58 protein-coding genes (2 of these 58 only partly in view) are annotated in these 56980 nt (G+C 48.8%); 32 read left to right on the top strand and 26 right to left on the bottom strand.

All coding sequences use genetic code 11. The annotated features are described in order from the left end of the window. On the bottom strand, positions 1-691 hold the start of the coding sequence (locus tag BM292_RS09110; RefSeq protein ID WP_092857820.1) for an amidohydrolase family protein. Its footprint begins 692 nt before the window's first position; the window shows 691 of its 1383 coding nt (coding positions 1-691); it begins with the start codon at positions 689-691; its stop codon lies beyond the left edge, outside the window. Between the two features lie 195 nt (positions 692-886). On the opposite strand from BM292_RS09110, the gene BM292_RS09105 reads away from it, so the two are divergent. Together BM292_RS09105 and BM292_RS09100 are read left to right on the top strand one after the other, a co-directional pair. Then, on the top strand, positions 887-2962 hold the full coding sequence (locus BM292_RS09105; protein WP_092857818.1) for a S9 family peptidase: 2076 nt from the start codon (positions 887-889) through the stop codon (positions 2960-2962). Between the two features lie 98 nt (positions 2963-3060). Next, a complete protein-coding gene (locus BM292_RS09100) occupies positions 3061-3561 on the top strand; it encodes a TIGR00645 family protein (protein ID WP_092857816.1) in 501 nt (166 codons plus the stop codon). Here the strand turns inward: BM292_RS09100 and alr are convergent. Both alr and BM292_RS09090 read right to left on the bottom strand, forming a co-directional pair. After that, positions 3558-4667 (bottom strand): alanine racemase, encoded by a 1110-nt coding sequence (gene alr / locus BM292_RS09095; protein WP_092857814.1) that lies wholly within the window; start codon positions 4665-4667, stop codon positions 3558-3560. The genes BM292_RS09100 and alr overlap by 4 nt on opposite strands. A gap of 76 nt (positions 4668-4743) precedes the next feature. Then, complete coding sequence (locus BM292_RS09090; RefSeq protein WP_092857812.1) at positions 4744-6117, bottom strand: Na+/H+ antiporter NhaC family protein; 1374 nt, start codon at positions 6115-6117, stop codon at positions 4744-4746. Positions 6118-6313: 196 nt separating this feature from the next. Here BM292_RS09090 and BM292_RS09085 point away from each other — a divergent pair, with 196 nt between their 5' ends. From BM292_RS09085 to BM292_RS09075, 3 genes are read left to right on the top strand one after another with little or no spacing between them, the layout of a single operon-like run. After that, positions 6314-8419, top strand: a complete 2106-nt coding sequence (locus BM292_RS09085; protein ID WP_092857810.1) for a TonB-dependent receptor — start codon at positions 6314-6316, stop codon at positions 8417-8419. Further along, entirely contained in the window at positions 8401-9447 is a 1047-nt protein-coding gene (locus BM292_RS09080) for a PepSY-associated TM helix domain-containing protein (RefSeq protein ID WP_092857808.1), read from the top strand. The genes BM292_RS09085 and BM292_RS09080 overlap by 19 nt, the downstream gene beginning before the upstream one ends. A 52-nt stretch (positions 9448-9499) precedes the next feature. Beyond that, complete coding sequence (locus BM292_RS09075; protein WP_092857806.1) at positions 9500-10351, top strand: prephenate dehydratase; 852 nt, start codon at positions 9500-9502, stop codon at positions 10349-10351. Here BM292_RS09075 and dinB read toward each other — a convergent pair. After that, positions 10321-11403: a DNA polymerase IV gene (gene dinB / locus BM292_RS09070; RefSeq protein WP_092857804.1), complete on the bottom strand. Its 1083-nt coding sequence runs from the start codon at positions 11401-11403 to the stop codon at positions 10321-10323. The two genes, BM292_RS09075 and dinB, sit on opposite strands and share 31 nt — an antisense overlap. Before the next feature lie 173 nt (positions 11404-11576). On the opposite strand from dinB, the gene BM292_RS09065 reads away from it, so the two are divergent. After that, positions 11577-11924 carry a c-type cytochrome gene (locus BM292_RS09065; protein WP_092858235.1) on the top strand — a complete coding sequence of 116 codons (348 nt, stop codon included), beginning with the start codon at positions 11577-11579 and terminating at the stop codon, positions 11922-11924. A gap of 219 nt (positions 11925-12143) precedes the next feature. Further along, positions 12144-14744: a sensor domain-containing phosphodiesterase gene (locus tag BM292_RS09060; protein WP_092857802.1), complete on the top strand. Its 2601-nt coding sequence runs from the start codon at positions 12144-12146 to the stop codon at positions 14742-14744. 7 nt (positions 14745-14751) lie between these two features. On the opposite strand, the gene rep is transcribed toward BM292_RS09060, so the two are convergent. After that, the gene (gene rep / locus BM292_RS09055) at positions 14752-16764 is read right to left on the bottom strand and encodes a DNA helicase Rep (protein ID WP_092857800.1); all 2013 of its coding nucleotides are present in this window, start codon (positions 16762-16764) and stop codon (positions 14752-14754) included. A gap of 140 nt (positions 16765-16904) precedes the next feature. Here rep and BM292_RS09050 point away from each other — a divergent pair, with 140 nt between their 5' ends. Further along, positions 16905-17156, top strand: coding sequence for an accessory factor UbiK family protein (locus BM292_RS09050; protein ID WP_092857798.1), 252 nt, complete (start codon positions 16905-16907; stop codon positions 17154-17156). Between the two features lies 1 nt (position 17157). Here the strand turns inward: BM292_RS09050 and BM292_RS09045 are convergent, their stop codons facing one another. Beyond that, a complete protein-coding gene (locus tag BM292_RS09045; RefSeq protein ID WP_092857796.1) occupies positions 17158-17868 on the bottom strand; it encodes a hypothetical protein in 711 nt (236 codons plus the stop codon). Positions 17869-17994: 126 nt separating this feature from the next. Here BM292_RS09045 and BM292_RS09040 point away from each other — a divergent pair, with 126 nt between their 5' ends. The 3 genes from BM292_RS09040 to BM292_RS09030 all read left to right on the top strand — a co-directional run bounded on the left by BM292_RS09040 (position 17995) and on the right by BM292_RS09030 (position 21695). Continuing rightward, a complete protein-coding gene (locus BM292_RS09040) occupies positions 17995-18735 on the top strand; it encodes a ferredoxin--NADP reductase (protein WP_092857794.1) in 741 nt (246 codons plus the stop codon). 30 nt (positions 18736-18765) lie between these two features. Next, entirely contained in the window at positions 18766-20061 is a 1296-nt protein-coding gene (locus BM292_RS09035; protein ID WP_092857792.1) for an NAD(P)/FAD-dependent oxidoreductase, read from the top strand. Between the two features lie 95 nt (positions 20062-20156). Next, a complete protein-coding gene (locus BM292_RS09030; protein WP_092857790.1) occupies positions 20157-21695 on the top strand; it encodes a YifB family Mg chelatase-like AAA ATPase in 1539 nt (512 codons plus the stop codon). Here BM292_RS09030 and ltaE read toward each other — a convergent pair. Together ltaE and BM292_RS09020 are read right to left on the bottom strand one after the other, a co-directional pair. Continuing rightward, the gene (ltaE, locus tag BM292_RS09025; RefSeq protein WP_092857788.1) at positions 21681-22703 is read right to left on the bottom strand and encodes a low-specificity L-threonine aldolase; all 1023 of its coding nucleotides are present in this window, start codon (positions 22701-22703) and stop codon (positions 21681-21683) included. The genes BM292_RS09030 and ltaE overlap by 15 nt on opposite strands. A 35-nt stretch (positions 22704-22738) precedes the next feature. Beyond that, positions 22739-23365 carry a hypothetical protein gene (locus tag BM292_RS09020; RefSeq protein ID WP_092857786.1) on the bottom strand — a complete coding sequence of 209 codons (627 nt, stop codon included), beginning with the start codon at positions 23363-23365 and terminating at the stop codon, positions 22739-22741. 139 nt (positions 23366-23504) lie between these two features. On the opposite strand from BM292_RS09020, the gene BM292_RS09015 reads away from it, so the two are divergent. The 4 genes from BM292_RS09015 to BM292_RS09000 all read left to right on the top strand — a co-directional run bounded on the left by BM292_RS09015 (position 23505) and on the right by BM292_RS09000 (position 26398). Beyond that, positions 23505-24476, top strand: a complete 972-nt coding sequence (locus BM292_RS09015) for a PLP-dependent cysteine synthase family protein (RefSeq protein WP_092857784.1) — start codon at positions 23505-23507, stop codon at positions 24474-24476. Position 24477: 1 nt separating this feature from the next. Then, positions 24478-25641 (top strand): cystathionine gamma-synthase, encoded by a 1164-nt coding sequence (locus tag BM292_RS09010; protein ID WP_092857782.1) that lies wholly within the window; start codon positions 24478-24480, stop codon positions 25639-25641. A gap of 91 nt (positions 25642-25732) precedes the next feature. Continuing rightward, a complete protein-coding gene (locus BM292_RS09005; protein WP_092857780.1) occupies positions 25733-25939 on the top strand; it encodes a hypothetical protein in 207 nt (68 codons plus the stop codon). Positions 25940-25975: 36 nt separating this feature from the next. After that, positions 25976-26398: a VOC family protein gene (locus tag BM292_RS09000; protein WP_092857778.1), complete on the top strand. Its 423-nt coding sequence runs from the start codon at positions 25976-25978 to the stop codon at positions 26396-26398. Positions 26399-26410: 12 nt separating this feature from the next. Here BM292_RS09000 and BM292_RS08995 read toward each other — a convergent pair whose 3' ends face one another. Beyond that, the gene (locus BM292_RS08995; protein WP_092857776.1) at positions 26411-27352 is read right to left on the bottom strand and encodes a threonine/serine dehydratase family protein; all 942 of its coding nucleotides are present in this window, start codon (positions 27350-27352) and stop codon (positions 26411-26413) included. A gap of 146 nt (positions 27353-27498) precedes the next feature. Here BM292_RS08995 and BM292_RS08990 point away from each other — a divergent pair, with 146 nt between their 5' ends. Then, the gene (locus tag BM292_RS08990; protein WP_092857774.1) at positions 27499-28131 is read left to right on the top strand and encodes a YjaG family protein; all 633 of its coding nucleotides are present in this window, start codon (positions 27499-27501) and stop codon (positions 28129-28131) included. Here the strand turns inward: BM292_RS08990 and BM292_RS08985 are convergent, their stop codons facing one another. Both BM292_RS08985 and rsmD read right to left on the bottom strand, forming a co-directional pair. Then, entirely contained in the window at positions 28132-28437 is a 306-nt protein-coding gene (locus BM292_RS08985; protein WP_092857772.1) for a DUF1145 domain-containing protein, read from the bottom strand. Positions 28438-28467: 30 nt separating this feature from the next. Further along, the gene (gene rsmD, locus BM292_RS08980; protein ID WP_092857770.1) at positions 28468-29094 is read right to left on the bottom strand and encodes a 16S rRNA (guanine(966)-N(2))-methyltransferase RsmD; all 627 of its coding nucleotides are present in this window, start codon (positions 29092-29094) and stop codon (positions 28468-28470) included. A gap of 87 nt (positions 29095-29181) precedes the next feature. Here rsmD and ftsY point away from each other — a divergent pair, with 87 nt between their 5' ends. The 4 genes from ftsY (at position 29182) to rpoH (ending at position 33077) form a co-directional block, all read left to right on the top strand. Further along, on the top strand, positions 29182-30396 hold the full coding sequence (ftsY, locus tag BM292_RS08975) for a signal recognition particle-docking protein FtsY (RefSeq protein ID WP_092857768.1): 1215 nt from the start codon (positions 29182-29184) through the stop codon (positions 30394-30396). Continuing rightward, entirely contained in the window at positions 30393-31064 is a 672-nt protein-coding gene (gene ftsE, locus BM292_RS08970) for a cell division ATP-binding protein FtsE (protein WP_092857766.1), read from the top strand. Before ftsY ends, ftsE begins: the two co-directional genes overlap by 4 nt. A gap of 3 nt (positions 31065-31067) precedes the next feature. After that, complete coding sequence (gene ftsX, locus BM292_RS08965; protein ID WP_092857764.1) at positions 31068-32048, top strand: permease-like cell division protein FtsX; 981 nt, start codon at positions 31068-31070, stop codon at positions 32046-32048. Positions 32049-32210: 162 nt separating this feature from the next. Further along, positions 32211-33077 carry an RNA polymerase sigma factor RpoH gene (rpoH, locus tag BM292_RS08960; protein WP_092857762.1) on the top strand — a complete coding sequence of 289 codons (867 nt, stop codon included), beginning with the start codon at positions 32211-32213 and terminating at the stop codon, positions 33075-33077. 67 nt (positions 33078-33144) lie between these two features. On the opposite strand, the gene BM292_RS08955 is transcribed toward rpoH, so the two are convergent. Continuing rightward, positions 33145-33708, bottom strand: coding sequence for a DUF4377 domain-containing protein (locus BM292_RS08955; RefSeq protein WP_092857760.1), 564 nt, complete (start codon positions 33706-33708; stop codon positions 33145-33147). A gap of 313 nt (positions 33709-34021) precedes the next feature. Between BM292_RS08955 and BM292_RS08950 the strand changes: the two genes are divergently transcribed. Beyond that, complete coding sequence (locus tag BM292_RS08950) at positions 34022-34465, top strand: hypothetical protein (RefSeq protein WP_143434087.1); 444 nt, start codon at positions 34022-34024, stop codon at positions 34463-34465. A 41-nt stretch (positions 34466-34506) separates the two neighbouring features. Here BM292_RS08950 and BM292_RS08945 read toward each other — a convergent pair whose 3' ends face one another. From BM292_RS08945 to gpmI, 3 genes are read right to left on the bottom strand one after another with little or no spacing between them, the layout of a single operon-like run. Then, positions 34507-35289, bottom strand: coding sequence for a divergent polysaccharide deacetylase family protein (locus tag BM292_RS08945; protein ID WP_092857756.1), 783 nt, complete (start codon positions 35287-35289; stop codon positions 34507-34509). Next, positions 35290-36423 (bottom strand): murein hydrolase activator EnvC family protein, encoded by a 1134-nt coding sequence (locus tag BM292_RS08940; RefSeq protein WP_092857754.1) that lies wholly within the window; start codon positions 36421-36423, stop codon positions 35290-35292. Continuing rightward, positions 36420-37955 carry a 2,3-bisphosphoglycerate-independent phosphoglycerate mutase gene (gene gpmI / locus BM292_RS08935; RefSeq protein ID WP_092857752.1) on the bottom strand — a complete coding sequence of 512 codons (1536 nt, stop codon included), beginning with the start codon at positions 37953-37955 and terminating at the stop codon, positions 36420-36422. Before gpmI ends, BM292_RS08940 begins: the two co-directional genes overlap by 4 nt. A gap of 170 nt (positions 37956-38125) precedes the next feature. Between gpmI and BM292_RS08930 the strand changes: the two genes are divergently transcribed. Genes BM292_RS08930 through gpsA form a run of 3 tightly spaced genes read left to right on the top strand, consistent with a single transcriptional unit; the run spans position 38126 to position 40101 of the window. Next, positions 38126-38554, top strand: coding sequence for a rhodanese-like domain-containing protein (locus BM292_RS08930; protein WP_092857750.1), 429 nt, complete (start codon positions 38126-38128; stop codon positions 38552-38554). Between the two features lie 33 nt (positions 38555-38587). After that, entirely contained in the window at positions 38588-39085 is a 498-nt protein-coding gene (gene secB / locus BM292_RS08925; protein WP_092857748.1) for a protein-export chaperone SecB, read from the top strand. A 14-nt stretch (positions 39086-39099) separates the two neighbouring features. After that, on the top strand, positions 39100-40101 hold the full coding sequence (gene gpsA / locus BM292_RS08920) for an NAD(P)H-dependent glycerol-3-phosphate dehydrogenase (RefSeq protein WP_092857746.1): 1002 nt from the start codon (positions 39100-39102) through the stop codon (positions 40099-40101). Positions 40102-40109: 8 nt separating this feature from the next. On the opposite strand, the gene slmA is transcribed toward gpsA, so the two are convergent. Together slmA and coaBC are read right to left on the bottom strand one after the other, a co-directional pair. Then, on the bottom strand, positions 40110-40694 hold the full coding sequence (slmA, locus tag BM292_RS08915; RefSeq protein WP_092857744.1) for a nucleoid occlusion factor SlmA: 585 nt from the start codon (positions 40692-40694) through the stop codon (positions 40110-40112). Positions 40695-40730: 36 nt separating this feature from the next. Continuing rightward, complete coding sequence (coaBC, locus tag BM292_RS08910) at positions 40731-41969, bottom strand: bifunctional phosphopantothenoylcysteine decarboxylase/phosphopantothenate--cysteine ligase CoaBC (RefSeq protein WP_092857742.1); 1239 nt, start codon at positions 41967-41969, stop codon at positions 40731-40733. 212 nt (positions 41970-42181) lie between these two features. Between coaBC and radC the strand changes: the two genes are divergently transcribed. From radC to rpmG, 3 genes are all read left to right on the top strand, one after another. Further along, the gene (gene radC / locus BM292_RS08905; protein ID WP_092857740.1) at positions 42182-42859 is read left to right on the top strand and encodes a RadC family protein; all 678 of its coding nucleotides are present in this window, start codon (positions 42182-42184) and stop codon (positions 42857-42859) included. Positions 42860-43017: 158 nt separating this feature from the next. Then, positions 43018-43254, top strand: coding sequence for a 50S ribosomal protein L28 (rpmB, locus tag BM292_RS08900; protein WP_092857738.1), 237 nt, complete (start codon positions 43018-43020; stop codon positions 43252-43254). Between the two features lie 11 nt (positions 43255-43265). Further along, the gene (gene rpmG, locus BM292_RS08895; protein WP_092857736.1) at positions 43266-43421 is read left to right on the top strand and encodes a 50S ribosomal protein L33; all 156 of its coding nucleotides are present in this window, start codon (positions 43266-43268) and stop codon (positions 43419-43421) included. 62 nt (positions 43422-43483) lie between these two features. Here the strand turns inward: rpmG and BM292_RS08890 are convergent, their stop codons facing one another. Next, the gene (locus BM292_RS08890; protein WP_218151679.1) at positions 43484-44143 is read right to left on the bottom strand and encodes a 2OG-Fe(II) oxygenase; all 660 of its coding nucleotides are present in this window, start codon (positions 44141-44143) and stop codon (positions 43484-43486) included. A gap of 90 nt (positions 44144-44233) precedes the next feature. Between BM292_RS08890 and mutM the strand changes: the two genes are divergently transcribed. Beyond that, positions 44234-45049 (top strand): bifunctional DNA-formamidopyrimidine glycosylase/DNA-(apurinic or apyrimidinic site) lyase, encoded by an 816-nt coding sequence (gene mutM, locus BM292_RS08885; protein ID WP_092857734.1) that lies wholly within the window; start codon positions 44234-44236, stop codon positions 45047-45049. Here mutM and bioH read toward each other — a convergent pair. Further along, positions 45046-45843: a pimeloyl-ACP methyl ester esterase BioH gene (bioH, locus tag BM292_RS08880; protein WP_092857732.1), complete on the bottom strand. Its 798-nt coding sequence runs from the start codon at positions 45841-45843 to the stop codon at positions 45046-45048. The genes mutM and bioH overlap by 4 nt on opposite strands. Before the next feature lie 34 nt (positions 45844-45877). Here bioH and BM292_RS08875 point away from each other — a divergent pair, with 34 nt between their 5' ends. After that, positions 45878-46549: a ComF family protein gene (locus tag BM292_RS08875; RefSeq protein WP_092857730.1), complete on the top strand. Its 672-nt coding sequence runs from the start codon at positions 45878-45880 to the stop codon at positions 46547-46549. Here BM292_RS08875 and BM292_RS08870 read toward each other — a convergent pair. Then, on the bottom strand, positions 46546-49170 hold the full coding sequence (locus BM292_RS08870) for a M14 family zinc carboxypeptidase (RefSeq protein WP_092857728.1): 2625 nt from the start codon (positions 49168-49170) through the stop codon (positions 46546-46548). The two genes, BM292_RS08875 and BM292_RS08870, sit on opposite strands and share 4 nt — an antisense overlap. 151 nt (positions 49171-49321) lie before the next feature. On the opposite strand from BM292_RS08870, the gene nfuA reads away from it, so the two are divergent. Together nfuA and BM292_RS08860 are read left to right on the top strand one after the other, a co-directional pair. Next, positions 49322-49900 (top strand): Fe-S biogenesis protein NfuA, encoded by a 579-nt coding sequence (gene nfuA, locus BM292_RS08865; protein WP_092857726.1) that lies wholly within the window; start codon positions 49322-49324, stop codon positions 49898-49900. A gap of 100 nt (positions 49901-50000) precedes the next feature. Beyond that, positions 50001-51401, top strand: coding sequence for a DUF4397 domain-containing protein (locus BM292_RS08860; protein ID WP_092857724.1), 1401 nt, complete (start codon positions 50001-50003; stop codon positions 51399-51401). On the opposite strand, the gene BM292_RS08855 is transcribed toward BM292_RS08860, so the two are convergent. After that, complete coding sequence (locus tag BM292_RS08855) at positions 51367-52731, bottom strand: MATE family efflux transporter (RefSeq protein ID WP_092857722.1); 1365 nt, start codon at positions 52729-52731, stop codon at positions 51367-51369. The genes BM292_RS08860 and BM292_RS08855 overlap by 35 nt on opposite strands. Here BM292_RS08855 and BM292_RS08850 point away from each other — a divergent pair. After that, positions 52718-53767, top strand: a complete 1050-nt coding sequence (locus BM292_RS08850; protein ID WP_092857720.1) for a polysaccharide deacetylase family protein — start codon at positions 52718-52720, stop codon at positions 53765-53767. The two genes, BM292_RS08855 and BM292_RS08850, sit on opposite strands and share 14 nt — an antisense overlap. Here BM292_RS08850 and BM292_RS08845 read toward each other — a convergent pair. The 5 genes in view from BM292_RS08845 to BM292_RS08825 are tightly spaced (at most 26 nt apart) and all read right to left on the bottom strand, a layout consistent with a single transcriptional unit that may run on beyond the window. After that, positions 53764-54387, bottom strand: coding sequence for an SCO family protein (locus tag BM292_RS08845; protein WP_092857718.1), 624 nt, complete (start codon positions 54385-54387; stop codon positions 53764-53766). The genes BM292_RS08850 and BM292_RS08845 overlap by 4 nt on opposite strands. Positions 54388-54413: 26 nt before the next feature. Then, positions 54414-55346 carry a heme o synthase gene (cyoE, locus tag BM292_RS08840; protein ID WP_092858231.1) on the bottom strand — a complete coding sequence of 311 codons (933 nt, stop codon included), beginning with the start codon at positions 55344-55346 and terminating at the stop codon, positions 54414-54416. Positions 55347-55363: 17 nt separating this feature from the next. Beyond that, on the bottom strand, positions 55364-56338 hold the full coding sequence (locus tag BM292_RS08835; protein WP_092857716.1) for a COX15/CtaA family protein: 975 nt from the start codon (positions 56336-56338) through the stop codon (positions 55364-55366). Positions 56339-56342: 4 nt separating this feature from the next. Continuing rightward, positions 56343-56885 carry a redox-active disulfide-containing membrane protein gene (locus tag BM292_RS08830; RefSeq protein WP_092857714.1) on the bottom strand — a complete coding sequence of 181 codons (543 nt, stop codon included), beginning with the start codon at positions 56883-56885 and terminating at the stop codon, positions 56343-56345. Between the two features lie 2 nt (positions 56886-56887). Continuing rightward, on the bottom strand, positions 56888-56980 hold the 3' end of the coding sequence (locus tag BM292_RS08825) for an SURF1 family protein (RefSeq protein ID WP_092857712.1). It continues 645 nt past the right edge of the window; only the last 93 of its 738 coding nucleotides appear in the window; its start codon lies off the right edge, out of view; its stop codon occupies positions 56888-56890.

The following is a 56980-nucleotide window of genomic DNA, read 5'->3' as shown; positions in this document are numbered from 1 at the left end:
CTTTTAACGCCTCTTCCAAACCAACGTCGGTCGGCACATGGCCACCGAAGTCCATTTTTGCATTACGCGCCGTTTTCGCCATAGCTTGATATTCAGCAAGCGTTAACCCCGGATGAACCTTAAGTAAATCCCAGCCCTCATCGCGTTGGTCAATCACTCGCTGCGTCGCTTGTTCAGGTGATTCGATGCTGTTGCCGTTGAAACTTGGTCCGGCAAGATAAAGCGTAGGACCTATACGCTTGCCCTCAGTGATATCTCGTTTCAACTGCAACTGATGCGGATAACCTAACATGCCGCGCACTGTCGTGACGCCATTCGCAACGTACATAAACAATACATCGTCGAGATAACGGTCGGGGTATTGTCCAAAACCACTGGCTGGCGGCACATGCCCATGCATTTCAGCTAAACCAGCTAGGAGATATTTATCACGTCCATCGATGTGTTGATAATTTTGCGGCACCGATAGCGTTGCGGTGTCACCTACAGCAGTAATGCGGTCGCCTTCAACTAATACGGTTTGATTGGCGACAACATTTCCGTCGGTGCGGGTTAGGGTCACCACATTCACACCGTGGAAAGCGTAACCACTGGGCTCAACTTTTACTTCAAGCGCTTCGGGTTGTGGCTGACAGGCGCTGATAAAAAGGAGCGACAGCGACGCGATAACAAAGGTGATGAAACGTGACATAAAAGGGTACCTGAGTAAAAAAGTAACGTAAAAGCTCAACACAGCATGACTGCTATTGTAGTCAAAAAGTCACAACGACACGGGTGTTGTTTATCGCATGAACAACTAAGATAGTCGGATTTGTACTCGCAACGCTAGCAAAATGCTTTAGTCTGAACGTTATAAATTCAATAGAACAACAGAAAAGGATCAACCATGCGGCAATTTATCGTTCCTGTCATGCTCGGCCTATCCGCCCTGACAACTCAGTTCATGGTGGCGCCAGTGAGCGCTCAAGAAGCCCCGAAAACGTTCCAAGCAGAAGATATCTTTGCTCTGGAATGGGCAAATGACGTGCAAATCTCACCGAACGGTCGTTACGTCGTGTACGTTCGTCACGGGTTCGACATCATGAAGGATAATACCAAGCGTGCTTTGTGGTTAGTTGACACGGAAACGGGTTCGCATACCCCGTTGTTTGATGATCAGCATTCATACGGTAATCCAAGCTGGTCACCCGATGGTTCAAAATTAGCGTTTAGCTCCAATCGCGATGGACGCAATCAAATTCACGTGTATCACTTGGCTACGAAAACTTCGAGCGCAATTACTGAAGTAACTGAAAGCCCGCGTCAGTTCTCTTGGTCGCCGGATGGCAAGCATCTTGCCTTCTTGATGAATGTGGCGGCGGATAAGACCGAGTACGCGAAAGCGGTGAAAAAGCCAAAGGCGCCAAAAGGTGCGAAGTGGGCGAAGCCGCCAGTGATTGTGGAGCGTACTTACTATCAGCGCGATGGCGCAGGTGTGCTACCTGACACCTATAGCCAGATTTTTGTAGTGCCAAGCGAAGGTGGTACCGCACGTCAATTAACTAGCGGTGCATTTAGTCATAACGGGCCGTTAGCGTGGGTTGACGGCGGTAAAGCGCTCGTGTTCAGCGCCAATCGTAACGACGATTGGGAATATCAAGTCAACGAATCTGATTTGTGGAAAGTTGCAGTACAAGATGGTGCATTGACCCAAGTCACTGATATGCCAGGCCGTGAATGGTCGCCAATCTCCTCACCAAATGGTGAGCAACTCGCGTTTTTACATCGTGGCAACGAAGCGATTCCATATCATAACGCCAAGCTACGTATAATGGATTTAGACGACAATGATCAGCGTGAACTATTAAGCGATTTTGACCGCTCGGTCGACAGTCCGTTGTGGCTGAGCAATGACCGCCTAGCGATTCAATACGCAGACCGTGGCCGCTATAAATTGGCTGAAGTTCGTTTAAACGGTAACAAAAACGAGTGGGTGGATGATGTGGGTGGCGTTTCAGTCAGTCGTCCATACATGAGTGGTATGTTCTCAGTTGCCGCTGGTGGTAACAAAGTCGCTTACACCCGTGGCTCAAGCTATCGCCCAGCCGATGTTGCAGTGTTTGATATTCCGCGCCGTGGCGCAGCTAAACCACAAAGCTTTACGGCGTTAAATGACGACGTGTTAGGGCATCGCCAATTGGGTAAAGTGCATGAGTTTACGTACAACTCAAGCTTCGATGATACGGAAATTCACGGTTGGTACATTACGCCGCCTGATTACGATCCGAACAAAAAATATCCGTTGCTGTTAGAAATTCACGGCGGTCCGCATCTAGCATACAGCCCGATGTTTGCAGCCGAGCAGCAGCGTTATGCCGCTGAAGGTTACATTGTGTTTTACAACAACTACCGAGGCAGTACGTCATATGGTGCCGAGCACGCGCTAAAACTGGATGGCTTCTATTCGTCTGAGCGCGATCATGCTGACCATATGTCGGGTATTGACGTGTTGATTGACAAAGGCATGGTTGATCCGAACAACCTGTTCATTGCCGGTGGTTCGGCAGGTGGTATTGCTACTGCGTATGCGGTTGGTCTCACTGATCGGTTTAATGCAGCCGCAGCAACTAACCCTGTCATTAATTGGATTAGTAAAACGCTCACGGCCGATAGCTACTTGGGCCAAATTACTAATCAGTTCCCAGCAATGCCGTGGGAAGACTACGATCATTATTGGAAGCGCTCACCGTTATCAATGGCGGGTAAAGTGAACACGCCGGTGATGTTATTTAGCGGTGAAAATGACCGTCGTGTGCCAATGTCGGAAATCGAGCAGTTCTACCAAGCGTTACAACTGCGTAAAGTCGATACGGCGATGGTTCGCGTTCCTGATGCATCGCACGGTGTGACCGCGCGTCCGTCAAATATGATTGCGAAAATTGAGCATACTTTGGCTTGGTTTAAGCTTTATCATAAAAAATAACTGCAGCTAGTCATGCGGTAACAAAATGGTTGCGATGTCATATTTTTTGCTATGATGTCGCAACTTTTTTTTTGATTGATGAAGTGACAAGGCAGAGCATGGAACGTTTCATTGAAAACCTAATGTATAGTTTGCGTTGGTTGTTAGCGCCTATTTATCTCGGTTTGAGTCTGGCGGTTTTACTATTGGGTGTGAAGTTCTTTCAAGAGCTCATTCATGTATTTCCAAACATTCTTGAGATTAAAGAAGTCGATCTGATCCTGCTTACCCTAACCCTAATTGATATTGCATTGGTCGGTGGCTTGCTGGTGATGGTGATGCTCAGTGGTTACGAAAACTTTGTCTCCACGCTTAACATCAATAACGACACGGAAAAGCTCGCGTGGCTTGGTAAAATTGACTCGGGCGGTTTGAAGAATAAAGTGGCAGCGTCGATTGTTGCGATTTCATCAATCCACTTGCTGAAAGTATTCATGAACGCGCAAAACATCGACCACGACACCATCAAGTGGTACGTGATTATCCACTTAACCTTTGTCGGCTCTGCTTTTGCGATGGGTTACTTAGACAAAGTAACCCGCAAACAAGGTGATGATTAACGCGTCACGCGAGGCACGCGCGCGGTAACATTGGTGAGCAAATCGTAGCTAATGGTACCAGCGTGTGTGGCCACTCGGCCAACACTCAAATTGGGTCCCCATAATTCTGCTTCATCGCCAATGGCGATATCAGTAAAGTCAGTGATATCCACTGTGATCATATCCATTGATACCGTGCCGGCTAACGGCACTTCATGACCCTTTAGCCACACTGGTGTGCCATTTTTAGCATGACGCGGATAGCCGTCTGCATAACCTATGGCGACAGTTGCAATGAGGCTCGGTCGCGTTGCTGTCCACGTACCGCCATAACCGACGCTCTCGCCTTTCGCAACGTTACGAATAGCAATAACAGGCGCTACAAGACGCATGACCGGACGCAGTGGTTCGGGTAATTCAATGGCTTTTTCTACTGGGTTGTCACCATAGAGCAAAATCCCAGTGCGCACCCAGTGGCCGTTATGTTGTGCCATATCAATGGCTGAGCTCAACAGCGCTGCTGAAGTTGCTAAACTCATATCGAGTTTGGACTCGGTTTGTGCACAGACATCTTCAAACAGCTCAAGTTGTTTGTCGTTCAGTGGATGCGTCTGTTTCTCAGCATTGGCAAAATGCGACATCATGGTCACGCTGCCAACCTGGGGGGAGGCCTTAAGTTCTTCGTAAACACGCTGAGCTTCAGCTGGCGACCAACCCAATCGATGCATACCTGTATCGACTTTCAGCCACACCGATAACGGCCGTACCATGCGTGACATTAAAATTGCATCGAGTTGTTGTTGCTGGTGCACCACTGGCTGGAAGTTATGATGGGCGCAAACGGGCAATTCGGCTTCGCTAAAACACCCTTCCAGCAACACAATTGGGTGTTGGAATCCGGCATTGCGAATCTCGATAGCTTCGTCAATAAAAGCCACGGCGAACGCATCCACGTGTTCACTAATCGCTTCGGCAACAGTGAGCACACCGTGACCATAACCATCGGCTTTAATCACGCCTAACAAACGTGCATCACCAGCTAGCTGGCGCGCAATGCGTGCATTATGATGCAAAGCATCGCGGTCGATCTCGGCACGGGTAGGGCGAAAATGAACACCATTAGCCATGATGCACTCCTAGCCATTCCGCTAATTTTGTCACGGTGATTGTCATCACGCCGAGATACCACATACAACGTTTTCCTTAAATCATTATAAAACTAGCGATAACGTACAACACAAGCGTGACGCCACCAGCTGTCAGCGCATACGGCAATTGTGTACGCACGTGCTCGAGTAGGTCACAGCCAGATGCTAATGCTGATACCGCGGTGGTATCAGAAATCGGTGAGCAGTGGTCACCAAACACACCACCACCTAATACGGCAGCCAATAGCAGCGGTGCTGGCAAATCAAGCGCAATAATCATCGGTGCAGCAATCGGAATCAAAATAGCAAAGGTGCCCCATGAAGTTCCGGTTGTGAACGAAATCAGTGCACCGGTTAAGAATAACATAGGCGCAATTAAATAGAGGGGTAAGAAATCGCCAACTAAGTTAGCTAAGAAGATACCCGTACCTAATTCCCGTAAGCTGCTACCTAGCGCCAAAGACAACAATACGATGCTCACTAATGGCAAGAGCTCGCTCATACCTTTAAAGCCGATATCCACCAACTGTTGGTGGCTTTTACGTCGACTCATCAGCAACATGATATAAGCAACCACGCAAGCCAAAGCGGTCGCATACAATACTGATTTAGAGCCATCCCCTTGGGTGATATCCCCGTCGCCAGTGCCAAACATAAAGGCCACCATACCGAACACCATCACTGCCAACGGGACTAACATATACCGCGCTTTGCTGTTACTGGGCACGTGTTCGGGAATATCTTGATGGGGTTGCGGCTGTTGTTCAACCGTGCGCATTGGTCCATATACTTTGCCTGAAAAGGCGGTATAAAACACGATGCTGAGTGTAACGAGTGCGTAAAAGTTATAAGGAATAGTCGCCCAGAGCGTACTCACAGATGAACCGGGTAAACCTTGCTGTTCAATCATGCCAAGTACATAGGCACCCCAACCGTTCAGTAGTATCAAAATACACACGGGAGCACTGGTACTATCGATTAAGTAGGCTAAACGCGCACGGCTCATGCCAAGCTTTTCGAATAAGCCACGCGATAAAATACCGGCTGTGAGGACACTTAAATTCGATTCGATAAAGACAAAGATTCCGGTAAATACCGTCATTAAGCTGGCGCTACGCTTGGTTTTACCAAGGCCGCGAGCCAGCAGAGCCTCAACTGTTGCTGCCACGCCACCAGACTCACGAATGTAAGCAAGTAGCGCACCCACCATTAAGCTAAACACCAGAATACGGGTATTACTGGCTGAGCCAAATACGGCAACAATGCGCTCAATGGTCGCGACAAACGTGAGTAAAACTGATTCGCCACCTTGAAGGGTGAGGAGCAATTCAGAAGTCATAATGGCAAGGAGTAGCGCAACTATGACTTCTTTACGCCAGAACACCACTAATATCGCGACAAGTGGCGGTAAGACAGACATCCAACTCATGGGAATGGCCTTTTGTTGTTATTGTTCGGCTTTTTGATAGCTATACGTTCAATAGTGCCAAGGCTTTGCAATAGATGCAATTTCTCATCAGCAATTATGACACTGCGCAAAAAAAACCACGAACACTATTGTAATTTAAATGCGAATCGTTATCATTAGCGCACTCATTTAGGCCGCTCTAATTTCGGGGGAAGTCATGCGCCTTAACGCTTTAACAATCGCTGTCGTTACAGCACTCGTCACTACACCACAGATTGCAATTGCACAAGACACATCAGCAGCTGTTGATGAAGTTATCCAGGTATCGGCAACACGGACATCACAACCAGCTAGCAGTATTGCTGCAACAGTGACCGTTATTGACGGCGAAGATATTCGCGAACAGCTTGCAGTGGCTGATTCATTGTCTGATGTTCTTGGTAATTTAGTTCCTGCATTTTCACCATCGCGCCAAAAGCTGACGAGTGCGGGTGAAACGTTGCGTGGCCGCGAACCGTTGTACCTGATTGATGGCGTACCGCAGTCAAATCCATTACGAAATGGTTCACGTGCAAGTTATACCATCGATCCACTCATGATTGAGCGCGTTGAAATTATCCACGGCGCCAGCGCTATACAAGGTATGGGAGCAAGCGGCGGTATTATCAATATCGTCACAAAATCAGCCGCCAACGGTACTGAAAATGAGATTGTCGCAGGCCTCACCACATCGCCAGAAGAGTTTAGTGACGGTTTGAGTTATCGCGCAGGTTATTTAACACGCCACGTATCAGGCGATTGGCAAATCGTCGCTGGGGCTCAATTGCGTAGCACGGGTATGTACGTTGATGGCAACGGCGATTTTATTGGCACGGATGTGACCCAAGGTGATACCCAAGATTCGGAAAGCTTCGATTTATTCTCGAAGCTTGGTTATACCATCGACGACCAACAACACATTGAATTGATGGTGAATCACTTCAACCTGCAAGGGAACGGCGATTTTTCACCAATCGATGGTAACCGTGCTGAGGGTATTGCTGCGATATCAATCAAGCAACCAAGCGAGGGTGATCCCGCTGAAAATAAAGTCACAACCGCCACGCTGACCTATAAAAATAAAGCCGTGTTCGGTGCTGACTTAACTTGGCAGGTGTTCTTGCAAGATTTCTCTGCACTCTATGGCGGTGGTCGATATGCAACCTTCCAAGATCCAGCATATGGCGATGAGATTTTTGACCAATCACGTAATGACTCAAATAAGTTTGGTTCACGTTTAACCATGAATTGGAGCGCGTTAGCGGGCTCACCAGTCGACGTCAGCGCTGGTATTGATTATCTGCGCGATAAAACGTTTCAAGAGCTGGCCCAAACCAACCGTAAATGGGTACCAGAAACAACCTTTGATAACTGGGCGCCATTCGCACAACTGCGTTACCAACAAGACGGTTTAACTATCAGCGGTGGTTTGCGCTACGAATACGGCAAACTGAACGTCGATGATTTCACCACACTCTATGCTTATAACAGTACGTTTGTGGAGGGCGGCGAGCCATCGTTCAACGAGTTACTGCGAAATCTCGGTGTGGTTTATGCATTTACCGACACGGTACGCGCCTTTGCAAGCTATTCCGAAGGCTTCAGCATGCCGGACGTTGGCCGTGTGCTACGGGGCATCAATACACCTGATTTAAGTGTGGATAGCTTCTTAGACTTACAACCCGTTATTGCGGATAACCGCGAAGTGGGTATTGAATATCGCGGCTCCGCATTGCGCGCAAGTCTAAGTTACTTCACCTCAGAGTCGGACCTAGGCGCACGTTTACAACCCAATGAAGACGGCATCTTCTCGGTTGCCCGTGAGCGCACCGAAATTGACGGGATTGAGTTTTCTGCAAGCTACGCGTTATCCAACACCACAAGTTTTGACGTAAATTATGCTGATACTGACGGTGAATACGACAGTAACGATGATAACGTTGTGGATACTCAGCTCGGCGGCCGTAATATTGCCCCTCGCCGGATGAATGTGAGCTGGCAGCAACAATGGACTGACCTAATCAACACACGTGTACAGCTCAACCATTTGTTTGACCGCAATATTTATACTGGCGATCAAGCCATTAACAACTTTGAAGGATATCAAACGGTTGATTTACAGATGAATTACGATTCACCAAATTTTGGTTTGTTTACGGTGGGTATCGAAAATATTCTTGATGAATACTATCTCACCTATTACGCACAAACCGCAGGTGCGGACCGCACTAACTTTGCTGGTCGTGGCCGTACAGTGAGCGTCAATTGGTTCTATCAATTCTAACCAAGCTGCATCGCTGGTTCGGTTTATTCTTTGGGATATGGCTCGTGCTCGTCGCGTTGACGGGCACGTTGCTGTTATTCAAAGTGGAATTGTTGCAGTGGAGCTATCCACAACTACGCCTTAATCAATTACCGACTGAACAGACCGCGGCGCAGGTCTTCGATCGTTATACCAAAGGCTATGCTTACATGCCACGAGCGGCGAATCCATGGCTGGAAGTCGTGACGCCAACCGGCGCACGACATTATTACAATGCCAACGGTGAGCGTATACTCGAACGTCCTTACCTAAGCGATTTCGTTGGTATCATGGTGGAATTTCATCATCATTTGCTTCTCAACGACCTCGGTAAAAAGCTACTGGGTTATATTGGTATCGTCGGTTTAATTCTTCTGATTACAGGAATTATTCGCTGGTGGCCGCGGCGTTGGACGCAACGAATATTCACGATTCGCTGGGTGTGGCCGTGGCAGCGAGGCTTTGCAGGCACGCTGTTTCAGCTCCATAAAGTAGCGGGAAGTGTCTTATTTATTCCCGTTTTTATTGGCATGCTGACAGGTACTGCCATCATGTATGCAGCGGCGGTGAGTGCGGGTTTAACGGCGTTAGCCCCTGAGCGAAATCCGCAACCGCTGACGGCGCAACAATGGCAGCAAGTGGCAGCAGCACATAATTGGCAACAACGTTTTGACCGCGCCCACCAATTAATGCCGGAACATCAGGTACAACTGGTGTCATTATCCAACTTGAGTTTACGCATGACGTTTCCTGGTGAATGGCATCCGAACGGGCGTAGCCATGTGCAGTTTGATGCACAAACCGGTGCGGTAACGAGCGTGTATGATTTACGCTATGACAGTTTAGGCTACCAACTAAGTCAAATGATCTTCCCTGTACACGTTGCAGCTGTTGGCGGCTTGCCGTGGCTCATTGTTGTGTTGTTTGGTGGTTTAGCTCTGATTATTTTGCCGTTGAGTGGGATTTATTTTTGGTGCTGGCGTCAGTATAAAAAACGCTGTAGGTTGTAACCATGATTGTCATCAATTGACTACCACCCAAATACGACATGAGACGTAAGTTGTGACCACCAAAATAGCCACTCTGGGGCCCGCCGGCACATTTTCGGAGCTCGCCGCGCGCAATTTTGCGAAACGATACACCGCCAGCAATATTGTGTTTTATCCAACGCTACGACGGACGGTTGACGCACTTGATGATGGCGCCGACATCATTGTGGTGCCGATTGAAAATATTGTGGAAGGCATCGTATCGCCAGTGGTCGATAGTTTTGTGAGGCGCCCACTACAAATTATTGCCGAGGCTACTATTCCGGTACGTTTCTCCGTGGTGATGAATCATCCGAGGCCACAGCGGTTATATGCTCAATTTGTCGCACAAGGGCAGTGTAGTGAGTGGTTAACGCGCCATGCGCCAGATATTGTCACCACCGCGAGTAACACCGAAGCCTTGTCATTATTGCAAGCTACCAAGGAGCCCGCAGCGGCGCTGATTCCTGAACACCTGCTTGATGGTGGTCGTGTCGCATCAACAACTTTTGCAACGGTTGTGCATGACGTGACCGACGTTGCCCACAATGAAACACGCTTTGTTGCGCTGCAATCTGCTCAACCGCTGGCGTTGCCAAAGCTTGGCACAGAATATAAATCAGCGGTGGTGATTGTCGATGATGCTGATCATCCAGGTCTATTGCTTGAGCACTTACAAGCTTTTGCTGTGCATCAAGTGAATTTACTCTCACTGGTATCGCGGCCAACCGGGCAAAAATTTGGTCAATACCATTTTTTTATCGAGTTTGAAGGGCATTTGCTACACAGCCAGGTACAAGCGGCACTTAGTGCGATTAAATTACGTAATCGTGTGATTGAGCTAGGTAGCTACCGCTATTCAAGCTCTAACTCAAGCTGCAGTTGATCGTCCGGATCAGGCAGCGCCACGCTGATACCAATCAAGCGCACGCCGCGCTGATTACGGCGCTCCCAAGCTTCACGCACTAAGTGATAGAACAAGCTAGGTGAAGCAGTTTGTGCGGTGCGCGAAACTGTTGTTTGTTGGAAATCACTAAACTTCAATTTCACAGTTTGATTTTTAATGTGCGTTTGTTGCCAACGTGAAACCCGCAAGCGTTTCATTAACTGCGGAAGCAAAACCTCGTCAACAAACTGTTCAACCTGACGAAGCTGATGAAAATCACTGGGCAAGGTCTCTTCAACTCCGACACTTTTCCGAATACGTTCGGTGACGACTTGCCGAGGGTCAATGCCTTGGCAGCGTTGATAGAGCAACCAACCGGCTTTATCGCCGAGTAATTCTTGTAACCGTTCAATGTTAGCCTGCTGAATATCTCGACCAAGAAAAAATCCGGCATAGTTCAGCCGCTGTAAACTTTTCGGTCCAACTCCTGGAATACGTTTGAGCTGTAACTTCGCTAAGTAATCCAACACTTGCTCGGGGGCAACAAGGAATTGACCGTCAGGCTTGCTCTCTTCGCTCGCAATTTTGGCCACCATTTTCTGGTTGGAAATACCAGCAGAAGCAGTCAAGCCCATGCCCCGCAAGGTATGCCGGATACTTTCCATGGTAATGCTGGCGCTACCCTGATACAGCGTGTTTTCAGTTAAATCGAGATAAAACTCATCAATTGAAGCAGGCTCGACAATCGGTGTGACTTCGGTGAGTACTTGGAAGACTTGCTTGGATAACTCACGATAATAGCCGTGATCGGGAGCAACAAAATGGAGTTCCGGACACAATCGGCGCGCGTGGGAGCCACTCATGGCGCTACGCACACCATATTGGCGAGCGAGATAATTCGCAGTTGCGACAACGCCGCGTTCACCGCCACCGCCCACGGCAAAGGGACGCGCTTTCAAACTGGGGTCGCGTAATACCTCGGCGCTTGCGAAGAAAGCATCGAGATCTAAAAGTGCAATTTTACGCGTATTACCTTGTGTGTTTTCTGACATAGCACGGAAGTGTTTAACCTTGGACGGAATCTGGCTATAATCGCAACAACGAACCGAGCTAGCAAGCTCATCAGCTTATACAGGAGTCCACTGTGAACGTACTGAAAGTCGTAAAATCAAGCCGTATTTGGGTTGCTGCGCTGGCATTATCTGTAGGCAGTGCAAGTGCTACCATGCTACCACAGCAAAGCAATGATGAAATTAAAGAGCGTATCGCGCCAATTGCTCAGGTGCGTGTAGCGGGTGCAAATGCTGCTGCAAGTGGTGGCGGCGCTGCAAGTGCTCGTTCAGGTGATGCAGTTTACAACAAATTCTGTACCGCGTGTCATACCTCGGGTGTGCTGGGTGCGCCAAAAATTAATGATGCTGCCGATTGGGAACCACGCCTAGCCCAAGGTATGGACACTGTCCTTAAGCATGCCGTTGAAGGTTTTAATGCAATGCCACCAAAAGGCACCTGCAACGACTGTAGCGAAGAAGAAATTCAAGCAGCAATCGATTACATGATCGCTGATATTTAAAGAAAAATTTCTTATATTCAGCTCATTAATAATGAAAAAACCGCTACGGCGGTTTTTTTGTGCCTGTAATTTGAGCAAAACACTTTTCTAACGTCCTGATGAAAGATATACTCAAGCGTTGTTTTTACTAAAAGTTTACATAACTTAGGGTAAGTAACGCGGTTCTACACGTTGTTGAATCAAAAACAAACAAAATAAAAAACAAATAAAATCAAAAAGATGCAACAGTCTAGTGAGCTTGTTAAAAAGCAAAAAGAAATTGCGCGCCTGCGCAAGGCTGTTGCACGTCTGCAAGAGCTAGCACTGAAGTATCGCGAATCAGAAGTGGTACAAAAAGCGCTCTTTAAGATTTCAGAGCTCGCTTCCTCAGTAACCGACATGCAACAGTTCTATCAGTCGGTGCATAATATTATCGGCGACCTCATGGTTGCGAAGAACTTCTTTATTTGTTTGTACGATCACGCCGAAGATACCGTTAAGTTTGTTTACTTTGTCGATGAATATGATGATATTCCGTCTCTCGAATCAATTCCCGCAGACTTATTAGGAAAAGGCTTAACGGGTTACGTTATGCGTACCGGCAAACCTTTTCTCTACGATAAAGAAGTATTTGCGCGCTTGCTGAAAAACGGAGAAATTCGTGATTTAGGTGCAGCACCAGTGGATTGGCTTGGGGTGCCACTGCACTCAGATAGCCGGATTATTGGTGCAATGGTCGTGCAAAGCTACACCGAAGATGTGCGCTACAGCGAGGCCGACAAAGAATTGTTCTTGTTCGTATCGCAGCACATCGTCAATGCGTTAGATCGAGTGCGACAACGTGAAATGATGCAAGCGGAAATCGAGCATCAAACCGCGAAGTTACGTCAAATCAATGACGACTTAAAATCAGAAATTGCTGAGCGTGAACGCGCCCAGCAACTCAGCTCTGTTTTATTTTCAATTTCTGAGGTCACGAATACCTCCGATTCAATGAAATCGTTTTATGAGCAATTACACCGGCAAATCGGTCAGCTTATTAATAACGAAAACTTTTTCGTCGCGTTATTAGACGACGACAAGAAATTCCTCGAATTTCCATACTATGTCGATGCCTTCGACAATAACTTACAAAAGAAGCGACCGCTTGGGCGCGGCATGACCGAATACGTTATTCGTCATAAAAAGCCGGTATTCATTGAGAAAGAAAAATATGCCGTCTTACTGTCGGAAGGTGAAGTAGAAGGGTCAACCAGTTATTACGGGACGCAGCCAACGCAATGGTTAGGCTCACCGCTGGTGGTTGATGACGAAGTTATCGGCGTTTTATCGGTGCAAACCTATAGTGATGATGTGCAGTACAAACAGGATGACCTTGAGCTCCTGAACTTCGTTTCGCAGCATGTTGCGGTGGCGATTGAACGGCGTCGTAACGCTGATGAAGTGCGTCGCGTGAATGCTTATCTCGAACGTAAAGTGGCCGAGCGCACTGAAGAACTTGTCAGCGAAATTGAGCGCCGTAAAAAGGTTGAAGAGAAGCTGTTCTACGATGCCCATCACGATGCATTAACAGGGCTACCTAACCGCTCCATGTTCACCGAGCGCTTGCAGCAAACACTCAAGCATAAACGTCGTTATCCACATCATAACTTTGCGGTGCTGTTCGTCGATCTTGACCGCTTTAAAGATATTAATGACACCTTAGGGCATTCTGCCGGCGACGAATTCTTACTCGAAGCGAGCCGACGTATTGGTGAGTGTATTCGTGATAACGACACTATTGCGCGTTTAGGCGGTGACGAATTCGTTATCTTGCTGGATATGATTCGCCATATCGATGATGCTTGTGATATCGCTTCACGTATCATCGAAAAAATGAAGTTGCCGTTTGTGTTTGGTGAGAGCGAACATTATTCCGGCGCAAGCGTGGGTATCGCCGAGTGTAAATCGCGTAACGACTCAGCCGAGCGATTACTCCGTGATGCCGATGCCGCCATGTATCAAGCTAAGAGCATGGGGCGTGGCCGCTATGTGGTATTTGATGAGAGCATTCACAAAGACTTGGTCGCATCATTAAATCGCGAAACCGAATTGCGTCATGCACAGTTTGACCAAGATTTTATTTTGCAGAAGTTTACCGTGCATGAACTCGGTAAAAACCAGCCTGTGGCGCAAGAGCTACTCCTGCGCTGGCAGCGCGATGACAGTTTGCTTCCTGCCGAACGCTTTTTAGCGATTGCCGAGAAAACTGGCATGACCATGGCGCTTGACCAATGGATGTTAACGCGTTGCTGCGAGTTACTCGCCAATGACGAAACTGCCCCGCCGGTTTACGTGTGTATTTCTGCGAAACACTTATTCAAGCTAGCAGATGTGAAAGCACTGCAAGAAATCATTACCCAATCAGGCGTGGCGCCAGAGCGCTTGATTCTTGAGTTTAGTGAAACCGAATTACACGATAACTCCAAACGTCAGCTCAGTTGCCTTCGTCAATTAGCTGATTTCGGCGTTGGTTTAGCACTCAATGAATTTGGTCGCAGCGCCGGTGCGTTGCAATATATTCTCAACTATCCGTTTACGCATGTGAAACTTGATCCACGTTTTGTCGCGGATATTGCAACGAGTCAGCGGGCGCAAACTATGGTGCGCAACGTGGTGCACTTATGTCGTGATCTCGGTATTGAAATTTCGGCTTCGGGTATCGAGAACATCGACCAACAAAAAGCCTTGGTGCATAACGGGGTGAATGTGGGGCAGGGTTCACTGTTTGGGGAACCCGAGCAGGTAAAGTCACCATCGCAGGACGAGCCGACACAAGTGCAGTCGGCAGGAACGGCGTAACCTCTTCTTAATCTTCCATGGCTTTACGTAATAAAGCCAAACCGCTTGCGCGAGCGGTTTCCCGCGCCGCTTCGTTAGCTGCAGCGTGTTCTTCCCATTCCAAATCGTCTTGCGGTAATTCATACAAAAAACGGCTCGGTTCTGGACGCATCACATCACCGTATTGCCGGCGTTCTTTCGCCATGGTGAAAATTAAAGACTGCTGTGCACGGGTGATACCCACATACGCTAAGCGCCGTTCTTCTTCGACCATGCCTTCGTCAATGCTGGACTGGTGTGGCAACAAACCTTCTTCCATTCCCACCATAAATACATGCGGGAACTCGAGGCCTTTAGATGCATGTAGCGTCATCAATTGAACTTGGTCGCCTTGTTCTTCTTCCTCGTTGCGCGAGAGCATGTCGCGTAAACACAGCTTGGCAACGGCTTGTTCTAGCGTGACCGGTTCATTTTCGTCATCGCCTTTAAGCATTTCGGTGACCCAACGCATCAGTTCACTGACGTTCTTCCAACGCATTTCTGCTGCACTCACGCTTGGGCTGCTTTCGTATAGCCACTCTTCGTAGCCAATCAGTTTGAGTAAATCAAACAATGCGGAGGCAGCTTCTGGTGGATGGTCACAACGCCGTGCGGCACGCTTCATGAAATCGACAAAATATTGTACTGATTGATACTCGCGTGCCCCCAAACGGGTTTTCAACGCTTGATGGTCGGCCGCTTCAAACAAACTAATGTGTAGTTCGTGCGCAAGCTCCCCCACACGCTCAACTGTTTGCGGACCAATACCACGCTTCGGCACGTTGATAATCCGAATGAATGCGGTGTCGTCACTTGGGTTCACCAACAAGCGCAAATAGGCCATGACGTCTTTGACTTCGGCGCGGGCGAAGAAGCTCTGCCCGCCGGTCATTCGATACGGAATCCGGTTACTCATCAAGGCCTTTTCAAACACCCGCGATTGATGATTGCCGCGGTACAGCACTGCAAATTGATGATACGGCGTGCGCTCTAAAAACCGTCGTCGCACAATTTCAGCAACCACACGCTCTGCTTCATGCTCTTCGTTACGGCCATATATCACACGAAGCGGCACGCCATATTCCATTTCAGAAAACAGCTTTTTATCAAATACGTGCGGGTTATTTTCAATCAAAATATTTGCGGCTTTTAGAATACGGCCATGCGAACGGTAGTTTTGCTCTAGCTTGATGACGTTCAGCTTTGGAAAGTCTTTTTGCAGCAGCGCCAAGTTTTGTGGCTGGGCACCGCGCCATGAATAAATGGATTGGTCATCGTCGCCAACCACGGTGAAGTTAGCCCGCTCGCCAACCAATAAGCGAACCAATTCGTATTGGCTGGTGTTGGTATCTTGATATTCGTCCACCAATAAGTAATGGAATTTATTCTGCCACCGCGCACGCGCCTGCTCGTTGGTTTTTAACAGTAGCGTTGGTAGCAATATCAGATCGTCAAAATCTATCGCGTTGCAAGCTTTCATATTTTGCTGATAGCGACGATAAAACTCCGCAAACATTTGCTCGTCAGCTTGTTGAGCCTGGTTCAGCACCTGATCGGGGCTCAGCATCGCATTTTTCCAATTACTGATTTGGCTTTGCAGCAACTTCAATAAATTCTTATCGCCATCCAGCTCAGGTTCTGTTAACGCTTTAAGTAGCGCAAAGGAATCTTGATCATCAAACAACGAAAAGCCCGCTTTCATGTTCAATTGGCTGACTTCTTTTCGAATAATTGTGAGGCCAAGGGTATGAAAGGTCGACACCGTTAGGCCGCGGGTGTATTGGCGGCCAAGGGTTTGTCCCACACGCTCTTTCATTTCTCGGGCGGCTTTATTGGTAAAGGTAACCGCCGCAATATGACGTGCTTGATAGCCGCAGCGCTGAATCAAATGCGCGATCTTTTCGGTGATAACACGCGTTTTACCACTACCGGCTCCTGCCAATACCAACACCGGTCCTTCGATGGCTTTTACGGCTTCTTGTTGGCGGGGGTTGAGTAGCATGTATAAAACGGCCTTTGATGATCGGTTCGACGAATGAGCCGCAGATTTTACCGTAAACTCCTGCTAAGCTAAAAGGTAATTACAGAGAATTGATTTTTAGTGGTTAAACATTTCTTACAAGAAGTAACAACGGAAGCACTATGGACCCGAAAAAAATAGAAGATATTGCGCGTCAAATTAATGAAAGTATTCCGGCTGGCGTGAAAGATTTCGCTGGTAACATCGAACAGCGCGTGAAAACCGTATTGCAGCAGCAACTTGGCAAGCTTGATGTGGTCACCCGTGAAGAGCTCGATGTGCAGCAACAACTATTACTACGTTTACGTCAGCGTGTTGACCAGCTCGAGCGTGAGCTGGAGTCGATGAAGCGCGACTTAGACGACGAATCTTGACCTATTCAGACGGCCGGCATTGCGCCCATGTTGGTGCAGTGCTGACGGTTTGAATGGTTGCTTGTACTGGCGGTAGCGCCGCACCCGCTGTCAACACTTGCGCTTCGTAGTCAGCCAGGCTCAATTCCTTGCGCAGTATCTGGTTCACGTCCCGATTGATGAAATAGGCGAGTGTACCGACGTTATACAATGGCGAGTTCTTCTCTTCGCGGACTAAGGCCGTCGCGTTGCCGTTTAGCTGATTCAAACAGCAGTTGTCTAATTTATTTACCAGTGTTCGTGTTATCGACTCCGGCACCTTCATGTTTTCGGGATCGCTAGCATAGGCGCGTAGCCCCTCAATTTGTTCATAAGCTTCAGCTGTCACAACAATGGCTTGCTGAAGTAACTCAGTCGTTTCATGGGCAAGTGCAATATTGAGCGCCGAGAGAATCGCACGACTATCATCGGCTTCAGAATTTCGAAACATACCTTCAGTGCGGTTGAGCTCACGCCATTGCTCATTCAGAAACCGTAGCTCTGCTGTGTTTACGGGGTTGGTCGGCAGACTCGCTAACTCTTGTGCAAACTCACACACTTTTGCATTGCTATAACGAACAACAGGTGCTTCCGGCGTATCCTTCGGTGATTCCGCTTGTGGCTGACAGCCGACCAAAACGACCATGCTAGCGACGAGCATAATCAATTTAAAATTCGATAGTTGTTGAATCACCAGAATACTCCTTATGTGTACAGCAAGTGTAACACTTGCAACTGCGCAAAAGCACTGTTGCGGCTAGAAAAACTAACGTTAAAACCTTACTATAGCGCGAGTGCTCACCAACGCGAGGAGATACCAATGGCACAATGGTTAACCGGAGAGGTCATTGAGAATTATGCGTGGAATCAGGAGCTTTTCAGTTTGCGTGTGCGCACGCAACCCTTCGAATTTATTGCCGGTCAATTCGTGCGCCTTGGCTTACCTCATGACGGCGGACGCATACAGCGCGCTTATTCTTTAGTGAACGGCCCCGATGATGGCGTTCTCGACTTTTTGGTGAATCGTGTTCACGATGGTTTATTTTCACCCATGCTGCATGATTTAAAAGCCGGGCAAACCATTGAAGTCTCGCAGCCGCCAAGTGGCTTCTTCACGCTAAACGAAGTACCTGACGGCGATAGTTTGTGGTTAATCTCAACAGGTACCGGCATTGGCCCTTACTTGTCGATGTTAACCACCGACATTCCGTGGCAACGCTTCTCGCGCATTCATCTTATTCATGCCGTACGTTACGGCGCCGACCTCGCATACCAACGTAAAATTCTCGACTGGGTCGAGGCACACCCGGGACAGCTGAACTATCAACCGATTGTGAGCCGCGAAGATTATCCTGGCGCACTGCGCGGTCGTATTCCAGCACTCATTGAAAGTGGTGATTTACAGCGCGCTGTGGGTGATGTACTCAATGAGCGTGCGCAAGTCATGCTTTGCGGCAATCCAGACATGATTCGGGATGCCAAGGTTGTGCTCAATGACATGGGCTTACCGAAAAACCTGCGGCGTAAACCTGGTAACGTCACCATGGAACATTATTGGTAATTATTGATAGCAATTTGAAGGAATAAATACATGTCAGAACACCATATTGTGGTGATTGGTGGTGGTGCCGGAGGCTTGGAGCTTGCCAGTAAATTAGGTCGGAAGTATCGCGGCAACGCAGAGGTTAAAGTCACACTGGTTGACCGCAACCTCACTCATATATGGAAGCCGTTATTGCATGAGGTCGCAGCGGGCGCATTAGATGCTGATATGGACGGCGTTGATTATCGGGTTCAGGCTGCAGCCGCAGGCTTCCGTTTTCAGCCCGGCGAACTCACCGCAATCGACCGCGACTCAAAAACACTCACGTTAGCACCTATTCGGGATGACTCGGGTCATGAGATTGTCGCTGCACGCACGTTACGCTACAACCATCTGGTACTGGCTATCGGCTCAGTCACCAATGATTTTGGTACTGCAGGCGCAGCCGAGCATTGCTATTTCTTAGATAGCGTCAAGCAAGCTAAAAAATTTCATCATACGCTCATGAACACGTTTTTAGCGTTGCAGTCAGAGCGCTATCCGCGACCGCTTCGAGTTGGCATCGTCGGGGCAGGGGCAACGGGTGTTGAACTGGCAGCCGAGCTCCATAAATCGGCAGAACTGATCCGCAGTTATGGCTTTGATGACTTCGATTTAAAGCAGCTTGAAATTGTCTTGATTGAAGCTGGTGAACGCATTCTGCCAGCATTAAGCGAGCGTATAGCTGCAGCTGCAGGCCGTGAACTGACCAAACTCGGCGTGAAAATATGTGTGAACACGGCTGTGGCCAGTGTCGATGCCGATGGATTTATCACGCGTTCAGGCGAGCGTATTGAAGCGAGCATTAAAGTTTGGGCGGCTGGCGTCCGCGCGCCCGATTTCCTCGCTAACTTTGCTGGCTTGGAAACCAACCGCGGTAACCAACTGGTGGTCACCGATGTGCTACAAACCACTCGCGACGCATCGATTTTTGCTTTAGGTGATTGCGCTGCGTTTACTCAAGCCAATGGTAGCCGAGTACCACCGCGCGCGCAGGCGGCGCACCAAATGGCGGATTGCGTGTACGAAAATATTGTGCGCAGTTTAAAAGGTCAGTTATTACAACGCTTTACCTACAAAGATCACGGCTCACTTGTATCCTTGTCGAACTACACCGCGGTAGGTAGTTTGATGGGGAACCTAACGCGCGGCTCCATGATGATTGAAGGCATGATGGCGCGGTTCATGTATAAATCGTTGTATCGCATGCACCAAGTTGCCTTGCATGGCTATTTCAAAACTCTGCTATACATGTTGGCGCAGGGCATTAATCGCCGTTTGCGCCCGCGCTTAAAACTGCATTGATGACGCGACTTCGTACGTCAGGATACGAATTTGAGTTGATCTAGTTTTATCACCGCACTGCTATAGTTTGGCTACTAGAGCCAAGGAGGGCAGTGATGGCAGGTAAAGCTGTTTCAATTGCGCGTGTGTTTACACGCGCAACACAAGGTATTGAGGCGCCGCAGGTCTCGGTGGAAGTTTGTTTGGCGGGTGGGTTACCGGGGTTTGCGGTGGTTGGCCTACCGCAAGCAGGTGTGCGCGAGGCACGTGACCGGGTGCGTTCAGCGATTCTTGCCAGCGGCTATAGTTTTCCTAAAGCGACTAAAATCACGGTGAACTTAGCGCCGGCTGATTTACCTAAGTACGGTGCCCGATATGACCTCGCGATTGCCATTGGGATTTTGGTGGCTGACGGACAAATCAGTGAACGTGCGGTGGCAGGCCGTGAGTTTTATGGTGAACTAACACTCAATGGCGATTTACGTGAAGTGACGGGTATTCTTCCTGCGGTGTTGGGGTGTCGTGACGAGGGGCGAGAAGCGGTTATTCCACTGGATAATGCCGAGGAAGCGGCGGCCTTAACGGTGCAGCAATGTGTGGCGGCAATTAGTTTGCGCGATGTGTTTGAGCATTTGACCAGTCCGTCGCCGTTGCCCTTCATTAAACCCGCAACCGCAAAACCTCAACTTACGCAACATGGTGATATCGCCGATGTGATTGGACAAGAGCAAGCCAAACGAGCGTTGCTACTTGCCGCCAGTGGTGGCCATCATATTCTGTTTGTAGGCCCACCGGGCACAGGCAAAACCATGTTGGCGCAACGTTTGCTCGGATTGTTGCCCGTGTTAGATGAGCGCGAAGGGTTGGATGTTGCAGCTATTCGTTCGGTCAGTGGTACGTTGCGTGGTTCACATTGGCAACAGCGTGTACTTCGTGCGCCGCACCATTCTTGTTCGGCGGCGGCACTTGTTGGTGGTGGCTCACCACCCCAACCTGGTGAAATTTCCTTAGCTCACCGATCGCTGTTGTTCCTCGACGAACTTCCGGAGTTCGCTCGCCATGTTCTTGATTCACTGCGTGAGCCGTTAGAGTCGGGGCATGTCACGATCAGTCGCGCCGGTCATCAGGTAACCTACCCAGCACAATTCCAATTAATCTGTGCGTTAAACCCGTCACCTTGCGGTCATTTTGACGGCACCTTGGCTAGTGCACGAGCAACTCCCGATCAAATTATGCGTTATTTGGGAAAGTTATCAGGGCCGCTTTTAGATCGTATTGATATGCAAGTCGATGTGCCCCGCCAACCCGATGTGCTGAAACAGCAACATCAGCAGGCTGAACCGATCACACCAATTTGGCGTGAATATGTGAATGAAGCGAGAGCGACACAACTTGGACGTCAAGGCTGCTTAAACAGTGAACTAAAGCCCAGTCAGCTCGCGGATTTTTGTAAGTTAGACGACGATGACCACCAGTTTTTAGTGGCTGCCATTGAGCAATTCAAGCTGTCTCACCGTGCGTATCATCGGCTGCTGCGTTTGGCTCGCACGATTGCTGACTTAGCTGATGCGGAAATGATTTCCCGAACCCATTTAGCCGAGGCGCTCAGTTTCCGAGCCCTCGACCGTCTATTACAGCAGTTACACGCGAGCTAACGCTTGCTTGAATAAAGTCAGCACCTGATCGATGGCTGACTCTGATACATCGAGATGCGTCACTAACCGCATCCGTTGCGAACGTGCCGTTAATACGCCATGCTCGCATAAGTAATCACTTACTTTTTGTGCTACTTCAAGGCTTGGGAAATTGACATAAACCATGTTGGTTTGGGCGGGCTCAACTTGCAATCCAGCATGATGGGCGGCGAGAGCACTCAAGCCATCGTGCAGTAGTTGCGCATTAGCGTGATCATCCGCAAGACGCTCGATATGGTGGTCAAGCGCATAATCCATACCTGCAGCCACTATGCCGGCTTGACGCATGCCGCCGCCGACCATTTTGCGCCACCGGTGTGCACGTTGAATAAACTTTTTGCTCCCGACAAGCACTGAACCAATTGGTGTGCCTAGGCCTTTGGAAAAGCATATGGACACGCTATCAAATGGTGCCGATAGCTCAGCAAGCGATAGGCGAGTGGCAACGCTGGCGTTAAAAACACGTGCACCATCAAGGTGAAGCTTCAGGCCATGCTTGTCGCATAACCGCCGTGCTTTCAACATGTATTCTTGCGGAATAACACGGCCGGTATGGGTATTCTCCAATGACAATAACCGGGTAATTGGAAAGTGTGGGTCGTCGGGCTTAATGCGTTTTTCAACAGCACTTAAATTCAAGGTTCCGTCGGCTTCAACTTCAAACGGCTGCGGCACAATGCCGCCAAGCACCGCAGCACCACCCGCCTCATAACGATAGGTGTGGTATTCTTGCCCAACCAGATACTCGTCACCACGCTGACAGTGACTCAACAATGCCAGTAAGTTGGTTTGAGTACCGCTGCTCGCAATTAAGGCCGCTTCCTTCCCAGCGAGTTTCGCTACACGCTGTTGCAATGCATTGATGGTTGGGTCATCGCCAAAAACATCATCTCCCACAGGCGCTGCAGCCATGGCGGCCCGCATCGCAGCGGTTGGTTGCGTTACTGTGTCACTGCGTAAATCAATCATGGAAGCGAACCCTTCTCAACAATTAAAACTAATGTTTACTGTGCATAGCCCCAAGCCGGTGGCGGCACATCAATCGGCTGACTTAAATCTACATGAACTTCAAAAATACGACCTGGGCGCGATAGTTTATAACTCATGGTTTTTTCATCAACAAAGCTAATGGTCCAAGTGTTCGTCACTGAAACGTCGAGACCATTTTCAACAAACAACGCTTTACTTGCTTCATCTACTGGGAATGCTTGCATTGTTACGCTACCAGCTGCCAATGTTTGACCGCCATATGGCGACACATCGTCTGGGCTACCATCTTCGTGCAAGTGATAATGTTGAAAATCGATATAGCCTGGATGTTGCGTGAGCACCCAAGTGCGCGAGCGATCGTCACCCACATGCAATGGCATACGAATGGTATTTTCTTCGCAATCACGGATATGCACCACGAGTGGTTTATCCCATGCGGGGCTTGGTTGATTGTCTTCAACAATGGTCGCGGCAAATGCTTGGCCACAGTATGGCCGAAAGGTATTAATAAAAGTGGTTTGTTCAGCCACATAACCAGTATTTGAGGTTTGTTCTGCTGGCGCACAAGCAGCTGCAGCTAAAACACCAACGGCGATGGCAGCGAATCGCCAGTTTGGTAAATAGTTGTGTAAGTGATGCATCCAATTTCCTAGTTATGTCATATTCCAAATAGTGCTGATACTTTGCCACAGCTCGCTTTGCTATAAAACAGGGCATCGTGCGATAATACCCGCCATTGAGCGCAATTTTAACGAATTCAAAGAAACGGATCAGACAATCATGCATGTTTATCAGAATGTTTTAGAAATGATCGGCAAGACGCCGATGGTGAAGGTCTCTAATCTCGATACCGGCCCATGTGAGCTGTACTTAAAGCTAGAGCTCATGAATCCAGGCGGTTCGATTAAAGACCGTATCGCGGTGAGCATGATTGAAGCAGCGGAAAAATCAGGTGCACTGAAACCGGGCATGACCATTATTGAAGCGACTGCTGGTAACACCGGTTTAGGTCTCGCCTTAGTGGCGGCCAGTAAAGGTTACCCGTTAAAAATTGTCATGCCAGACAAAATGTCAGCAGAAAAAGTGAATAACCTCAAAGCGATGGGTGCCGAAGTGGTGCGTACACGTTCTGACGTGCAAAAAGGCCATCCGGAATATTATCAGGATATGGCGGCACGTATGGCTGAAGAGAATGGCTATTTTTACGTGAACCAATTTACCAACCCAGCGAACGTTGACGCGCATTACAAAACCACCGGCCCTGAAATTTGGGAGCAAATGCAAGGAAAGCTTCATGCATTTGTCTGTGGCGTTGGTTCTGGCGGTACGTTAACCGGTATTGGTCGTTATTTGCGTGAGCAAAATGCGACGGTTGATTTAGTCTTGGCTGACCCAGATGGGTCGATTCTTGAGCCGATGATTAACCGTGGCGAGACGGTTGAAGCGGGTAGCTGGCTGGTTGAAGGCATTGGTGAAGACTTCGTTCCGGATATTTGCGAGATTAATCTTGCCAACAAAGCCTACGCTATTAGCGATAAAGAAGCGTTTCATACAGCTCGCGAATTGCTCGTAAAAGAAGGTGTGATGGTCGGCTCATCAAGCGGCACGTTAATTGCTGCGGCGCTGCGTTACTGCCGTGAGCAAACCGAACCTAAGCGTGTGGTGACGTTGGCGTGTGATACCGGTAACCGCTACCTTTCAAAACTTTACAACGATGAGTGGATGGCCGCTCAAAATTTGCTGGAGAAGTAACATGGCTGATGCAAAGAACATGAAATTCGCAACGCGCGCCATTCACGGCGGGCAATCACCTGAGCCGGCAACGGGCGCGGTTATGCCGCCGATTTTTACCAGCTCAACCTATATTCAAGAAAGCCCAGGCGTACACAAAGGCTTTGAATACTCACGTTCACATAATCCTACACGGTTTGCGTGGGAGCGTGCGGTGGCAAGCCTTGAAGGTGGTAAGCAGGGTCTAGCATTTGCCTCTGGTATGGCGGCGACATCAACGATTATGGAGCTGCTGGATAGCGGTGACCATGTGATTGCAATGGATGATCTCTACGGCGGCACATTCCGTCTATTCGATAAAGTCCGCGGTCGCTCGGCGGGTTTAGAGTTTTCTTATGTCGATTTGGCGGACTTGAGTGCGGTTGAAGCCGCGATTACGCCGAAAACTCGCATGATTTGGATTGAAACGCCAAGCAACCCGATGTTGAAGTTGGTCGATATCGCTGCTGTGGCCGCCATTGCAAAACAACACAACATGATTGTGGTTGTGGATAATACGTTTGCGACACCATACAACCAACGTCCGTTGGAGCTTGGCGCCCATATCGTGATGCACTCAGCGACGAAATATTTGAACGGCCACTCAGATATGGTTGGCGGTATTGCTGTTGTTGGCGACAACGATGAACTCGTCGAAAAAATGCTGTTCTTGCAGAACTCAGTTGGTGCGGTTGCTGGGCCATTCGATAGTTATTTGGCGCTTCGTGGCGTGAAAACGTTAGCACTGCGTATGAAGCACCATAACGAAGCGGCATTGAAGCTGGCGCAATGGTTGGATGCGCATCCACAAGTTGAAAAAGTGATTTACCCTGGCTTACCAAGCCATCCGCAACATGAGTTGGCGAAGAAGCAAATGAGTGGCTTCGGCGGCATGATTTCAATTTTGCTCAAAGGTGACTTAGACAAGGCGCGTCGGTTCTTAGAAGCAGTCGAAATTTTCGCGTTAGCAGAAAGCCTCGGTGGCGTTGAAAGCTTAATCGAACATCCAGCGATTATGACTCACGCATCAATTCCGAAAGAAAATCGCGAAAAACTCGGCATTTTGGACAACTTTGTTCGAATTTCGGTGGGAATCGAAGATCTTGACGACCTCATCGCGGACTTAGATCGTGCTCTAAGCGCCTGATATTTCAGGCGCATTAACACTCTTTTACAATTTCATGAAGATACGGTAGGCTAATTCCCACAATAAAAACAGAATAAACAAGGAACAAAATATGCCTATTAGCCTGTTTCTTTTACAAGGGTTAGTGGCAGCATTGTTGTTTTATGTGTTGGTCGGGCAGTATCAGCGCCAACCGTTGTGGAATATGCTTGCCGTATTACTTTGTGGTCTTGTACCCCCACTTAATTGGATGGTATTGATGGTGGCTGTTGGAATGCGCATGTGGCGCAAATCAACGCCAATGGTACCGATTAAATAACTACATTAAATAACAACAATGGAGTTAGCTGTCCCCATGTCGTCGTTACGCCCATTCCATTTAGCTGTGCCGGTTCACGATATTGCCAAAGCGCGTGAATTTTATGGTGACATTTTAGGGTTAAGTGAAGGACGTAGTAGCGAGCAATGGGTTGATTGGAACTTCTTTGGCCATCAATTTGTCACCCATCTGGCACCTGAGAAAGTGGGTGTTGCGCATCGCAACCCCGTCGACGGTCATGATGTGCCGGTGCCACACTTCGGTGTGGTGTTAACGATGAACGATTGGCATGCTCTGGCAGAGAAAGTGAAAGCGGCGGGCATCGATTTCGTGATTGAGCCGCATATTCGTTTTCAAGGCCAACCGGGCGAGCAGGCCACCATGTTTTTCTATGACTTCAGCGGCAATGCGCTGGAGTTCAAAGCGTTCAATGACCTCGGCCAGCTTTTCGCTAAATAATTAATTAGCCCACTATGAAATGATTGCCGGCGGTGCAACATTGCCGCCGCTAATAATCACGCCAATACGCTTCCCTTTAAATAGCTTCGAATAACGCTGAATAGCGGCAATCACCGTTGCCGATGAAGGCTCTATCCACTGGTCGGTTAATTCAAACACCAGCTTTTGTGCAGCCAGCGCCTCGCCATCGGATACCAACAAAATGTCATTCACATTCTGACGAATGATCGGAAAGGTTTGATCACCAACGCTCGTCAACAGGCCATCACAAACGCTCAGAGGTGGCATGGCGGGTTGCAGAATGCCGGTGCGAAATGACGCTTCACCATCAGCTGCAAGCTCTGGCTCTACACCAAATACTTGCGGCACACCATGCGCTTTGGCCGCCACCGACGTACCACTTAGCAAACCACCACCGCCTAGCGGCGCAATAACACAATCGAGTTTGGGTTGCTCTTGCAGCAACTCATAGGTTGCAGTGCCTTGGCCTTGCCAAATATGAGCGTGGTTATAAGGTGGAATAAATATCCGCCCAGTTGGGCGCTGTGCGGCGACAAAGGCTTCTCGAGCAGCCATACCCGGGTCAATCGTGATTAATTCAGCGTCATATTTTGCCATGTTCGCACGCTTTACCTCGGAAGCATTGGCAGCGACACCAACGCGCACTTTAATTCCTAATTTCTGCCCAGCAGCCGCCAAAGCGGCCCCATGATTACCCGAAGATACGGTGTATACGCCTTGCGCTCGCTCGGCCTCAGACAATTGCAAAAGAGCATGGCAAGCGCCGCGATACTTAAAGGCGCCGGTATGCTGCAAGTGCTCGCATTTCAGCCACACGTTCGCGCCAAGCGCCTCATTGAGCTTTAGGCTAACAAGCACGGTAGTGCGCCGAACCATGGGGGCAATTAATTTTGCTGCCGCTTGAATGGAAGAAGAGTCGAGTTGCAAAGTCATAAAGCGTATACTACCTCAACAGAAAAACGTTATTCGTTATTCGTGCGCTTCGCTGTCGTCCGTTTCACTATTCGTAAAACCGAAACACGAACAGTGCGAAGCACGCACGAACAGCGAAGCGTACGATCAACGCACTTGGGGTTTTTATGGTTTTAAACACGTTTGAGCGCATCCGCGCCTTACCCTTAGCATACCAAACCGTCATGGCCTTATACCTGTGCCAACGCATGGTGCCAAATTACGAATTATTCCATCATGTTACTGGCTTTGGTGATCCAAAACCACTGCAAGGTGCCCTGAATGCCTGTTGGGATTGGGTATGGCAGGGGAAAGCCGTTAAAGTGAATTTTTCGCGCTGGCAAGAGAAGGTTGATGAAGTAACGCCAAGCGAACATGGTCACGATATGCTCGGCGTGTATCCAGCCATGGATGCGTGTACGGCTATTAGCACCTTGTTGCAGGGGCTGCTGGATCAGAATAGTGCTGACTTGGTGAGTGTGGCGAAGGTATCGCAGGCGAGTGTGGCGAAATTTTTGGAGCTCACCGAAGGCGCTGAGATGGATGCGCAAGAGCGTCGAAAACTCTTACGCGAACATGAGTTGGTGCAATACGAAATTGAAGTTCAGCAGGCGATTCTTAACTACCTTGAAACCGTTGCGGCAAGTCAATCGCAACCAAGCCAAGAGCTGGTTCGTCAAGTTCGTGACATGGTTGCTGACGAAGGCGTCTCAAATATTGGTGTGAGTATGGCCGACGATAGTAATGATGACGACGAGTAGCTACGACTCGTCGTTCGTCTGTTCCGCTTTAGTTTGAGTGCGTGCTGGTTGTGCGCGCACAATGGCCAACCAGCCAATCACGCCAAAGAATATAACCTGCCAATAATCACCGCGGCGCCATTGAATGTGCTCTTTATTTACCGTGGCGAACATCAGCAGCTGCAATAAGTGCAGGGCAATCAGCAAAACCATCAAAAATAGGAAAAACGCGAAGCCTTTCCCTTCAAATGGCGCCACAAGATTTGCCAGCATCACGCCCCAAATCACAGCGAAAATAAGTCGCCCAAGCCACACTGCTATACCCATGTATGAAATATCCTTGTTTGTAAAAGTGAATTAGTTCACGTGATATAAGCGAAACGCAACTTGCCCAGCAAATTTCTCTCGGTGCAACAGCCAGGTTGCCGGTACGCGCGGTTGAATCGCTTTCTCAGTTTCCACATACACCCAACTGCCGCTGCTCACCCAATTATTCTGCGCAATGAGCGTCAAACAATCATCGGCTAAGCCCATGCCGAATGGTGGGTCGACAAAAATCACGTTGAAACTGACGTCTGGCTGTTGTTGCAAAAACTGCAGGGCATCGCCGCGTTGAACCAGCGCTTGCCCATTAACAGCTTCTGATAGTTTGGCAGCATGTTGGGCTAATAAATTAGCCGCTTGCGCGTCTTTCTCAACCAAAGTGACTTGCATTGCGCCGCGCGATAAAGCTTCGAAAGCTAGTGCGCCGCTTCCCGCAAACAAATCAAGACAACGGCTATCGGTTAACTCAAACTGCAACCAATTAAATAGCGTCTCGCGAACTCTGTCAGTGGTAGGTCGCAGGCCGGGGACATCGGCGATAGCAAGCTTACGACCGCGCAAGAGCCCACCAATAATACGCAATTCACCGGCACCTTGGTGCGAACGTTGCTTGGCGTCAGGGCGAGGTGTGCTTTTCTGCTTGTACGAGCTTCGCGGCATGCTAAAGTAAGCCTTCTTTTATTTGACGTGTTAAACTGTGTGCCATTGTAAACCGAGCAGCAGTGAACTTCCAAAGGTAAAGCAGGCATGGCCAAAGGATCTTTTTTCTCGTTATTTCGCAAAAATAAACAGAACGATGCTGAACAGGCATCGGCAGAGAAAGACCACGAACAACACGAGCAGCAGCAAGAGGCACAACAAGAGCAGGAACTTGAACATGAAACAGTCGCGTCAGATGCGCGTTCAGAAGAGCCTTCCGTAGCAGAGGTCGCCGCACCCGATGCCGCTGAAATTTGTGCTCAAGTGACCGCCGAATCCAAAGCTGCCGAGCAAGCCAAACAACCTGAAACCCAGTCAAAGCCAAGTTTATGGAAGCGGTTAACGGCAGGGTTACGCAAAACATCGTCAGCCATTGGCGACGGTTTGTGGGGCATTTTTAAAGATAAAAAAATTGATGATGACCTGTTTGAAGAACTCGAAACTCAGCTTTTGACCGCTGATATAGGCGTGCCAACCACACTCAAAATTGTTGAGCGTTTAACTGAGCAAGCGAATCGGAAACAGCTTAAAGACTCCGCAGAGCTTTTTAAGCTTTTACAGCAGGACATGACTGATATTTTATCGCCTGTGGCGCAGCCGTTGACGATTCCTGCAGATCACCAAGGTCCATATGTGATTTTGATGGTTGGCGTGAATGGCGTCGGTAAAACCACCACGATTGGTAAACTCGCCCAGCAATTTAAACGTGAGGGCAAATCGGTGATGCTCGCTGCCGGTGATACCTTCCGAGCGGCGGCGGTTGAGCAGCTACAAGTGTGGGGGCAGCGCAATGATATTCCGGTTGTTGCGCAGCACACCGGTGCAGATAGTGCATCCGTCATTTATGATGCAGTTGAAGCAGCCAAAGCGCGTGGTGTTGATGTACTCATTGCCGATACCGCGGGACGCTTGCAAAATAAAGCGCACTTGATGGATGAGCTGAAAAAAGTAGTACGGGTCATGCGCAAGCTGGATGAAAACGCACCGCACGAAGTGATGCTGACGTTAGATGCTGGCACCGGGCAAAATGCGATTAGCCAAGCCAAATTATTTACTGAGGCTGTTGGCGTGAGTGGTATTACACTGACTAAACTAGACGGCACAGCAAAAGGCGGGGTTATTTTCGCGATTGCTGACCAGTTTAATATTCCGATTCGTTACATTGGCGTGGGCGAGGGAATAGATGATTTGCGGCAATTTGATGCGCAAGAGTTTGTCGATGCCTTATTTCAACGGGAACTGAAAGAGACGCAACCATCATGATCAAATTTGAGCAGGTGAGTAAAACGTATCCAGGTGGCTTTCAGGCATTGACCAATGTCAGCTTTCACCTAGAACCCGGTGAAATGGCGTTTCTAACCGGTCATTCTGGCGCTGGTAAAAGTACCTTACTCAAGCTCATTAGTATGATGGAACGGCCGACCGCTGGCCGCGTGATGATTAATGGTCACGACCTTAAACGCATTAATTCTCGCCAAATTCCTTATGCCCGGCGTGACATTGGTATGATTTTTCAAGATCACCGTTTGCTGATGGACAAAACAGTCTTTGATAACGTCGCATTGCCGCTATTAATTGAAGGTTACAGCATGCAAGAGGCGCGTAAGCGCGTGCATGCTGCGCTCGAAAAAGTCGGATTAGGCGACAAAGTGCGTCATTACCCAATGATGTTATCGGGTGGCGAACAGCAACGTGTTGGTATTGCACGTGCGGTTGTGAATAAACCGCCGCTACTCTTAGCCGATGAACCAACCGGTAATCTTGATCCGAAATTATCGATGGAAATCATTAAGCTATTTGAAGACTTTAACCGAGTTGGTGTATCCGTATTGATCGCGACGCATGATCTAGGGTTGATTGCCCGACTGCGATACCGCACGCTGACGTTGCGCGATGGGCGCATGATTAACGACGGGTTGCAGGAGAGCTAAGCCATGAGTTTACTGTTTCGTTCTCGTCAGCAAGGCGCCCAGCAGGTCAATATTTCGGGCTTTCGTCGTTTTGTCATGTTCTGGGTGCACAATGTACAACAAGCGGTTGCCAGCCTCGGTGAGCTTGCGCGGTATCCCATGGCAAGCCTGATGACCATGGCGGTGTTGGGATTGAGCCTGACACTACCGGCAACCCTGTATGTGGTGGTGAAAAATACCGAAGCGATTGGTGCAGATTGGCAGCATGCCTCGGAAATCACACTGTTTCTGCGTAAAGATTTAAGCCAGCAAGAAGTGTCAACGTTTCATAAGCGTTTGAGCTTATCGAACGATATTGAAAGCGTGCGCTGGATTGATAAAAACGAAGCGCTGCAAGAGTTTCGTGAAAGTTCAGGGTTTGGTGAAGCGCTCGATGCGCTAACCAATAATCCGCTGCCGGATGTGTTGTTAGTATTACCGGTAGCGAATAAGCGTGGGACGACACAAGCGCAACAACTGGCTCAGCAATTGCGTAATGAGCGCGAAGTTGAGCAAGTACGACTTGATTTAGATTGGTTGCAGCGGCTTGAAGCTTTATTGAATTTAGTGCGTGATGGCTTGTTAGCTCTCGCAGCGTTACTGTGTATTGCGGTGGTGCTGATTGTTGGCAACACCATTCGCCTGAATATTAATAGCAAACGCGATGAAATTATGGTGATGAAGTTGGTGGGTGCAACCGACGGTTATATCCAACGCCCATTTTTGTACACCGGCGTTTGGTATGGTTTTGTTGGCGGATTGATCGCTTGGCTGGCAACCGCCGTAATGATTTTATGGATTTCTGGCGCCGTTACTGATATCAGTGAATTGTATGAAAGTCAGTTCACCTTAGTTGGGCTAACCTTTAATGAAATGCTGGTATTATGGCTACTGGCAATTGGCTTGGGATTATTAGGTTCGTATATTGCAGTAAGAAAACACGTACGGACTATTGAACCACAATAATCTATCCCCATATGGATAGAACAAGTGATCAAAATTCATCCCAAAGCAGTCATTGTCAGCGGCGTCAATTTTGCTAGAATGAGGGAACTTCAAGACCGAAAAGTGGTCTGAGCAGTGTCTGGATAATGTTGTGCAGACACCAGTGAGAGAGGATGTTGTTGCATGAGCTCTGAAATTACTAGTATGGCATTAGCTGTTCCACAGTCGAGTGGCAGCTTAGAGGCGTACATTTCGACAGTGAACCGCATTCCTATGTTATCGGCAGAGGAAGAGCGCGAGCTGGCGACACGCTTGCACGAACAGGACGACTTAGAAGCTGCACGTCAGCTCATCATGTCGCACCTGCGCTTTGTCGTACATGTTGCCCGCAGCTACTCAGGTTACGGCCTGCCTCAAGCCGATTTAATTCAAGAAGGTAATATTGGTCTGATGAAAGCCGTGCGTCGTTTCGACCCAGCGGTTGGCGTCCGCTTAGTGTCGTTCGCAGTACATTGGATCAAAGCCGAAATTCATGAGTATGTGCTGAAAAACTGGCGCATGGTCAAAATTGCAACCACCAAAGCACAGCGTAAATTGTTCTTCAACTTGCGTAAAATGAAGAAGCGCTTAGGTTGGTTCACCAATGAAGAAGTCAACACCGTTGCTGAAACGTTAGGTGTCAGCACCAACGAAGTTTTGGAAATGGAAGCGCGCATGAGCGCGCATGACCAAGCGTTCGAATTAAGCTCTGACGATGATGATGCGAAGGAGGGTAGCACCTACTCGCCAGCACAATATCTTGAAGACAAGCGTTCAGATTTAGCTGAAGAAGTGGAAAATGAGCAGTGGGAAGACCACACGCAGCGCCGCTTGTTGTCAGCGATTAATACACTTGATGAGCGCAGCCAAGATATCGTACGTGCCCGTTGGTTAGACGAAGAAAATAAAACCACGTTGCAGGAACTTGCGGACAAATATCAGGTTTCTGCTGAGCGTGTACGTCAACTCGAAGCAAATGCCATGAAGAAACTACGCATGGCAATGTCTTAAAAGGCATTCTGAAAACAAAAACGCCGGCTTTCATCGCCGGCGTTTTTATTTGCTTGGTAATTAGTTCTTAATTCCACCACACGAGTGTAATGGGAACTTCACCACCGGTGTATTCAAACTCAACACTGACTAAACCACCACTGTCGGCTATCGCAACAAGGCCATCACAGTCGACGTTTTCAGCACAAAGAAAATCATACTGATAAAACGCATATACGCCCGCTGTTTGCTCGTTGGCCGTGAATGGATTGCCTTCTAGCGTCACTTCGTTGTACACGTAGCTTGTACCAACTGCGTCGGGTTGTGAACTAATGACTTCAACAAGCTCGATAGATGTCCCACTGCTATCAGCGACATTGTCTGTTTCGACATCTTTTTCGACAACGCGCAATTCATACGATGTACCAAACTCATGTTCGAAACCAACAATACTATCAGTAAACATTTCACGACCACTGTCGGATGTTGCGGTTGCGGCTAAAGCCGGTGTGAACTGAATGCCTAATCCATAATAGACCGGTGCTGACTCGACAGAGACATTAAACTCAGTCCCTTCGTTAGAGTCGCTCGAGCCGCCACAACCCATTAAAGTTGCAGTCATTAGGATGGGAAAAATAGTTTTAATTTTCATTTGGGTAGATATCCTTTCCGTTTAAAATCCGTTTAAAATCCGTTTAAAATCCGTTTAAACTCGTAGAAATCGATTCACCACCAGTAAACCGATCAAATAAGGTAACTTGTTGATAAAATTTTGCTTTCAGTTACAAAATCATAATTCCAATTATTCAACTTCGAGTCAACAAGTACAATGTAAAGGTCATTATCTAGATAAAGCGAATTGTAATAATAGAGAAAGATATTAATATTGCTGAATTTTGATGCAAATATTGCGCGATGACGAGGATGAAATTTCAATCAATATGACAAGAAGTCGGAATCTATTTGTGAGTAATTCGGGAGTAATCACTCGTCAAGTCGCGATGCTATTGAGATTGGTAGGTGCGCTGTTATTCGCGCTAATTACGAGCGCCATCGCTTTTTTGTATCTTAGTGCTATCGATTCCACTGTTGAACACGGCGAGGCATATGGATTAAGTATAGGAATATCCCGGCATGAAGTGTTCGATAGCTTGCCAAAAGCATTGAAGATCGTCGGTGTTGGAGATTTACGTGAGCCATTAGTCATGCAAATCTATACAGCCAATGAACCGGTACCAAAACGAGTTGAAGCAGTTTTAAATGAGCTGAATTATTCAATGTTTGCCGGCGCTACTCGTTGGACAATCTATATTGAATCAGATTATTTTTTTGACAGTTTCACATTAGATTTTTGCGAAAATGAGCTCTGCAGAATTAAAAGATACAGACAATATTTAGAGTTTCCGTAATTTTGAGTAAAAGCCTATCTAACCAAAACCGATTACTTAACTTAGGGCGTAATAACTTTGTGTTCAGTGAGCTGAATGGTTTCGGTGTCGGGGCGTTCGGCTAAAGAAGACGCAACGACAAGCTTAACGCCGTAGTGGCGCTCGATGTTGGGCAGAACTTCTTTTAGAAACTCAAGTGTGGAGCGATGTGGATGCGCAATAGCGATCGCTTCGCCGTGTTTGTGAGCATGACGAATGAGATCTTTCCAGCGCAACGCAATTTCGGCAGGTTCTGGGTTGTTATCCAGAAATACGTGGCGCCGTGCAACTGGAATACCGAACTCGCGGGCGACATTTTCGGCTTGCGTAGCAGCGGTTGTACGGCTGTCGAGAAAATAGAAATTGCGCAAAGCCAGTTGTTCCATCACCCATTGCATTGGCTCAATCAATGCCGTTAACCGGCTCCCCATATGATTATTCATACCGACCGCTTGCGGTATTTGAATAAAGGCTTGTTCCATGAGCAGAATGGTTTCGGCTTTATCATCTTCTGATGACAACATTCCAGCACCAGCGTCATCATTCGCCGATGCCTGCATGGGCATGTGAATAATCACTTCTTTGCCGTTCTGCTGTGCGCTTTGTGCAATGCGTTCGGCATAAGGTGTGTGTGGCAACATGGCAAGGGTTAGCGGGCCCGGGAGTTGGGCAAACTGTTGCTGGAATCGACTATTACCAAGATCATCAATCACAATCGCAATACGTGGTAACGCTGTCTCTTCTGCTATGGCAGTAGGAGTGAAAATGACAGCTGCAATCATCACGATTCTTAATAATGAAGTCATTTAGCGACACCAGTTAACGGGGTTTACCGCGTCACCTTTAACGCGAATTTCAAAATATACCGCAGGATCTTCAACACCACCACTCTGACCAACCAAAGCAATTGTTTCATTGGCTCTAACCACGTCGCCTTCGGCTGGCAATATCGTTTGATTATGCCCGTAAAGGCTCATATAGCCATTACCGTGGTCGAGTACAATCACCAAGCCATAACCGCGCAGCCAATTGGCAAACAGCACGCGACCATCGGCGATCGCTTTGACAGGCTCGCCTGCATCAGCTTTGATCACGACGCCTTTCCAAGTCACACCGCCGCTGCGTTGGCGCCCAAATAATCGTTCCACTTTACCGTCGGCCGGCCAGCTCATTTTACCTTTGCGTTCAGTTAAACCAACCAACCGAGGCTCGTCACGTTGTGCCGCTTGAATTGCCGCCAGCACTTGTTCCAACGCTTCTTGGTTTTGCTTTAATTCATCAATACGCTTTTGGTCAGCCGATTGTTCACGTTGCAGTCGCTTCACAAGTTGTTGTTGCTCGCCTTGCTGAGCTTTCAATACCCCTTGCTGTTGGCGTTGTTGCTGTTCGCGTTGGGCTAGTTGCTGCTGCTGGTCGACAACGTCGGCTTGCACTTGAGCTAGTTGCTCTTGGGTGGCGCGAATATCGTCAAGCTCTTTGAGTCGGGCACGGTTAAAATAGCCATAATAGCCAAGCAGGCGCTCGAATTTGGCGGGTTCTTGTTGCTTAAGAATCAACTTTAAATAGTCGTGCTCACCCATGCGGTAAGCCATATCCAGTTGCTTCTCGAGGAGTTTGCGTTGGCTTTTAAGTTGTTCGGTGAGTGTTTGTTCTTGTTGTTGAAGGTCGTTAATACGGCCACGAATATCGGCTAAGCGCTGCTGGGTCGCATTAAGTTCGCTCGCAACAGTCGCCATTTGTTGTTCCAACTGCCGTAACTCGCGTTCGGTAATACTCAAGCGTTCAGCCCGCTGACCAATGGCGGCTTCGCGCTTCTTCAATTCTTCAGCAATTTGTGCTAATTGTGCTTCGGTTGCAGCTTGTTCTTGTGCACTGGGCTGTTGTCCCCAGCTTACTGGCGACAACAGGAGGATGAGGAGTGCAGCAAGAATGCGTCTCACGAAGTTAACGTCACAATCGGTGTGCCGGTCATTTCTGGCGGTTGTTCAAGACCAAGCAAATGCAGCATCGTTGGGGCGACATCTGATAATGTGCCGCCTTCACGAGCGGTGGCGTCACGACCCACATAAATAAACGGTACCAGCTCACTGGTGTGCGCGGTATGCGACTGACCTGTGGTGTGGTCTTGCATTTGTTCGGCGTTACCATGATCAGCAGTAATCAAACATTCGCCACCAACTTCCTGGAGCGCTTCAACAACCCGCGCAATGGAACGATCGACGGCTTCAACGGCTTTGACTGCCGCATCGAAATTACCGGTATGCCCTACCATATCACCGTTTGGATAGTTACAAATAATCACATCAAACTGGCGCTGGCGAATGGCATCAACGAGGGCGTCGGTTAATTGCTCTGAGCTCATTTCTGGCTGTAAATCGTAGGTTGCAACGTTCGGCGATGGAATCAACACACGTTTCTCACCGTCAAACTCTTCTTCACGACCACCGCTGAAGAAAAACGTAACGTGTGCGTATTTTTCCGTTTCAGAGATGCGAAGTTGACTGTAGTCATTCTTGGCAAGCCACTCACCGAGTACATTGGTAAGACTCTCTGGTGGATATGCAATCGGGCCTTTTAAATCGGCGGCGTATTCGGTCAGCATCACAAACGCTGATAGCTGCGGACGCTGTCCACGCTCAAAGCCATCAAACTCTGTATCCAAGAAAGCATGACTTAATTCGCGTGCGCGGTCGGCGCGGAAATTCATAAAGAAGACACTGTCACCATCTTGAATAGGAACAGCGTCGCCAATCAATGTTGGCTTCACGAATTCATCGCTTTCGTCACGTTCATAAGCGTTTGCTAATGCGATACTGGCACTATCTGCTTTATACGGCGCTTGCGCGTGCACAACCGCTCGCCATGCTTGCTCAACGCGGTCCCAACGCTTATCGCGGTCCATTGCGAAATAGCGACCACATAGGGTGGCGAAGCGACCAAGGCCTAATTGCATGAATTGCTTTTCGAAACGCTCAATCGTCGCTGCGGCGGAACGCGGTGGCGTGTCGCGGCCATCGAGAAAGCCATGAACATAAACATGCTTTGCACCGCGCTGAGCGGCGAGCTCGACCATCGCTAATAAATGATCTTCATGGCTATGCACACCGCCTGGCGATAGTAAACCCATAATATGTACGGCTTTACCAGCCGATACGGCAGCGTCGACACCTTCGGTTAACGCTTTATTTGTGAAGAAGTCGCCATCGGCAATCGCTTTGCTAATACGAGTGAAATCTTGATAGACCACACGGCCGGCACCTAAATTTACGTGACCTACTTCTGAGTTACCCATTTGACCTTCGGGCAAACCAACCGCCATTCCTGAACCATCAACTAAGGTATGCGGGCGCGTCGCCCAAAGCTTATCCATGGTTGGTGTATTAGCTGCAGCAATGGCATTATCTTCAGCGGCTTCACGATGACCCCAACCATCTAAAATCAATAGGGCTAACGGTGTATGTGGCTTGGCCATGACTTCCTCAGTGGTTTTTCAGTAAATTCAAAAAATTGAATTTATTTTATGCGATTTTGCAGCGTAACGCATCCTTTCTAACCGACGTTTCGTGGCAAATTTTACTGGCAACGTGCGTTGCAGTCGGTATACTCTGTGCCTTGTTTTTTTCAATTGGAGTAGGCAACCCCATGGATCAACTTCTCGCTTTCGCGATGGACCACTACTTTATGAGCCTGTTGTGGGTCATCCTTCTGATCGCGATTATTGTCAGTTACGTGAAAGGCGCAACCTCAAAAGTCAAATTGCTCGAGCCGCAGCAAGCCACCTTGTTAGTTAACAAAAACGATGGTGTGTATGTTGATATCCGCTCGATGGACGAGTACCGTAAGGGCCACATTCAAGACGCAATTCATGTTACCGCCGATAAGATTCGAAAAAATGAGTTGCAGGCTCTTGAGAAATTCAAATCTGCCCCCATCGTGGTTGTATGTGCAACAGGAATGACTGCGCGTTCCGCAGCAGCTTCGCTTAGCAAAGCTGGGTTTGAGAATGTTGCCGTACTTCAAGGTGGAATCTCAGCCTGGCAGGGCGCCAGTTTCCCACTGGTTAAAAAATAATAAGTGTAACTTTCAGTAATAGGACGTATTAAAATGGCTGACGAACAGCAAGTAAACGGCGCCGCTCAAGACGAAGCGCAACAGCAACAAGCTTTCCAAATTCAACGCATTTACACCAAAGACGTTTCGTTTGAAGCGCCAAATGCACCAGAAGTTTTCCGTCAAGAATGGAAACCTGAGTTGAGCTTAGATTTGAACGTGAAAAACACCAAAATCGACGAAGGTGTTTACGAAGTTGTTCTGAAAGTAACGGCTACCAACAAAATCGGTGAAACCGTTGCATTTATTGGTGAAGTTCACCAAGCAGGTATCTTCTCTGTGTCTGACGCAATTGAAGAAGGCCAACGCGCTCACTTGTTAGGTGCATTCTGCCCGAACATCTTGTTCCCATATGCGCGTGAGTGTTTATCAAGCCTAGTTAGCCGTGCAACGTTCCCACAGTTGAACTTAGCACCAGTTAACTTCGATGCAGTATTTGCACAACACGTACAACAGCAACAGCAGCAACAAGCTGCCCAAGCTGACGCGTAATATCAGCGCAATCTATGCGTGATTCGCAAGTAACAGTGCTAGGCGCCGGTTCTTACGGAACTGCCCTAGCACTTTGTTTTGCTCGTAAGGGCACACAAACCTGTTTATGGGGCCGTGACGTCGAACAAATCGAAGCCATGGCGAAATCGCGCGAGAACACGCGTTACCTTCCTGGTATTCAACTTCCTGACACTTTACATGTGACCGCTGATTTAGCCGAAGCGGTTGCCGACTGCAAAAATATTGTGGTGGTGGTGCCAAGTAGTGCGTTTGCTCAAGTGTTGAAAGACATGCAGCCAAACTTACTACCAGACGCTCGTGTCGCATGGGCAACCAAAGGCTTAGAACCAGAAACTGGCCGCTTACTGTTTGAAGTGGCGCAGGAAATTCTTGGTGATTCACACGCTTTGGCAGTGCTGTCTGGACCCACCTTTGCGATGGAAATGGCGAAAGGGTTACCGACCGCGATTTCGATGTCGTCAACCGATCCGCAGTTTGTCGAAGAACTCTCGGAGTTACTGCATTGCGATCGTAGTTTCCGTGTTTACACCAACGATGATTTTATTGGCGTACAGTTGGGTGGTGCGGTTAAGAACGTGATTGCGATTGGTGCTGGTATGGCTGATGGTATCGGCTTTGGCGCGAATGCGCGCACTGCTTTGATTACGCGTGGTTTGGCCGAGCTGACACGGCTTGGTTTGAAACTCGGGGCGAAGCCAGAAACCTTCACCGGCATGGCTGGCTTAGGGGATTTGATTCTCACTTGTACCGATAACCAATCGCGCAACCGTCGCTTTGGTCTCGCTTTAGGGCAGGGGAAATCGGTTGATCAAGCGATGAAAGAAATTGGTCAAGCTGTTGAGGGCTATCGCAATACCCGCGAAGTCGTTGCATTGGCGAAGCGGCATGGTGTGGAAATGCCGATTTGTGAGCAACTCTACGACGTGTTGTACGGTGATACCACGCCTCAGCAAGCCGCAATTAACTTACTGAGCCGGGCACGTACTTCTGAATAATCGTTTTGTTAGCTGAGTAACTGTTGGGCAATGGTTTGCCATTGCTCATCAAAGTGCTCAGTTGGCGCTCGCTTGAACTCTGAGCGAACAAATTGAGTGATTTTGCCGTCGGCATACGCCATCACTAAGTTCGCTAACATCCCTTCATCTAAACCACCACGAACCTGTTCGCGCAATCGACGCTCACGAAGCACCTGCTTCAAATTCGCTTCGACTTTTTCGAAAATACCAAGCACTCGACCACGCAGACGCTCGTGTTCGCCAAGCAGTGCATCGCCAGTCAGGATACGGGTGATACCCGGATTACGTTCGACGAACGTCAGCACTAAACGCACGATCATTTCGCAGCGATTTACCGTGTCTTTTTCATTCTCTAAAATTTGATTAATGCGCGATAAAATTGCGTCTTCGGTGAAATCAATCAGCCCTTCAAACATCTTGGCTTTTGATGGGAAGTGACGATAAAGTGCGGCTTCTGATACGCCCACTTCGCTAGCTAAACGAGCGGTGGTAATACGCTGGCCTGGGCTGGTTTCTAGCATGGTAGCTAAGGCGGCTAGGATTTCTTGCTTTCGGTCTTGTTTCGCGGCCACGCAAAACTCCTTCTGTTTGTCGTTGATCGTTATTCGTTATTGGTTATTCGATAGAAGCTTTGCTGCTTGTTGCAGGATCTGTTGGGCGATGGCTGATTTGCTAGCGCGTGCGAGTGCTTGCTGTTGCACGGTGTTGTTTGCTTCTCGCCAGAATAGGACCATCGCGTTGTCTTCGCTATTGAATCCTATGCTGGTGTCGCTGACGTCGTTTGCGGCAATCATATTGAGCTTTTTACGCGCTAACTTGTCCTGCGCATAGTGCGCAACATCATTCGTTTCTGCAGCAAAACCGATGGTGAATGGCGCTTTTTTCAGCGCCGCAACGTCGGCAAGAATATCGGGGTTACGCACCAACGTTATCTGCATGCCATCATTCGATTTCTTGATTTTATTATCGGCGACTTGCTCAGGACGATAATCCGCAACGGCTGCACAGCCAATGAAAATATCAGCGTTCTCGACTGCCTGTAGCGCGGCTGTGTGCATCTCTGCGGCGCTAACCACATCAACTCGTAACACACCGGCTGGCGTTGCTAAGTTGACTGGTCCAGCAATCAAAGTGACCTGTGCGCCCATGCGCTGCGCTGCGGCGGCAAGTGCAAAGCCCATTTTCCCAGAGCTGTGGTTACTTAAGTAACGGACTGGGTCAATCGCTTCGCGGGTTGGGCCGGCGGTGATCACAATATGCTTGCCACTCAGCTCTGTAGCCTGCGGCGCGAGTAGCGCAGTGATAGTTTCACGCAATTCAAGTGGCTCAGGCATGCGGCCAGCGCCAACATCGCCACATGCTTGCGCACCGCTGGCCGGGGTGATGACTTGAACGCCACGCTGCCGTAATAGTTCACAATTCGCTTGCACGGCGGCATGTGCCCACATTTGTTGATTCATTGCCGGCGCGACAGCGACAGGTGCCGCAGTTGCTAAACATAGTGTGCTCAGCAAATCGCCGGCATGACCATGCGCGAGTTGCGCAAGCGTGTTAGCTGACGCTGGCGCAATAAAGACGAGGTCGGCCCATTTTGCTAACTCAATATGACCCATGGCAGCTTCTGCGGCTGGGTCAAGCAAATCATGGTGCACTGGGTTACCGGAAACGGCTTGCAGTGTGAGCGGCGTAATAAATGCCTGCCCACCTTGGGTCAGCACGCAACGCACATCGGCGCCGTAGTCTTTTAGACGGCGTACTAATTCAGGTGTTTTGTACGCAGCAATCCCACCGCTGATACCAAGCAGGATGCGACGACCAAGTAACGGCTGATTGGGGCTTGTACTCATAGTAAGTCCTTACCTTTAAACTGTTTTTACAATATCACGAACCTCCAAAATTCGCGATATACAAATTTTCGCCAATTTACCCTTCAGCCATTGCCGTATTGCCTTATGTACAGAATCGTAATTCACCAAGTTGAGGTTTGCCTTGTGCTAGCTTATTGGCATCACTGATACATTTTATTTATCCAATAGACTCAAGCGATCAAGGAGTGATCATGACAAGCGTAAAAGATTGGCCGGCAGCCGAACGACCACGAGAGAAAATGGCGGAGTTAGGCGTGGCAACCCTAACCGACGCCGAATTATTAGCCATTCTGCTGGGTACCGGTATTCGTGGTAAGGATGTTGTTGCCTATTCCCGTGATTTACTCGGCGCATTTGATGGACTCGGTGGCATGTTGGCGGCAAGTGCTGATGTGTTGTTAGAGCAACCAGGGCTGGGGCCGGCGCGCGTGATGCAACTGCAGGTGGTGATGGAAATATCGCGACGTTACTTGGCGTGTCAATTGCGTCGTGATGACGGTTTTACCCAACCGGCCATGGTTCGCGATTACTTAACCGCGCAATTACGCCATCAACAGCGAGAAATTTTTGTCGTTTTACTTCTTGATAGTCAACATCGGTTATTGAAATACGTCGAATTATTTCAGGGCACGATCAATGCGGCGCCGGTGTATCCACGAGAAATTATAAAATTAGTGATGCAACATAATGCCGCCGCAGTTATTCTTGCGCACAATCATCCGTCGGGTGTGGCAGAGCCTAGTCAAGCGGATCAACGCGTGACGGAGCGGCTCAAGCGGGCATTGAGCATGATCGATGTTGCCCTGCTGGATCACTTCGTAATTGGTGCGGGAACACCAGTTTCATTTGCCGAACGCGGACTCTTGTAGTAAAGTAGCGCCGCCGTTTACAGGATCAGAAAGATCAAAAAATATCAGCGATCACTTGATTGCCGGGCCGATTTGCTGTATAAAATGCGCCCTCGGATTCAAGGCAAGGCCGCGATGGGCGACAGGCGAGCTTGAAGCAATTTTGGAGTAAATAAACGATGTCACAAGTATGTCAAGTTACAGGAAAGCGTCCGGTTACCGGTAATAACCGTTCTCACGCGCGCAATGCGACCAAGCGTCGTTTCCTGCCGAACCTGCAATCTCACCGCTTCTGGGTAGAATCAGAAAAGCGTTGGGTTAAGTTGCGTATCTCTACTAAAGGTATGCGTATTGTTGATAAAAATGGTATCGACGCGGTGCTCGCAGATTTGCGCGCTCGTGGCGAGAAAGTGTAAGGAGCTAAACCATGCGTGATAAGATCCGTCTAGTTTCTTCTGCCGGTACTGGTTACTTCTACACTACCGACAAGAACAAGCGCAACATGCCAGAAAAAATGGAAATCAAAAAATACGATCCAGTGGTTCGTAAACACGTGGTTTTCAAAGAAGCTAAAATTAAGTAAGCTTCTTCTGAGCACAAAAAACCCAGCCTGGCTGGGTTTTTTTGTGTCTGAAATTCGTGTTTCTAACGCGTGGGGTCAATCACCCCGTTGATACTTGTATTATGCCGATACCATCCAGTAATACTGAAGCGGTCGCGATTGCCAGCCAATACCTCGTGCACAAACACGTCACTTAAGAAGACGACTAACTTACCGGCTTCGGGCAAAATAGTTTCAAGCACCTCCCCACGCTCACCATAAATGACCAACTGACCACCGTCGGCTTCCTGCCATTCTGGATTGAGATAAAACACGGTCGTGAGAATGCGATTGCTGCGCCCTTTAAAGGCATCAAGATGTTTGCGATAAAATGCGCCGGGTGGATAATGCGCCAAATGGCATTCATAGTCGAACAAGCCCATAAACAATTCGCGGTTCACTTGTACACGCAAGTCATCCATCATGGTTAAGTAGGCGCTTTCGAGTTGAAAGTCGCGCTGTAGCCAACGAATTTTATCTTGGCGAACGGCAGTATTGGTGGTGTATTGATCCGCGCGCCCAATCCCAGCTTGTTGCCAGTCGGTTGGTTGTAACGATTGCGCATACTCAAACAAACGCTGACAATAGGGGGCTTCTAAAAAGTTTGGCACTACCACATAACCACGCTCGGCAAGTTGGTCAAAATCAATTGCAGAGGTACGAAATGCGTTGGGGTCGAGTTGTCTAGGAGCCGATAGTGTCAATGCCGTGAAACTCCGATGAAATTGAGACAAGTAAGCGTTGCGCGAATATAATGTAGCCGCTAAATAAACACAAGCCACTGTGGATAGAGTATGCCTGAATTACCTGAAGTTGAAGTGAGTCGACGCGGTGTTGCACCGCACCTTGAAAATCAACAAATTAGCCACGTTGTTGTGCGCGATCACCGGTTACGTTGGCCGGTGTCGCCGGAAATCGAGCAGCTCGACGGCGCGTTGATTACTCAGGTAGAACGTCGTGCGAAGTATCTTATCTTGCATACCTCAAAAGGCTACGTGATTGTCCATTTAGGCATGTCTGGAGCGTTACGTGTGGTTCCTGCTGCGACGCCGCCAGTGAAACACGACCATGTTGATTTGGTGCTAACTACGGGCTTGTGTTTACGGTTCAATGACCCGCGTCGTTTTGGTTGCTGGCTTTTTTCTAAAGAGCATCCAAGCTTAGACCATCCGCTATTACGCGAGCTTGGCCCCGAGCCGCTCACGGAAGCGTTTGACGTGGATTACTTATTTGCCGAATCGCGCGGCCGCCAACAGTCCATCAAAACCTTTATCATGGATAATCATGTGGTGGTGGGCGTTGGCAATATCTACGCTAATGAATCCTTATTTAAAGCTGGGATTCATCCGAAACGCGCCGCTGGGAAAGTCAGTAAGCAACGCTATGAAAAGTTAGTTCCCATCATCAAAGCAACGCTAGCTAAAGCGATTGAACAGGGTGGCACTACCTTACAGGATTTCACCCAAGTCGATGGTCAACCGGGCTATTTCAAACAAGAATTGATGGTGTATGGGCGCGGCGGCAAATTGTGCATGAACTGCTCGGGTCGGTTGAAAGAAATCCGGCTTGGACAGCGCAGCACGGTGTACTGCCCAAGCTGTCAGCGCTAGGGCATATGCTGCTGTAAAAACGGCACTAACCGATTGATAAAACCTTCTGGATCGCTAATAAACGGTGCGTGACTGCATTTGGGTGCAACGTAGCACTCGCTCTGCGGTAACCACGTACTGATGCGCTCAGCAACCGCTTTCGGTACCAGTGCATCAAGCTTGCCGTACATGCGTAGGCAGGGCACTTGTAATTCCGGCAATCGCTTGCGTAAATCAACGCTGGCCAACATGTCTAAACCGGCATCCAACACCTCGACCGACGCCATGGGCTTCGCAAACAGCCATTCTTTGATTTGTTTCACGTCTTCTCGCGCATGAGGTGAACCGAGTGATTGCAACGCTAAAAAGCGCTCGACGGTACGTTTGAAGTCCTTGCTAAGTTGCTTGGCGAAGGTATTTAAAATATGTGGCTCAATGCCAGGCCAGTCACCCTCTGTCGCGTTGCTTTCAGCTGGAAAAAAGGGCGAGGACGCAACCGTGGTCAAACTATAAAAACGTTCGGGATAACGCAGTGCGAGTTCTGTGGCGACCAGGCCACCAAGCGACCAGCCGATGAGATGACAGCGCTCCGGTAGTGCTGAGAGCGTTAACTCACATAAATTCTCGAAAGTTAACGGCGTATCGGTTGGCCAAGGCGATTCGCCATAACCAGGCAAATCGAGACGATGAAGCTGGCCAACCTGCGCTAATGATGTCACAACGGGCGTCCAAATATTGGCATTTAAGCCCCAGCCATGGAGTACAACAATATCCGTCCCTGTGCCCCTGACGGCACGCCAAACTGAAGCTACCATTTTACATTCTCTATCACTGCGAAAGGATGCGTCTATGTTAGGGTATTGCTGGTTGTGTGATCAATCATTACGTATTGCTGAAACAAGTGGGCTGTGCCACGTTTGTCTACATGATTTACCACGGTTACCGCCTTCTTGTTTGCGTTGGCGTTGCCAGCGTCCGGAACTTGCTTTAGGCCGGTATTGGTTTGCCGCCTTTCGTTGGCAACCGGATATTCAACACCTCGTTCACCGCTTCAAATTTCAACGTTGCCCGGAGTTGGCCGGCATTCTCGCACCATTTTTAGCTGCACAAGTACAACACTGCTATCGGGAAAAGCCAGATGCTTGGCCAGATATGTTGGTTGCCATGCCTATGACTTATAAACGTTGGTGTCAACGTGGCTACAACCAAGCCGGTTTGCTTACTCACCAAGTGGCCGCACTCGTGCAGCTGCCGGTTGCGACAGGATTATTACGGCGCATTCGCGATGATGATGGCGCGCAGCATCATGCTGGCGCAGGACAGCGCTGGCAAAATATGCATCGAAGTATGCACTGCAGTCGTGATGTGAGTGGACTAAAACTGGCAATTATTGATGATGTTTTGACCACCGGCGCATCAATGTCTGCCGCAGCAGATGCATTGACACGACGCGGGGCCAAAGTGGTTGATGGGTGGGCGTTAGCGTATGCTGAACCACATCAACCGAGGGAGAACACTTAGTGCGCGTGAGCGGCTTCGGCTGCTTCTGCAGCCGCCGCTTCCGCATTTTCTTCGTCACTTAAGGTAGGTCGAACCTCAGGCGCCAAGAAAATTGCATTACTGAGCAATTTCGCACTGCCGTAGAAGAAGGCACGGAAGTTCATGTCATCGGCAAACGCGATAACTCGACCTGAGCCTTTACGGTGTGCAACAATCGCTGCTTTATCAGCTAACACGTCACGGTTTGGTTTTGCCGTGAAGCCAGCCAATAGAGGCTCTTTTTCACTGTATTTGGCGACCGTGACAAATGGTTGCTCCGGTACCAACATTGCGTTGGTGCTGTCTTTAAACACTGGCAATGCTGCGCGCGGATAACCGAACGCTAATGGATGCGTGGTGTCGAGCTGTACTTCGAAAATGGCACCAGCAAGACGACGTTGACCATAAAAGTCATCCATATCGCCATAGCTTAAATCTTCTTGTTTGAAAGCGTCGCGGAACGTTTTATCGTCGACAAATTTCGCACCAAGAATATCGTGCTCGCTTAGCCATTTGGCACCACCTTGTTGACCGATAATCACACCGCCGTTATTTACCCAGCTGCGTAATTTGTCTGCACTGTGCTTGTTCAAATTCGAGTAGCGCCCGTCGACCATAATGATATGGGTATAACGGCTCAAGTCTGAGCGGTTTAAGCGGTCGGTATCCACCATCGAAACTGGGATGCCAACGTGGCGGTCCAAGTAGTACCAAGCCTCACCAGCCTCATACATGTTGGCATCGGTACCAACAATCATCATCACGTTTACTGGCTTCAACGGTGATAAATTGCGACTACCGAGATCCATACCGCGCGGAGTTAAGCCTGAAGTAATCGCGTGAACTTTCACTTGATTATCAGTAGCAATCTCAGCCAATTTAGCTTGTACATCTGCCCAATCGTGCTCTTGATAAGCGCGGGTCACAACCACAGTGCCTGGAGTAAAGGTGTAATCGCCGTCAGTCGTTTTTGCGGTAAATTCTTGGTTTGCTTGACGCACATGCACGCCAGCTTGCAACAGGCGGTTTAAGGTGCGTGGCGAGAAGTAGTTGTGCCATTCAAACGCATAAGCGTAGGCGTTTTGTGCCAGTTCAACGGCTTGTGGTGCAGGCTTCTGCCATGGCGTATCGGCGGTTTTAATGCTCCAGCCATCAAACTTATCAAAGTTGACGTTGAACGCATGTGGGAAGGTCCACGCCGATACATCATAGAAAGTGTTATCTTTAAAGCTTTGCTGATCCATAAAGATAGCACGAATGAGTACGTACTGCTCTTGCGCTAATGGCACATAATAGCTCTGGTTGGCTGCGTACGTTTTACCGTCAATCTTGATGGTGTCGGTTAGCGCATAAGCTTTAATGCCGTGTTGCGACAGCACGTTCAACATTTCATTCACGCGTGCCGGATCACTTGAGTCACCAATCAGGTAACCCTTAAAGCCAGCTTTGTCAGCTGCTGCCATGGCATCATCGTAGAAGCGTTGTTGATAATCGTTGAACCAACGTTTGTTGGCGTGAGCACCATACATGCTGGTTAACGAAGTCGTGAATTGGTTTTGAATGGTGAATGGGAATTCCAATACGCCGTTAATTGAATCTTGCGCATGACCGCGGCTTGATGCTTGCTCGAATAAAATACCAATCGCGCCCTGTACGTCTGGGTAGGTTGACCCTTTGCCCACATAAAAATCGTCAAAAGCCTCTTCGGTGAAGTATAAACGGCCTTGCTCATCTAACGCGGCTGCGTGACCTTCGGCTAATGTTTGCGTCAGCTTCACGTTTTCATCTGGCGTATTTGGGTTTTTACGCGATGGAATGCCTGGCTGGAAGAAAAACGTGCTGTCGGTACCCATTTCGTGGAAATCAGTTAAGACATTTGGCTTCCATTTCTGGAAGTTGGCGATGCGCGCACGCGACTCTGGGTGTTGCAGCAGCAACCAATCGCGGTTGAGATCGAACCAATAATGGTTCACACGACCGCGTGGCATAGGTTGCACGTGTTCACGATGTTGCGTGTCGGTAACCAGGTTTTGACTCTTATGCTGGTTTGCCCATTGTGCAAAGCGCGCTAAACCGTCCGGGTTGTAGCTTGGGTCGAGCAAAATAATCGTGTCTTTCAGTACACGCTCAATCTTTTCACCTTGCGCTGCGGCTAAGTAGTACGCATATAACAACGCTGAATTACTACCACTTGGCTCGTCACCGTGAATGCTGTAGCCCATGTATAACACTAAAGGTGCATTGTCTGGATCACCTTTGCGCTTCGGATCAGAAAGCGCAATGTGCGCGTCACGTAACGCATCAATATTCTGATGATTCTCAGGCGTGGTGACAGTGACCAACACTAATGGACGGCGCTCATGGGTATAGCCGGTAATTTCAAACGAGAAGCGGTCTGATTTTTCTGACAGCACTTCCATGTAACGCACGAGTTGTTCTGGACGCACATGCCATTCACCCACTTCATACCCCAGTACTTCTTTTGGAGTTGGAATGGACGGGTCATAGCTAACGTCCTTCGGTAAGTAATCATTTAAGGTGGTCGCTAAAGCTGTTGCCGAAGCGAATAGCCAAAATAGCGTGATTGAGATAATACGAGCCATAAGATTTTCCTACGTTGCATCGCGAAAATGAATCTCTCGAAACTAGCAAAATCTATGCTGGTTCCCAAGTTGATTACTATGCAATGCGCGAAATTTGCGATAAGATATACCTTACTAAATTACTCAGGTATAGCAGTGAGGTGGTAAACCCATGATTCGTATTACTGAAAGTGCACAAGCACATTTTCGCAAGTTACTTGCCGATCAGCCGGATAACACTAATATCCGTGTGTTCGTGGTGAACCCGGGTACCCCGTCAGCTGAGTGCGGCGTTTCATATTGTCCTCCAGACTCGGTCGAGCCTGATGATGAGTTGTTGCCGTTCAGTGGCTTTGACGCTGTGGTTGACTCAGGCAGTGCGCCATTCTTAGTCGATGCTGTGATTGATTTTGAAGAACAAGATCTCGGTTCGCAGTTAACTCTGAAAGCACCTAACGCGAAAGCCAAAAAGGTTTCTGACGATGCGCCATTAATTGAGCGTGTTGAATATGTGATTCAAGCAGAAATTAACCCGCAATTAGCTAACCACGGTGGTAAAGTTGCCGTCAATCAGATCACTGCCGACGGTATTGCCGTATTGCAATTTGGTGGTGGTTGTAATGGTTGTAGTATGGTTGACGTGACCTTGAAAGAAGGCATTGAGAAAGAACTTGTACAGCGCTTCCCAGGTGAGCTGAACGGTGTTCGAGACGTTACAGAACACGAGCATGGCGAACATTCGTACTATTAATGTTGTGTAAAAATTAATCTTGTATAAGTTTTGAGAGTGATCCCATTCTGAATCTTTCTTCGTAGTGTGATTTGCCTATACACACAATGAGGATTAAAACATGAATGGGATCACAAAACTTGGTCTCGCGCTGTCAGCAGCAGTTTTAGTTGCTGCTTGCGGTAGTAGCGATAACGACACCCCCGATAATATCGTAACACCACCGCCGCCGCCACCGGCATCGACGTTTGTGCGTGTTCATCACTCGGTAGCTGACGCACCAGATGTCAACGTTCTTGTTGATGGTACGGCAGCCCTTGAAGGCGTACCGTTTGGTGCTTCATCAGGCGTACTTGAGCTTGAAGAAGGTTCGTACAGCATTCAAGTCGATGGCATTTTACCTGACGAAAGCGTCGCAACAGTGATTGGCCCAGCTGATCTTGAGTTTGCTGGCGATAATCGTTACGAAATCTTTGCGGTTGGTAGCGTCGCCGATGAAACCATCGCACCTTTAGTGATTGAAAATCCAGTATCGGACATTCCAGATGGTAGCTTCCGTGTGCAAGTTGTACACGCGGCACCTAACGCACCAGCTGTTGATGTGTACTTAACAGCCGTTGATGCTGATTTAAGCGCCGAGCAAGCAGCTGCGACACTAGAATTCACGGACTACTCAGCACAACTTGATGTGCCAGCTGGTGAGTATCAAGTACGTATTACTGCAGCGGGTGATGCCAGTGCTGTCGTGTACGACAGTGGTGCTTTGGACCTAGCCGCAGGTGCTGACTTAGTTGTTGCGGCGGTAACGAATACCGGTACCGGTGACTCTCCTGTGATGCTTCAAGTAGCTGATGGCGAAAGCGCGCAAATCCTTGCTTCTGCTGACGCTGGCGGTGAATTGCGAATTGTTCATGCTAGTGCCGATGCACCAGCAGTAGATATCACAGTCAACAATGCAGCAACTCCGGCTGTGGCGGACTTAGCATTTTTAGAATTCACCGATTTTATTAATTTACCGGCAGATACGTACTTAGTTGATGTTGCCGCTGCTGGTGGTACGCCAGTGGTGATTGACGATGCAGAGCTAGCCTTAGCAGCAAGTCAACGCGTGAGCGTTTATGCAGTCGGTGCTTTAGGTGACGCTTCATTAACGCTAGCTGTTGTTGAAGATAATGCACGGCGTATTGCGACTGCGGCGCAAGTGCAGCTAGTTCATGCCTCGCCAAGTGCTGGTAACGTTGATATTTATGTGACTGGAACTGCTGACTTGACCGATGCAACACCAGTATTTACCGATGTGCCGTTCAATGCAGCAAGCTTAGTGTCAACTGGCTACGTGTCACTGACTCCTGGGACTTATTTTGTGACAGTCACTGCAACAGGAACGCAAACAGCAGCAATCGGCCCAGTAGAACTGACCTTAGACGGTAATGGTGTCTACACAGCTGTAGCGGTTGATGCGACTGGCGGTGGCTTACCACCACAGCTTATTTTGATGGATGATCTTGCACCAGCAATGTAAGCCCTTTGTAGCGAAGGTAAAGCCACTGGCTGGCACCACGCGCTAATAGAAATAAACTCAATGCCAACCATAGACCATGGTTGGCATTGTTTTCGTTTAGCCACCATTGACTGCTGAGCCAGACCGGCACAAATACGCCTAGAACACTTATCGCCATGGTATTGCGCATCGCTTTGGTAAGCCCTAAGCCGATATAGACACCGTCAAAATAATAACTCCAATGACCGAAAAGCGGCATGAGAATTAACCAAGGGAGATATCGTTCAGCAACGTGAATGACCTCGTCAAGGTCGGTCAACAAACCAATGATTTGAGTACCGGCAAGGCCGAAAACGATACAATAAGCAACAGCGAAAACACCTGACCAAAACAGCGTCAACCGCATCCAGTAGCGTATTTTGCTCACATCGCGCCGACCGCGCGCCGCGCCCAGTAACGCCTCGACTGCATAGGCAACGCCATCAAGCCCTAGCGAGATCAGCATTAAAAATTGCATTAGCACGGCATTGGCGGCGACCACCACTGCGCCAAATCGTGCAGCATAGCCAGTCATGACCGCCATACAGAGCTGTAGCAATAAAGAGCGAATAAACACATCGCGGTTCATGGCGGCAAATTGTTTAAAGTACGCAGGAGTGATTCGCCAATAACTGGGTTTAGGCAGTAAATCGCGAATGAACCACAAGCCGAGCGCCGCGGTCGAAACTTCGGCAAGTACCGACGCCCATGCTGCACCTTGCACGTTCATTTCAAGGCCGATGATAAGCACAACATCAGCAATGACATTCACGGCGTTGGTAAAAATAACGAGCGTCATTGCGAGGCGGCTTTGTTGCCGGCCAAGCAGGGCTCCGAGTACCAGTAAATTGATGAGTGCGGCCGGCGCCGCCCATAAACGAATACTGATATATTGCGTGGCATAATGTTGCAGCTCGGGCTCTGGTACTATCACCAGCCAAGCAAGCTCAATTAACCAAGGGCGCATAATTAAAAGGATGACACCAAGTAGCATGGCAATTGTGACGCCGTGAACGATAACGCGCTGCGCGAGGCGCTGATTTTCTGCACCAAAGGCATGAGCGATCTCAGCCGTGGTGGTCATCCGTAAGAAGATAGCGAGAAGATAAATAAAGCTGACTACCATCGCCCCTAAAGCGACAGCGCTGAGGTAAATGGTGTCGGGTAAATGACCGATGATCGCGGTATCGACTAAACCCAATAAAGGCGCTGCGATATTTGATATGATCATGGGCAAAGCAATGGCAAAAATAGCGCGATGATCGGCGCTTTTGCCTAACCAAGATGGGAGTTTTTGAATGCGTTTTATCATGGTTTTATTAGCGCTTCTAAGTGGCGTCGCGTGGGCGGCGCCCAGTAGCGTCGCAATCTTACAATATCATCATATCGGTGATGATACACCGCGGGTGACCTCGGTAACAGCCGAAGAGCTAGAAGCTCACTTTGCCTGGTTGAAAGATAATAATTTTACGGTGTTGTCATTGGCGGAAATTCAACAGCGCTTCGACAGCGGCGAGCCCGTGCCAGAATATACTGCCGCGATAACCATCGACGATGGCTGGCGTAACGTGTATCGCGAAGGGCTCGAAGTGTTTAAGAAATATGAGTATCCGTTTACGATTTTCGTGAATCCCAAACTAATGCGCGAAGCATCGTCGCAATACATGAGTTGGGAGCAGTTGCTCGAGTTGCAAAAGTACGGTGCACACATTGCTAACCATTCAAATAGTCATTGGCATATGACGTGGCGTTATGAAAATGAATGTGAACAGGCTTGGCGCGAACGAGTGTTAGCCGACGTGTTAGACGCACAAGAGGAAATCGATAAACACCTCGGTGAGCAGCCACGGCACTTAGCGTATCCGTATGGGGAATACGATGTCGCATTAGAAACGATGTTAGCCGAACATGGCTTTATTGCCTTTGGACAACACTCAGGACCATGGACGCCGTACAGTCCGAAAACCGCAATACCACGCTTTCCGGCATCAGCCCAATATGCAAATTTAGAAACACTCGCCACGAAACTTAAAAGCTTGGGGTTACCTTTGGTTGCCGCAGAGCCAAAAGAAATGCTGGTGTCATCAGATAATCTAACGCCGTCATTTCGTGTCGAGGTCGTGTCGACTGATGATTTTAATCCAAATCAGATGAACTGTTTTGCTGGTAGCGATGTGCTGCAACCGCGGTGGGACGGCAATATCTTTCATGTGCAGTTAAGAAAAGAGTTACCTATTGGGCGTTCGCGGGTAAATTGTACGGTGCCAAGCGTGTCTGAAGAAGGGCGCTTTTATTGGTACTCGCATCCCTTCATACGTGCTGATCAGCGCGGCCGTTGGCCCGATTAATTATAGCCTGATGCAATGATGGCGAAGTCGGTTACCATAGTTTTCATATTAACCGTTGGTACTTCGCCCATCACATGTTCAGCTTTGAATATTGCTTGGCGTTCGCCGTCTGGGTTCACCAAAACGATCGCAGCGCTGTGATTCACCAAGTAATCAGTCTCACCTTCTTCTGGAATGGAATACATCAACCCTAAGCCATTCACGAACGGGTAAAGTTCTTTATGCTCAGCGCGAACACCGACAAATTCCTCGCCAAAAAATGAAGCATAGTCCGTCACGCGTTTGACCGTATCGCGTTGTGGATCAACCGAAATCATCCATACTCGCACCGGTTCATCCGCTTGTTTCGTTAGTTCTGGTAACGCTTGGCGTAAATCTGCCATGGTGGTTGGGCAAATATCTGGGCAGAACGTATAACCGGTGAATAATAATGTCCATTGGCCTTTCAAGTCATCGTTGGTCACGTCACTACCCAACGAACTTTCTAAAGTAAACGGTGCAAGTGCACGCGCTGGCTCATAGACCAACGCTTGCGGCTGAGGCTTCGGTAGGGTGTTATAAATAACCACACCGGCAACAAGTGCGATAAGTGCAACCACGCTAATGAGTAATTTTTGCATCCGTTTACTCCAACTTTTTCGTTCGCCTAAAGTGCTGGCGCAACCAAATAATGATCAGCTAATAATAGAATGAATAAGCCGAACAATTGCCAAATCGAAAATTTAAACATGTTAAATGCGGTTAATTTGCCGGGTGAAAATTTCAGCTTCCACGCGTAGACCAAGAACCAAATACTGAGAACGGTTGAACCAACCAAATAAATCACGCCCGACATACCGATGATATAAGGCAGCAAACACACAACACCCAGCAGGATGGTGTAGAGCAAGATACAGGTTTTGGTGAATTCAATGCCGTGAGTTACCGGTAGCATTGGAATATCTGCCTTGGCATAATCCTTGGCGCGATGTACCGCAAGTGCCCAGAAGTGCGGTGGTGTCCAAGTGAATACAATCATCACCAGCAAAATCGCAAATGGATGAATTTCGTTCGTGACAGCAGTCCAGCCCAATAGCGGTGGCGCGGCACCGGCTAACCCACCGATAACAATATTTTGCGGTGTCGCGCGCTTCAAATACATGGTGTAAACAATGGCGTAGCCGACTAAACTAGCAAGCGTCAGCCATGCTGTCAGCATATTGACCCAAATAGCCAATACGGCAAAACCAAGTGCACCCAAAACTGCGGCAAACGTTAGTACCCGACGTGGTGAGAGCGCACCTGAAGGCAGCGGACGGCGCAGCGTTCGTGCCATTCGCGCGTCAATATGACGGTCAACTAAATGATTCACTGCGGCTGCGGAGCCTGACATAAAGCCGATGCCAATGAGGCCTGGCACCATGATTTGCCAAGGCACCCAAGTTGGTGTCGCTAAGCACATGCCCACGAGAGCGGTCAGCAATAACAGCAACACCACATTCGGTTTGGTCAGAGTTAAATAATCACGCCAGCTGGCATGCTTCTTATAAGTTTGGGCAAGCGCTTCATCGGCGCTGGCTAATTGTACTTGTTCTGTCATCTGTTTTACCCCGCCGCTCATGCGTTGCGAGCGATCTTATAATTTAAGCCGACTAAACTTAGCAGCAGTAATGCCCCAACGGCATTATGCGCAACAGCCACTTTCAAAGGTAACATAAATATCACGTTGCTGAAGCCCAGGGCGAGCTGAACGACTAACGCGACGGCAACCCAATTTAAGCTGCGACGAATCACCTGAGTTTGCGTGCGACGATAGCCAAACCACAATAATAAACCCACCACGATGGTGGTAAAATATGCCCCAAAGCGATGCATCACGTGCATGGTCATACGTTCGGCGTAATCATGTGCCCCATATTGGTAGGTGTCAGCTGGCGGCACAGAAAACGCGCCCGCAAAATCTAGCCGTTCGCCCCAATTCCCTTCGCAAAACGGTAACTGGGTACAAGCCATGGCCGCATAGTTAGCGGCAACCCAACCACCAAGAGCGATTTGCCCGAACACGACAAGTAGCGCAAAGAATGCAAATCCGCGTAACGATCGCATCTTGGAATCGCCGAGCGGCATATGCACACGCTCTAGTCTTAAGTTCAGTAAGTACAGCAGCGAAATGGTGGTAAAGCCACCCAACAGATGCCCCATCACAATCAAGGGCTGTAAATTCATGGTGACAGTCCACATACCTAAAGCGGCCTGAAAGGTTACTAAACCAAGCAGAAACAAAGGTAAACCGACCGGTTGCGCTGGGTCATGACGGCGGCGAACGAGCGCTGTGATAGCAATAGCAAGAATAACTAAACCGAGTGTACCTGCCGCATAGCGATGAATCATTTCATTCCAAGCTTTGTGGGACTCAAGCGGCGCATGTGGAAAGAGCTCAATAGCCTTTTCAGCATCTTTCGGTACGGTTAATTCACCGTAACAGCCGGGCCAGTCTGGGCAACCTAAACCTGCGTCGGTCAAGCGTGTATAAGCGCCCAAAACAATCACTACAAATGCTAATAGAACACTGATTTTAACAAATGTACGCATGGTCCTAACCTACCTTGGAGAGTTTTAACAAGGTGCGAAGATCAGCAAGTAAGTTCTTCGCCTCTGCACGCATGGCTTCTTCTTCTGCATAGGTTGGGTAGTGCAACACCACGTTTCCTAGCGGGTCGATAATAAATAAATGATGGGCTGGGACTTGGCTTACAGCCAATTCGAGTGCGCTATTTTCCACATGTTTCACTAACGGGACTCGATTTAAATCCAGTGCAGTTCCCGCGGAGGTGATAAGAATGGGGTTCACACGATCGGTCTCTTTACCGAGTGCGACGTCTAGCTGATTCATGGCATATAAGCCTTGCATACAGGCATCAGAACACTGCCCGTCGTCGACTAAAGCAACCCGCCATCCTTCCGGTAGCGCAGCATTCAGTTCGCGCAATTCAATTGGCGGTACCAGCATGGTGCCCTTATTCGTAACGGCGCCCTGGTACCAATGTTGGTCGAGTACTAATTTCGCACCAATGACTGGAATCAAAAATGCGAGGGCGACACCGATAAGGGTTGCTCGCGATCGTTTTACGTTGGTCATTGTCATTCCTCTGTTGTTATTTTTTTGGAACGGCTGGCAAACCAAAACACTAGTAAACATGCCAGCGCTAATGAAAACCACTGTAGGGCATAGGC

Origin of the sequence: Pseudidiomarina tainanensis, from assembly GCF_900115255.1 — a bacterium.
GTDB lineage: Bacteria > Pseudomonadota > Gammaproteobacteria > Enterobacterales > Alteromonadaceae > Pseudidiomarina > Pseudidiomarina tainanensis.
Note: the sequence above shows the minus strand (reverse complement) of the source record. Positions and strands in the feature narration are given on the sequence as shown.

What these genes read in the sequence shown, in the direction of transcription:
- BM292_RS09105 (WP_092857818.1), top strand. Translation starts at nt 887, where the DNA reads ATGCGGCAATTTATCGTTCCTGTCATGCTCGGCCTATCCGCCCTGACA.
- BM292_RS09100 (WP_092857816.1), top strand. Translation starts at nt 3,061, where the DNA reads ATGGAACGTTTCATTGAAAACCTAATGTATAGTTTGCGTTGGTTGTTA.
- alr (WP_092857814.1), bottom strand. Translation starts at nt 4,667, where the DNA reads ATGGCTAATGGTGTTCATTTTCGCCCTACCCGTGCCGAGATCGACCGC.
- BM292_RS09090 (WP_092857812.1), bottom strand. Translation starts at nt 6,117, where the DNA reads ATGAGTTGGATGTCTGTCTTACCGCCACTTGTCGCGATATTAGTGGTG.
- BM292_RS09085 (WP_092857810.1), top strand. Translation starts at nt 6,314, where the DNA reads ATGCGCCTTAACGCTTTAACAATCGCTGTCGTTACAGCACTCGTCACT.
- dinB (WP_092857804.1), bottom strand. Translation starts at nt 11,403, where the DNA reads ATGTCAGAAAACACACAAGGTAATACGCGTAAAATTGCACTTTTAGAT.
- BM292_RS09065 (WP_092858235.1), top strand. Translation starts at nt 11,577, where the DNA reads ATGCTACCACAGCAAAGCAATGATGAAATTAAAGAGCGTATCGCGCCA.
- BM292_RS09060 (WP_092857802.1), top strand. Translation starts at nt 12,144, where the DNA reads ATGCAACAGTCTAGTGAGCTTGTTAAAAAGCAAAAAGAAATTGCGCGC.
- rep (WP_092857800.1), bottom strand. Translation starts at nt 16,764, where the DNA reads ATGCTACTCAACCCCCGCCAACAAGAAGCCGTAAAAGCCATCGAAGGA.
- BM292_RS09050 (WP_092857798.1), top strand. Translation starts at nt 16,905, where the DNA reads ATGGACCCGAAAAAAATAGAAGATATTGCGCGTCAAATTAATGAAAGT.
- BM292_RS09040 (WP_092857794.1), top strand. Translation starts at nt 17,995, where the DNA reads ATGGCACAATGGTTAACCGGAGAGGTCATTGAGAATTATGCGTGGAAT.
- BM292_RS09035 (WP_092857792.1), top strand. Translation starts at nt 18,766, where the DNA reads ATGTCAGAACACCATATTGTGGTGATTGGTGGTGGTGCCGGAGGCTTG.
- BM292_RS09030 (WP_092857790.1), top strand. Translation starts at nt 20,157, where the DNA reads ATGGCAGGTAAAGCTGTTTCAATTGCGCGTGTGTTTACACGCGCAACA.
- ltaE (WP_092857788.1), bottom strand. Translation starts at nt 22,703, where the DNA reads ATGATTGATTTACGCAGTGACACAGTAACGCAACCAACCGCTGCGATG.
- BM292_RS09020 (WP_092857786.1), bottom strand. Translation starts at nt 23,365, where the DNA reads ATGCATCACTTACACAACTATTTACCAAACTGGCGATTCGCTGCCATC.
- BM292_RS09015 (WP_092857784.1), top strand. Translation starts at nt 23,505, where the DNA reads ATGCATGTTTATCAGAATGTTTTAGAAATGATCGGCAAGACGCCGATG.
- BM292_RS09010 (WP_092857782.1), top strand. Translation starts at nt 24,478, where the DNA reads ATGGCTGATGCAAAGAACATGAAATTCGCAACGCGCGCCATTCACGGC.
- BM292_RS09005 (WP_092857780.1), top strand. Translation starts at nt 25,733, where the DNA reads ATGCCTATTAGCCTGTTTCTTTTACAAGGGTTAGTGGCAGCATTGTTG.
- BM292_RS09000 (WP_092857778.1), top strand. Translation starts at nt 25,976, where the DNA reads ATGTCGTCGTTACGCCCATTCCATTTAGCTGTGCCGGTTCACGATATT.
- BM292_RS08995 (WP_092857776.1), bottom strand. Translation starts at nt 27,352, where the DNA reads ATGACTTTGCAACTCGACTCTTCTTCCATTCAAGCGGCAGCAAAATTA.
- BM292_RS08990 (WP_092857774.1), top strand. Translation starts at nt 27,499, where the DNA reads ATGGTTTTAAACACGTTTGAGCGCATCCGCGCCTTACCCTTAGCATAC.
- BM292_RS08985 (WP_092857772.1), bottom strand. Translation starts at nt 28,437, where the DNA reads ATGGGTATAGCAGTGTGGCTTGGGCGACTTATTTTCGCTGTGATTTGG.
- rsmD (WP_092857770.1), bottom strand. Translation starts at nt 29,094, where the DNA reads ATGCCGCGAAGCTCGTACAAGCAGAAAAGCACACCTCGCCCTGACGCC.
- ftsY (WP_092857768.1), top strand. Translation starts at nt 29,182, where the DNA reads ATGGCCAAAGGATCTTTTTTCTCGTTATTTCGCAAAAATAAACAGAAC.
- ftsE (WP_092857766.1), top strand. Translation starts at nt 30,393, where the DNA reads ATGATCAAATTTGAGCAGGTGAGTAAAACGTATCCAGGTGGCTTTCAG.
- ftsX (WP_092857764.1), top strand. Translation starts at nt 31,068, where the DNA reads ATGAGTTTACTGTTTCGTTCTCGTCAGCAAGGCGCCCAGCAGGTCAAT.
- rpoH (WP_092857762.1), top strand. Translation starts at nt 32,211, where the DNA reads ATGAGCTCTGAAATTACTAGTATGGCATTAGCTGTTCCACAGTCGAGT.
- BM292_RS08955 (WP_092857760.1), bottom strand. Translation starts at nt 33,708, where the DNA reads ATGAAAATTAAAACTATTTTTCCCATCCTAATGACTGCAACTTTAATG.
- BM292_RS08945 (WP_092857756.1), bottom strand. Translation starts at nt 35,289, where the DNA reads ATGACTTCATTATTAAGAATCGTGATGATTGCAGCTGTCATTTTCACT.
- gpmI (WP_092857752.1), bottom strand. Translation starts at nt 37,955, where the DNA reads ATGGCCAAGCCACATACACCGTTAGCCCTATTGATTTTAGATGGTTGG.
- BM292_RS08930 (WP_092857750.1), top strand. Translation starts at nt 38,126, where the DNA reads ATGGATCAACTTCTCGCTTTCGCGATGGACCACTACTTTATGAGCCTG.
- secB (WP_092857748.1), top strand. Translation starts at nt 38,588, where the DNA reads ATGGCTGACGAACAGCAAGTAAACGGCGCCGCTCAAGACGAAGCGCAA.
- gpsA (WP_092857746.1), top strand. Translation starts at nt 39,100, where the DNA reads ATGCGTGATTCGCAAGTAACAGTGCTAGGCGCCGGTTCTTACGGAACT.
- coaBC (WP_092857742.1), bottom strand. Translation starts at nt 41,969, where the DNA reads ATGAGTACAAGCCCCAATCAGCCGTTACTTGGTCGTCGCATCCTGCTT.
- radC (WP_092857740.1), top strand. Translation starts at nt 42,182, where the DNA reads ATGACAAGCGTAAAAGATTGGCCGGCAGCCGAACGACCACGAGAGAAA.
- rpmB (WP_092857738.1), top strand. Translation starts at nt 43,018, where the DNA reads ATGTCACAAGTATGTCAAGTTACAGGAAAGCGTCCGGTTACCGGTAAT.
- rpmG (WP_092857736.1), top strand. Translation starts at nt 43,266, where the DNA reads ATGCGTGATAAGATCCGTCTAGTTTCTTCTGCCGGTACTGGTTACTTC.
- mutM (WP_092857734.1), top strand. Translation starts at nt 44,234, where the DNA reads ATGCCTGAATTACCTGAAGTTGAAGTGAGTCGACGCGGTGTTGCACCG.
- bioH (WP_092857732.1), bottom strand. Translation starts at nt 45,843, where the DNA reads ATGGTAGCTTCAGTTTGGCGTGCCGTCAGGGGCACAGGGACGGATATT.
- BM292_RS08875 (WP_092857730.1), top strand. Translation starts at nt 45,878, where the DNA reads ATGTTAGGGTATTGCTGGTTGTGTGATCAATCATTACGTATTGCTGAA.
- BM292_RS08870 (WP_092857728.1), bottom strand. Translation starts at nt 49,170, where the DNA reads ATGGCTCGTATTATCTCAATCACGCTATTTTGGCTATTCGCTTCGGCA.
- nfuA (WP_092857726.1), top strand. Translation starts at nt 49,322, where the DNA reads ATGATTCGTATTACTGAAAGTGCACAAGCACATTTTCGCAAGTTACTT.
- BM292_RS08860 (WP_092857724.1), top strand. Translation starts at nt 50,001, where the DNA reads ATGAATGGGATCACAAAACTTGGTCTCGCGCTGTCAGCAGCAGTTTTA.
- BM292_RS08850 (WP_092857720.1), top strand. Translation starts at nt 52,718, where the DNA reads ATGCGTTTTATCATGGTTTTATTAGCGCTTCTAAGTGGCGTCGCGTGG.
- BM292_RS08855 (WP_092857722.1), bottom strand. Translation starts at nt 52,731, where the DNA reads ATGATAAAACGCATTCAAAAACTCCCATCTTGGTTAGGCAAAAGCGCC.
- BM292_RS08845 (WP_092857718.1), bottom strand. Translation starts at nt 54,387, where the DNA reads ATGCAAAAATTACTCATTAGCGTGGTTGCACTTATCGCACTTGTTGCC.
- cyoE (WP_092858231.1), bottom strand. Translation starts at nt 55,346, where the DNA reads ATGACAGAACAAGTACAATTAGCCAGCGCCGATGAAGCGCTTGCCCAA.
- BM292_RS08835 (WP_092857716.1), bottom strand. Translation starts at nt 56,338, where the DNA reads ATGCGTACATTTGTTAAAATCAGTGTTCTATTAGCATTTGTAGTGATT.
- BM292_RS08830 (WP_092857714.1), bottom strand. Translation starts at nt 56,885, where the DNA reads ATGACCAACGTAAAACGATCGCGAGCAACCCTTATCGGTGTCGCCCTC.